This is a genomic window from Acidobacteriota bacterium, from assembly GCA_020349885.1.
GTDB lineage: Bacteria > Acidobacteriota.
Genome location: CP070701.1, coordinates 1,779,469 through 1,825,488, shown reverse-complemented (window position 1 = coordinate 1,825,488; position 46,020 = coordinate 1,779,469). Strand labels below are relative to the sequence as shown.

Annotated in this window: 30 protein-coding genes; 13 read left to right on the top strand and 17 right to left on the bottom strand. The window is 59.4% G+C overall.

Features of this window, described 5'->3' with window-relative positions; all coding sequences use genetic code 11:
- Positions 1 to 649 precede the first annotated feature (649 nt).
- From JSV08_07825 to JSV08_07805, 5 genes are all read right to left on the bottom strand, one after another.
- Positions 650 to 928, bottom strand: a complete 279-nt coding sequence (locus tag JSV08_07825; GenBank protein UCF80410.1) for a hypothetical protein — start codon at positions 926 to 928, stop codon at positions 650 to 652.
- Positions 928 to 1,398 carry a hypothetical protein gene (locus JSV08_07820; GenBank protein UCF80409.1) on the bottom strand — a complete coding sequence of 157 codons (471 nt, stop codon included), beginning with the start codon at positions 1,396 to 1,398 and terminating at the stop codon, positions 928 to 930. The genes JSV08_07825 and JSV08_07820 overlap by 1 nt, the downstream gene beginning before the upstream one ends.
- 38 nt (positions 1,399 to 1,436) lie before the next feature.
- Complete coding sequence (locus JSV08_07815; GenBank protein UCF80408.1) at positions 1,437 to 2,621, bottom strand: aminotransferase class V-fold PLP-dependent enzyme; 1,185 nt, start codon at positions 2,619 to 2,621, stop codon at positions 1,437 to 1,439.
- A gap of 2 nt (positions 2,622 to 2,623) precedes the next feature.
- Positions 2,624 to 3,634 carry a ThiF family adenylyltransferase gene (locus tag JSV08_07810; GenBank protein ID UCF80407.1) on the bottom strand — a complete coding sequence of 337 codons (1,011 nt, stop codon included), beginning with the start codon at positions 3,632 to 3,634 and terminating at the stop codon, positions 2,624 to 2,626.
- Between the two features lie 127 nt (positions 3,635 to 3,761).
- Positions 3,762 to 4,439: a tetratricopeptide repeat protein gene (locus tag JSV08_07805; GenBank protein ID UCF80406.1), complete on the bottom strand. Its 678-nt coding sequence runs from the start codon at positions 4,437 to 4,439 to the stop codon at positions 3,762 to 3,764.
- A 102-nt stretch (positions 4,440 to 4,541) separates the two neighbouring features.
- Here JSV08_07805 and JSV08_07800 point away from each other — a divergent pair, with 102 nt between their 5' ends.
- The 6 genes from JSV08_07800 (at position 4,542) to JSV08_07775 (ending at position 14,913) form a co-directional block, all read left to right on the top strand.
- Positions 4,542 to 5,969 carry a proline--tRNA ligase gene (locus JSV08_07800; GenBank protein ID UCF80405.1) on the top strand — a complete coding sequence of 476 codons (1,428 nt, stop codon included), beginning with the start codon at positions 4,542 to 4,544 and terminating at the stop codon, positions 5,967 to 5,969.
- Positions 5,970 to 6,110: 141 nt separating this feature from the next.
- Positions 6,111 to 7,481, top strand: a complete 1,371-nt coding sequence (locus JSV08_07795; protein ID UCF80404.1) for a sulfatase — start codon at positions 6,111 to 6,113, stop codon at positions 7,479 to 7,481.
- Between the two features lie 59 nt (positions 7,482 to 7,540).
- A complete protein-coding gene (locus JSV08_07790) occupies positions 7,541 to 8,656 on the top strand; it encodes an ATP-binding cassette domain-containing protein (GenBank protein ID UCF80403.1) in 1,116 nt (371 codons plus the stop codon).
- A 17-nt stretch (positions 8,657 to 8,673) separates the two neighbouring features.
- Positions 8,674 to 9,333 carry an ABC transporter permease subunit gene (locus tag JSV08_07785; protein UCF80402.1) on the top strand — a complete coding sequence of 220 codons (660 nt, stop codon included), beginning with the start codon at positions 8,674 to 8,676 and terminating at the stop codon, positions 9,331 to 9,333.
- Positions 9,334 to 9,337: 4 nt separating this feature from the next.
- Complete coding sequence (locus JSV08_07780) at positions 9,338 to 11,848, top strand: AAA family ATPase (protein UCF80401.1); 2,511 nt, start codon at positions 9,338 to 9,340, stop codon at positions 11,846 to 11,848.
- Between the two features lie 32 nt (positions 11,849 to 11,880).
- Positions 11,881 to 14,913, top strand: coding sequence for a CRTAC1 family protein (locus tag JSV08_07775; GenBank protein ID UCF80400.1), 3,033 nt, complete (start codon positions 11,881 to 11,883; stop codon positions 14,911 to 14,913).
- A 169-nt stretch (positions 14,914 to 15,082) separates the two neighbouring features.
- On the opposite strand, the gene JSV08_07770 is transcribed toward JSV08_07775, so the two are convergent.
- A complete protein-coding gene (locus JSV08_07770; GenBank protein UCF80399.1) occupies positions 15,083 to 16,369 on the bottom strand; it encodes an aspartate aminotransferase family protein in 1,287 nt (428 codons plus the stop codon).
- Positions 16,370 to 16,408: 39 nt separating this feature from the next.
- A complete protein-coding gene (locus JSV08_07765) occupies positions 16,409 to 17,974 on the bottom strand; it encodes a CoA-acylating methylmalonate-semialdehyde dehydrogenase (GenBank protein UCF80398.1) in 1,566 nt (521 codons plus the stop codon).
- A gap of 304 nt (positions 17,975 to 18,278) precedes the next feature.
- Between JSV08_07765 and JSV08_07760 the strand changes: the two genes are divergently transcribed.
- From JSV08_07760 to gabT (JSV08_07745), 4 genes are all read left to right on the top strand, one after another.
- A complete protein-coding gene (locus JSV08_07760) occupies positions 18,279 to 19,220 on the top strand; it encodes a DMT family transporter (GenBank protein ID UCF80397.1) in 942 nt (313 codons plus the stop codon).
- A gap of 203 nt (positions 19,221 to 19,423) precedes the next feature.
- On the top strand, positions 19,424 to 20,896 hold the full coding sequence (locus JSV08_07755; GenBank protein ID UCF80396.1) for an aldehyde dehydrogenase family protein: 1,473 nt from the start codon (positions 19,424 to 19,426) through the stop codon (positions 20,894 to 20,896).
- Positions 20,897 to 21,133: 237 nt separating this feature from the next.
- The gene (gabT, locus tag JSV08_07750) at positions 21,134 to 22,474 is read left to right on the top strand and encodes a 4-aminobutyrate--2-oxoglutarate transaminase (protein UCF80395.1); all 1,341 of its coding nucleotides are present in this window, start codon (positions 21,134 to 21,136) and stop codon (positions 22,472 to 22,474) included.
- An 18-nt stretch (positions 22,475 to 22,492) separates the two neighbouring features.
- Positions 22,493 to 23,833: a 4-aminobutyrate--2-oxoglutarate transaminase gene (gabT, locus tag JSV08_07745; protein UCF80394.1), complete on the top strand. Its 1,341-nt coding sequence runs from the start codon at positions 22,493 to 22,495 to the stop codon at positions 23,831 to 23,833.
- On the opposite strand, the gene JSV08_07740 is transcribed toward gabT (JSV08_07745), so the two are convergent.
- Positions 23,799 to 27,011 carry a CRTAC1 family protein gene (locus JSV08_07740; protein UCF80393.1) on the bottom strand — a complete coding sequence of 1,071 codons (3,213 nt, stop codon included), beginning with the start codon at positions 27,009 to 27,011 and terminating at the stop codon, positions 23,799 to 23,801. The genes gabT (JSV08_07745) and JSV08_07740 overlap by 35 nt on opposite strands.
- A gap of 207 nt (positions 27,012 to 27,218) precedes the next feature.
- Positions 27,219 to 27,647, bottom strand: coding sequence for a helix-turn-helix domain-containing protein (locus JSV08_07735; GenBank protein UCF80392.1), 429 nt, complete (start codon positions 27,645 to 27,647; stop codon positions 27,219 to 27,221).
- Between the two features lie 286 nt (positions 27,648 to 27,933).
- Here JSV08_07735 and JSV08_07730 point away from each other — a divergent pair, with 286 nt between their 5' ends.
- Together JSV08_07730 and JSV08_07725 are read left to right on the top strand one after the other, a co-directional pair.
- The gene (locus JSV08_07730; protein UCF80391.1) at positions 27,934 to 28,836 is read left to right on the top strand and encodes a hypothetical protein; all 903 of its coding nucleotides are present in this window, start codon (positions 27,934 to 27,936) and stop codon (positions 28,834 to 28,836) included.
- A 160-nt stretch (positions 28,837 to 28,996) separates the two neighbouring features.
- Positions 28,997 to 31,603, top strand: coding sequence for a PBP1A family penicillin-binding protein (locus JSV08_07725; protein UCF80390.1), 2,607 nt, complete (start codon positions 28,997 to 28,999; stop codon positions 31,601 to 31,603).
- Between the two features lie 115 nt (positions 31,604 to 31,718).
- On the opposite strand, the gene JSV08_07720 is transcribed toward JSV08_07725, so the two are convergent.
- Together JSV08_07720 and JSV08_07715 are read right to left on the bottom strand one after the other, a co-directional pair.
- A complete protein-coding gene (locus JSV08_07720) occupies positions 31,719 to 33,248 on the bottom strand; it encodes a GWxTD domain-containing protein (protein UCF80389.1) in 1,530 nt (509 codons plus the stop codon).
- 117 nt (positions 33,249 to 33,365) lie between these two features.
- Positions 33,366 to 36,515 carry a TonB-dependent receptor gene (locus tag JSV08_07715; GenBank protein ID UCF80388.1) on the bottom strand — a complete coding sequence of 1,050 codons (3,150 nt, stop codon included), beginning with the start codon at positions 36,513 to 36,515 and terminating at the stop codon, positions 33,366 to 33,368.
- Between the two features lie 40 nt (positions 36,516 to 36,555).
- Here JSV08_07715 and hemC point away from each other — a divergent pair, with 40 nt between their 5' ends.
- Positions 36,556 to 37,473, top strand: a complete 918-nt coding sequence (gene hemC / locus JSV08_07710; GenBank protein UCF80387.1) for a hydroxymethylbilane synthase — start codon at positions 36,556 to 36,558, stop codon at positions 37,471 to 37,473.
- Positions 37,474 to 37,842: 369 nt separating this feature from the next.
- Here hemC and JSV08_07705 read toward each other — a convergent pair whose 3' ends face one another.
- The 6 genes from JSV08_07705 to JSV08_07680 form a co-directional block, all read right to left on the bottom strand.
- Positions 37,843 to 38,856: a PD-(D/E)XK nuclease family protein gene (locus JSV08_07705; GenBank protein UCF80386.1), complete on the bottom strand. Its 1,014-nt coding sequence runs from the start codon at positions 38,854 to 38,856 to the stop codon at positions 37,843 to 37,845.
- Complete coding sequence (locus JSV08_07700; protein ID UCF80385.1) at positions 38,853 to 41,141, bottom strand: ATP-dependent helicase; 2,289 nt, start codon at positions 41,139 to 41,141, stop codon at positions 38,853 to 38,855. Before JSV08_07700 ends, JSV08_07705 begins: the two co-directional genes overlap by 4 nt.
- A gap of 221 nt (positions 41,142 to 41,362) precedes the next feature.
- Positions 41,363 to 43,114 carry a hypothetical protein gene (locus JSV08_07695; GenBank protein UCF80384.1) on the bottom strand — a complete coding sequence of 584 codons (1,752 nt, stop codon included), beginning with the start codon at positions 43,112 to 43,114 and terminating at the stop codon, positions 41,363 to 41,365.
- Positions 43,115 to 43,117: 3 nt separating this feature from the next.
- Complete coding sequence (gene queD / locus JSV08_07690; protein ID UCF80383.1) at positions 43,118 to 43,504, bottom strand: 6-carboxytetrahydropterin synthase QueD; 387 nt, start codon at positions 43,502 to 43,504, stop codon at positions 43,118 to 43,120.
- The gene (locus tag JSV08_07685; protein ID UCF80382.1) at positions 43,501 to 44,178 is read right to left on the bottom strand and encodes a hypothetical protein; all 678 of its coding nucleotides are present in this window, start codon (positions 44,176 to 44,178) and stop codon (positions 43,501 to 43,503) included. Before JSV08_07685 ends, queD begins: the two co-directional genes overlap by 4 nt.
- A 511-nt stretch (positions 44,179 to 44,689) precedes the next feature.
- Positions 44,690 to 46,020, bottom strand: a 1,331-nt coding sequence (locus tag JSV08_07680) for a sodium/proline symporter (GenBank protein UCF80381.1), incomplete at its 5' end; no start/stop codon positions are given.

Sequence of the window (46,020 nt, the reverse complement as noted above, 5' to 3'; positions counted from 1 at the left end):
ATATAATTACTAGGTATGGTATAGGGTGGGCATAAAGGGTGATTTTTACCCCAAGGACACTGAAAGGGTTGGGCTACTGTAGAGAACGAAAACGAAACTTTTTCAATTTCTGAGCGCGTTTTTATAGGGCAATATATTGAATGGTTAACCTTCTTCCTTCCGGCTCCTCCCCTCCCCCCTTCTCTATTTTCGATCCGCCTTGAGAGCAGAAATTTCCTCGGAGAGTGTAGAGAGACACCCCAACGGGTTTACATCACGCCAAAACCGTGCATCAGAACGCCAATACCTAAAGTAGTTTCTCATCAATTGCCCCCATTACATCAAAAGTTACATGGAACTAATGCTATTTTGAGGTTCGATTTGAGACTTAGACTACTTGGTATATGGTCGATAGCGGAGGGGCTTGGCCCCCCTCTTCAAATGCCCCATTCAGATTCAACCATTTTTCAACCACTGACCCCACAAAAGCACACCACCCCCCCACCGAGTCGCACCAAAAGGAAAATCCTTGTCTGATAGGGAGTTAGGTTGTAAGTCGGTGTCGGTAAAAGGGTTCCGAAATTGGCCTAAATCGGCTTGGAAGGCCGATGCTCTGCCACTGAGCTACTCCCGCTCATAAGGTTATTGTAGATAAAAAACTTGCCTTTTGCTATTTCTTGAAAAGATCCTCAAACGTACTCTTGGCCGCTTGCTCCTTCCCACGGTCGCGCGGGCCGCGTTCCGAAAGCTCAAGCCAGTCGCAGAAGTTCGCCTTGTCCTTGTCGCGCACCCACTCGGCTTGCGGCTCGCGGCACTCGTTCGGGGCGGAGCGGTCGTGGTAGCGGCAGTTGAGGCAGACGTGAACGTCGGCGCCGCATTGCTCGCACTGCGTCGAGCGCTGGGGCTTTTCCTCCTTAATCTCACTTCCGCAGGCGTGGCAGAAAGGCATTACACGAAGACGAAAACCCGGAACTCGTCCTTGTTCGGAAGGACGAACTCCTTGAAGTAATTGCGGTGCTTGGTTCGATAAGCTTTTTCCAGCTCTTTCTGGACTTCTTCCGAGATAAATTTTCCGGCCTGGAGGCACTGCGTCTTGATAACGTCCGTCACCCTGGAGATGCGCCCTTTCTCCACGGCGATCATCTTGTGGACGCGCTTGTCGCGGAGGGCCAAGTAGAACACGCCGTCGAAGAATTGCGCGTCGACGCGCGCAATCTCCTCCTCGCGCTTCGGGGCGATGACGATGCCGATGCCTTTCTCGTGCTTGTAGACGAGGCACTCGTGCTTTTGCCAGACGTAGCTCCCAAGCTCCTCCTGACCTTCGAGCAATAGCGACTTCTTCTTTTTGGCCGCGTGGGAGCCCGCCACGGGAAAGACAAGCAAGACGGCCATAAAAAGCCAGAGTGTTTTTCGCGTCATGATGTTTCTCCTTTCTTTTCTTATGGAAGCATGGCCTATTAGGTGCCTGCGGCCCCGCGCCGCACGGCCGGTTCTTTTGCCAGCTCGTCCGCGATTTCTCGAACCGCGTCGATGAGCGTCTTGATGTTCTCCTCCGTCGTGAACCAGCCGGGGCTCACGCGGACGCCGCCCTCCGGCTGGTCGTAGAGCGCATGGGCGCCGGGGGCGCAATGGAGGCCCGTGCGGACGCAGATCCCGAAGCGCTCATCGAGAATGTTTCCGACGATCGGGGGCGCCACGCCGCACAGGTTGAAGGTGAGGATCCCCGTGCGCGGCGCATCAGATGGGCCGTATAAAAAGATCCGCTCGTCCTCCCCGAGGGCCGCAAAGACCATCCCGGCGAGGCGGCTCTCCTTCTCGTGCACCTTTTCGACCCCCACCTCTTCGAGGAAGCGGATGCCCTCGGCGAGCGCCACGACGCCCCATGTGTTGAGCGTGCCCCCCTCGAGGCGCACGGGGAATTTCTCGGGCTGGAATTCCTCCGAGTCGCCCGTGCCGCCCTCGCGCCAGGGCGAGATGTCCACGCCCTCGCGGACGTAGAGGACGCCGGTTCCGGGGGGGCCGAAGAGCGACTTGTGGCCCGTCGTCGCCATCACGTCCAGCCCCAGCTCCTCCACGTCCATGGGCACGACCCCCGTCGCCTGCGCCGAGTCGATCATCACCAGGGCGCCGCGCCCGTGCGCCGCCTCGGCGATTTCCTGAACGGGCTGCAGGATTCCGATAACGTTCGAGACGTGGGTTACGACGACGAGCCTCGTGTTCTTCTGCATCGCGCGCGCGATGCGCTCCGGGCTCAGGCGCCCGTCGGCCTCGGGCGGAACGCGCGCCAGCTCGATGCACCCCTCCTTGGCCAGGCGGTTGAGCGGGCGCAGGACGCACGTGTGCTCGAAGGTGCTCGACACCACGTGGTCGCCCGCGCGCAGAATGCCCTTGAGCGCCATGTTGATGCCGTCGGTGGCGTTCATAGTAAAAACGATGCGGGAGGGATCCCCGACGCCGAAGAACCGGGCGACCGCCTGCCGCGCCCGCTCGTACTCCTCGCCCGCGTCCACGGCCATCTTGTAGAGCGCGCGCCCGGGGTTGGCGCCGAGCGATTTGCCGAACGCAACGATTTTCTCGTAGACGCGCTCCGGCTTGGGATACGAGGTCGCGGCGTTGTCGAGGTAGATAATAGGGCTGCTCATGGCTACGCACCCACCCACTTCGCGTAAAGACTCCGCGCCGTCGTAACGTCGTCCGTGCCCGAGATCATCGCGCGCCCGTCCGCGAAGACCGTCATTTCGCAGCCGTTCGCGGAGAATTGCACCAAGTACTTGTTCCGGTGCGCGCCGCCCACGCGCGAGGCGAGCGCTTCGAGGTCCAACGTTGCGGGCCGGGCGGGCCGCACCTGCACGGCGTTCCGCCCGCAGAGCGAGACGTGGGCGCTTGCGGTATTTTCAAGAAATTCGAACACGCGCTTCGCGCAGGCGGGGCAGTCCGCATGGGGTTCCTCGGGGAGGGAGATTTCCTCGACCCGGTTTTTCCACAGGTCCGCCGAAAGAAGCGTCCGCCGCACCGCCCCCTCGTTTCCCGAAAGAATCTTGACGGCCTCCATCGCCTGGTGCGCCGCCACCCACGCCGCCGCCGGGGCCAGGATGCCCGCCGTGTCGCACGTCGGGCCGCCGGGGGGCGGCATCTGCGAAAAAACGCAGCGAAGGCATGGCCCCCTGCCCGGCAGAACGTTCATCGTCACGCCGTAAGACGCAACGGCGCCTCCGTAGATCCAGGAGAGATTCTGCTTGACGCAGGCGTCGTTCAGCAGGTAGCGCGCCTCGAAATTGTCGAGACCATCCACGACGACGTCCGCGCCGCCGATGATTTCCAAAACGTTCCACGGGGTGACGTCGGCCACGACGCCCTCGACGGCTATGCCGGAGTTCAGGGCGCGAAGCCTGCGCTCCGCCGCCGCGGCCTTGGGCATGACCGCCTTGACGTCGTCCTCGCCAAAGAGCGCCTGACGCTGGAGGTTGCTCCATTCGACGACGTCGCGGTCCACGACGCGGATGCGCCCGACGCCCGCGCGCGCGAGAAGCTCCGCCGCCCGGCTCCCCAGGGCGCCGCATCCGACGACCACGGCCGTGGAGACCGCGAGCCGCTCCTGCCCCTTCGTTCCGAGCGGTTTGAACAGAGTCTGGCGCGCGTAGCGGTGCTCTTCCATCGGTCAATTATACCCAAGTCATGCGGCCGAGCCAAGGAGCGTTCCGCCCTTCGGATCCCCGGTCCTGCAAGGCAAAAAAACTCCCCGGACGGGGAGCTTCTCGGCGTATTCGGGGCGGGAGAAACGGCTACCAGTCGAGGCCCCGCATAGGCATGATGACGCGCTTCTTCTCCTCGAGCTCTTCGAGCGCCTCTTGCTCGTGCTGCCGCAGGGCTTCGAGAAGGCGCTGCGCTTCCTCCTCCGTCAGCTCGTCGGGAGCCGCCTCCTGCTGCTCGCCTTCCTGGGATTCCGAGGCTTCCTCTTCATTTTCTTCACCTTCCTCACCCTCCTGCCTCTGGCAGCTTTGCATCTGCTGCAACGCTAGCTCGTAGTTGCGCTTGGCGTCCAGGTCGCCCGTATCGAGCCGGAGCGCCTCGCGGTAGGCCTCCAGCGCCTCGGAGTATTTTTCCGACTCGTACAGGGTGTTTCCGGCGTTGTAGGCCGCGGCCTGGCGCGTGGCCTTCGCCTCCGCGTCCCCGGGGTCGCTTTCCTCGAAGGCGTGCGCGTACGCTTCGAGCGCTTCCTCAAGCTTCTGGTCGCGGAAGAAGGCGTTTCCGCGGTTGAAGTGAAGGGGGGGCGACTCGGAAAGAAGCACGAGCGCCTCGTCGTAGTGCTCGAGCGCGCCTTCAAAGTCGCCTTTCTCGTAGAGGGCGTTGCCCTTCTTGTTGAGGCCGTAGGGGGTCTGCCACATGGGCTTCATCGCCGCCGCGCCCACAAAAAAGGGCGCCACCGCGATCGTCGCCGCTAAAACGCGCAAGCTACACATGTCGGCTTTCATTCTACAGACAGGAACGCCCAGCACGCAAGCAGGTTGCTTCCTCCAGCCAATTTTGCATCTTTCTCCCGATTCCCCTACGATAGAAAGCCTATGCCCGAGCGAATCACGCCCCAGTCCAAGGATTTTGCCGAGTGGTACAACGACGTGTGCCGCGTCGCCGAGCTTGCGGACTACTCGCCCGTGCGCGGCTGCATGGTCATCCGCCCGAACGGCTACGAGCTCTGGGAAAACATACAACGCGCCCTCGACGAGCGGATCAAGGCCCTCGGGCACCGGAACGCCTACTTCCCGCTCTTCATCCCAGAAAGTTTTCTTCGCAAGGAAAAAGAGCACGTCGAGGGTTTTGCGCCCGAGTGCGCCGTCGTCACCCATGGGGGCGGCAAGAAGCTCGACGAGCCGCTCGTGGTCCGCCCCACGTCGGAGACGGTCATGTACCACATGTACGCCAAGTGGATTAAATCGTACCGCGATTTGCCGCTTCTTCTGAACCAGTGGGCGAACGTGGTGCGCTGGGAGATGCGCACGCGGCTCTTCCTGCGCACGACGGAGTTCCTGTGGCAGGAGGGCCACACGGCGCACGCCACCGAAGCCGATGCCGAAGAGGAGACGCGAAAGATTCTGGACATGTACGCCGAGTTCGCCGAAACGGAGCTTGCCATCCCCGTCATCAAGGGGCTCAAGAGCGAAAAGGAGAGATTCGCGGGCGCCCTCCGCACCTATACCCTGGAGGCGCTCATGAAGGACGGGCGCGCGCTCCAGATGGGCACGTCGCACAACCTGGGGCAGAATTTCTCGAAGGCTTTCGACGTGAAGTACCAGACGGAGCGCGGCGACTGGCAGTACTGCTGGCAGGCGTCATGGGGCGTCTCCACGCGGCTCATCGGCGCGGTCATCATGGCACATGGCGACGACCGGGGCCTGATGCTTCCGCCTCGAATCGCCTCGCGGCAGCTCGTCATCGTGCCCATCTACAAGTCGGACGATGACCGCGGCCGCGTCCTGGAGGCCGCCCGGAAGCTCGAAGCCGGCCTCAAGGCCAAGGGCGTTCGCCTGGTCCTCGATGACCGCGACACGGTGACCCCTGGAAACAAGTTCTACAAGTGGGAGGTGGAGGGCGTACCGGTGCGTTTTGAGATCGGCCCGCGCGACCTGGAGAAAAACCAGGTCACTGTGGCCGTCCGCGGGAAGAAGAGCCCTCTCCCGCTCGACCGCGTCGAGTCGGAGATTTTCGAAATCCTCGAGCGCGTGCAGAAGGAGATGCTCGACGGCGCCCTGAGCTTCCGCGAGGAGCGCACGCACCGCGTGGACGGCTACGAGGACTTCAAGGCCAAGCTCGAAGAGCGGGGGGGCTTTCTGTTCGCCCCATGGTGCGGCAAGAGCGCCTGCGAGGACAGGATTCAAGAGGACACCAAGGCCACGCTACGCGCGATTCCGCTTGACGAATCAAAGGAGGCGGGCAAATGCGTCGCCTGCGGCGGCGCGTCGGAGCGGAACGTGTATTTCGCAAAGGGATATTGACCGGTGCGGCCGCGCCGTTGGAGGCTTCCGCCTCCGCTCGGATGGAGGACGGTACCCTACCCTTTTTTTGCATTCCATTTTACCCTTGTGTTATAGTGGCACCTTGAGCACTACCAAAGCGGGAGACGTCAAATACTGATTATGCGGCTTACCTGTTCCATCATCCTGATCTGCTCAAGCCTAGTGGGGGCGGCCCACGGAGACACGGCCGGGGCGGCTGACCGCCCCAACGTCGTCCTCATCTCCATCGACACGCTGCGGGCCGACCACCTCTCATGCTACGGCTATCCCGCCGTAACTTCGCCTCAAATCGACCAAAAGCTGGCAAGAAGGGGTGTCCGATTCACACACTGTTTCTCGCAGGTGCCTCTCACGGGACCCGGGCACGCCACGATGCTCACGTCGCTCTATCCGCACGAGCACGGCTCCATCCGAAACGGCGTGCCCGTCGTCGATTCGGTCGTTACACTGGCGGAGATCCTCAAGGAGCAAGGCTACGCGACGGGGGCTTTCTTGAGCGGCTGGACGCTCCGGCGGCGCATGACGGGCCTCGACCGCGGCTTCGACGTCTACGACGACGCGATGACCGACCGCTACCGGGTCGTCAATACGAAGCGCTCGGCCGAGGAAACGCTTCCCCATGCCACGGCGTGGCTCAAGGAGAAGGCCGCCGAGGGAAAACCGTTCTTTTTGTTCCTGCACTTTTTTGACCCCCATGCTCCATACCGCGCCCATCCCGAATTCGCCGATCCCGAGCCCAATCCCGCCTCCCACGGCCGCTGGGGCTTGGAAATCCCCGAGCGCCGCAAGGTCGAGCACTACAACCAGGAAATTTCCTACACCGATTCATACGTTGGACTGTTTTTGGATGAACTGGAATCGATGAAACTAACCGAGCGCACCCTGATCGTGCTGACCTCCGACCACGGCGAAAGCCTGGGGGAGCACGGCTATCTGGGGCACGGACGCAAGGTGTACGAGACCAATCTTGCCGTACCCCTGCTGGTGCGCTATGACTCGCATCTTCCGCGAGGGAAGGTGGTTCCAGGGACGGTGGCCTTGCTGGACGTGGCCCCGACGGTGCTGGAACTGTTGGGCCTTTCCTCGCCTCGACAATTTCAGGGAATGAGTTTGAAACCTTGGATTGAAGGTGAAGCGCCTTCCGACGCCGGGCGTACGTTATATTTCCAGACGTACTCCGGCGCGATAGGGCACGTGCCGCGCATACTGCGGTGGCTCTTTCGGCGCGAGCCTTCCACGCTGCCCCGCAAGGTGGGCATGTTCTCAGCTCCCCACAAGATCATCTACACGCCTGCAACCAAGCAGCATGAAGTGTACGATCTCGCAAGCGACCCATGGGAGCAGGAGAATCTTTTCCAAGAGTTTCCCCGCTACCAAGACACCGGCCACCGGCTGGTGCAGAGGATTAAGTCGACGGCGGTTGTATCCCCCGCGGCCACTCTCTCGCGCGAAGATGAAGAAAAACTCCGGAGCCTTGGCTACACGAACTGAACGTCGCGCGCCGAAGCTCGGGAGCGTTCTCCATACCGCATGCGAAATGAGGTGGCCGTATGGTTTATCTGAAAGGCGTTAGCAAATACTACCGTCCTGACGTTACCGCGCTCAAGGACATTGAGCTCCTCGTCGAGGAAAACAGCACGACGGCTCTTCTGGGGGAGGAGAGGTCGGGCAAATCCACACTGCTCCGGCTCATCAACCGGCTCGAGGGCCCCACTTCCGGGCAGATTCAGGTGGGCGGCGTGGACGTAAACCGGGTGAATGTGCTCGAACACCGGGCCACGATGGGCTTTGTCGTGCCCGGAGGCGGCCTCGTTCCACATCGAACCCTTCGCCAAAACGTCGCCCTCGCGCCGCGCTTGGCGTCTTTTCCGAGAGCCCGCCGCGGCGAGGAAATCACCCGCATCCTAGGGGTGGTCGGGCTTGATGATGCCGCCGCTGGAAAATATCCGGCTTTTGCAAGCTCCATTGAGCGCCTGCAAGCGGCGTTTGCACGCGCGCTCGTGGCGAGTCCGCCGCTCGTGCTTTTGGACGAGCCGTTCTTCGGACTCGGCCGCACGGAGCGCGACCTCATGCGGCGCGAGTTCCTGCGCGTCCGCTCCCTTTGCCCCAAAACCACGTTCGTAATCGCGACACGCGACGTCGTCGAAACCGTAAAGCTTGCGACCGTGGTGGTGCTGATGAAGGAGGGCCGCGTTCTCGAAGCGGCGGACACGAAGACGTTCATCCGGAGTCCCCGCACCAAGTACGGCGAGGCGCTCGTGCGGCGGCACAAGTTTCAAATCGAGCTTGAAGCCGTGAGCCTAGCCGAGTTGATGATTCGCGATCCCATCTTCATTACACTTTCCCAGGCGAATCTTCCCGTGTCGCGGGCGGTGTTTTTGATGCGCAAGCACCGCATCGGAAGCCTCCTCGTCGCGGACGAAAACCGCGTGCTGCAGGGCCTTATCAGCCTTGAGGATGTTCAAGACGGGAACCCAGAGCGGCGCATCGGCGACGCCGTCAAAACCAACGTCTTTGCATTGAATACGACGGACAGCTTTTCGGACGCCCTGGGATTTTTCGTGGAAAGCGAGGAGGAGTTCCTTCCCGTTACAGATGAATCGAATTGCCTCCAAGGACTCATCACGCGGAAGGGTATTTCCAAACAACTTGAAAAGCTTTTGTAACGCAAGGAGAATCATCTATGCTGTCTCTGCTCACATCGGATCAGACGCGCCTCGTGCTGGAGGCCGCTTTGGAACACGCGACCCTAAGCCTCAGCTCGGTGGGGGCCGCGGTAGTGGTGGGAATCCCGATTGCCTGGCTTCTTTCGCACACGAGGCTCTGCGACCGCCTGGGCGACACCATACTCCACGTGCTTTACGCCTTCCCTTTCGTGGGCCTTTTGGGGCTCGCGATAGGTGCCCATGGAAAGGGCGCGGCCGCGGTGAACATTCTTGTGGGGGTCTACGCGCTTGTGCCCGTCGTTTGCTGCACGTCGCGCGGCATGCGCCGCGTCGATCAGACCACGCTCAAGGCATGCCGCAGCATGGGGTTGAGCGAAGTGCGCCTTTTCTTCCTTCTCAAGCTGCCTCAAAGCATGCCGTTTTTCCTGGAAGGACTGCGCCTTGCGCTGCTCGCGGCGCTGGCGCTCGTGGCGCTTGGCGGATTCGTCGGCGTCGGGGGTCTCGGGAACCTCATTTTCACGGGCATCGTGCAGAACCGGCCCGCTCACTGCCTTGCGGGCGGCACGGTGCTCTGCCTCGGGGCGCTTGGGCTGAACGAGGTCCTTAAAGCGCTGCGGTGGAGGTTTGAGCGCTTTGAACAGCAGCCCCTTTCGGAAAGCAATGTGCTGAGTTTCTGAAGCCATGCCGAAAACCACCCGAGCCCCCCGTCCCCTTCCCGCAAGCCGCCTGCGGCGGTCGGTGCCGAAGAGCCGATTCCGCTTTCGAAGCACGGCGGATTTGAAGCTTGACAGCCGCCACATCATCAGCCAGAAGCGCGCCGTCGCGTCCATCGAATTCGGGCTGGACATGGAAAGTAAGGGCTACCATCTCTACGTGGCCGGCCCGGTGGGAATGGGCAAGCACCGGGTGACGCGGCGCCTGACGGAAGCCCTGGCGCTCAAGCGCCCGCAGCCCAACAACTGGTGCTACGTGTACAACTTCCAAGACCCCGACCGCCCCATGGCGCTGTCGTTTCCGGCGGGCGTCGAGCGGGAATTCGCCGTGGCGATCCAGGGAGCCGTGGCGAAGCTGGCCGAGGACATTCCCAAGACGTTCCGCGGCAAGGAGCACGAGATGCAGAAGCAGAACGTCACGGAGGCGTTTCAAGAAAAGAAGGCGGAAATTCTCGGCCAGATGGAGAAACGCGCCAAGGAGCTTCAATTCCAAATCCAGCGGACGGATGGAGGCTTCGTGACACTGCCCCTCGTGAAGGGGAAGCCGATTACGCCGGCGCAGTTTGCGGCCTTGGATCCCGAGGCGCGCAAGGACATCGAGCGCCGGCAAGCGACACTCCACGAGGAGTTGCGCGACCACTTCCGCGCCCTGCGCGAGCTCGACCAGCGCCTCCAGGCGCAGTGGAAGGAGCTCGACCGCTATGCCCTGCGCTTCATCGTGGAGCCCCTCTTCCATGAGCTCAACGAGTGTTTCGCGAAATATTCCTCCCACGTGGCCGACTATCTGCGCGCGCTTGAGGAGGACATCATGGCCAACCATCAGGATTTCCTGGAGGCCGAGAAGAGCGGCGGGGAGATTGCTCCGGCCCAAGCGGGGAAGGAGCTGGCCGAGTTCGCCTCCGCGTTCGAGGCGTCCGAGATGTTTCAGCGCTACCGCGTCAATCTGCTGGTGGACAGCTCCGAAAGCCAGGGCGCGCCCGTCGTCGAGGAGCTCAATCCTTCGTACTACAACCTCGTCGGGCGCGTCGAAAAAGCCGTTCAGATGGGCATGGTCTACACGGATTTCACGCGCATCAAAGCGGGCTCTCTCCTTCGCGCAAACGGCGGCTACCTGTTTCTCAACGCGGCGGACATTCTGAGGCGTCCCTTCGCCTGGAGCGCGCTCAAGCGGGCGCTTATTACCCGTGAGGTCTCGATCGAGGACATCGGCGAGGCGCACGGCGGCGTTCCCACGACCGGCCTCCGTCCCGAGCCGATTCCGCTGCATGTCAAGGTCCTTCTCTTCGGCAACACCTATATTTACCAGCTTCTCCATCGCTACGACGAGGATTTTCGAAAAATTTTCAAGGTGCGCGCCGATTTCGAGACCGACGTTCCCCTCTCCGTGCGCACCTCAAACGATTACGCCCGCTTCATCGCGCGCATCGCGCACGAGGAGAATTTGCCGCACTTCGACGCAAGCAGCGTCGCCGCGGTAGTCGAGTTCGGTGCACGGGTGGCCGAAAACCAGAAGAAACTCTCTCTCCGCCTCATTGACATCGCCGACCTGGCGCGCGAGGCGGCACACTGGTGCCATGAGGAGGGAAGCAAAACCGTAACCCGCGCCCACGTCGAGCAGGCGCTCGAGGAGCGCCTCTACCGCTCGAGCCTCATCAGCGAAAAAATTCGCGAGCTCATCGCCGAGGGCACGCTCCTCGTGGACACGCGCGGCGGCGTCGTGGGGCAGGTGAACGGCCTCACCGTTTACGACTTCGGCCACTTCGCCTTCGGCCGACCGGCGCGGATTACGGCGGCCACGCGCCTCGGCGAAGAAGGCATCGTGGACATCGAGCGCCGCGTCAAGCTCTCCCACTCCGCCTACGACAAGGGCGTCCTTATCATCTCGGGCCTCTTGGGCGAGCGCTTCGCGCACGACAAGCCCCTTTCGCTGGCAACCAGCCTCTGCTTCGAGCAGAGTTACTCGGAAATCGACGGCGACAGCGCCTCCGTCGCCGAGTTCTGCGTCATCCTCTCGAGCATCGCCCGCGTGCCCATTCGGCAGGGCATCGCCGTCACGGGCTCCGTGAACCAAAAGGGCGAGGTGCAGGCCGTGGGCGGCGTCAACGAGAAGATCGAAGGTTTTTTCGAGGTATGCAGGATCAAGGGCCTTACGGGACGGCAGGGGGTCGTTATCCCGAAGGCGAACGAGCAGAGCCTTATGCTCAAGAAGGAGGTCGTCGAGGCGGTGCGGAAGGAGAAATTTCACATCTACGCCATCTCGAGGGTGGACGAGGCCGTGCCTCTTCTGATGGGGAAGCCCGCGGGGCAGCGCGGCCGAAACGGCGTGTTCCCGAAAGGCACGCTCTACGCCCTGGTGGACAAGCGCCTGCGCGAGATGGCGCTCACGCTCCGCCGCTTCGGCGACCACCGCAAGAAGCCCGCGGACAAGAAAGCCTCGTCGAAGCCGCGGAAGAAGCGCAAGGAGCGCAGGCGCATTTGACCCTCCTCCCTTCTAGACGGTAGCATAGTCTAATGCTACAACCACGTTACCTGGCCGCAGCGCTGGCCGTTGTGCTGCTTATCTTGGCAGCGGGATGGTACGGCTGGAACCGCTTCGGGCATGCGGAAGCGGGGTCGGTCACATCGGCCGCTCCAGCCGATTTGTTCGAGATGGCGGACTTCGTCTTTGAGCAAATCGCCCTACTCGAAACGAAGGAGGACGTGGTGTGCTGGTCCAGCTTCTGCAAGCTCGACAACTTCATCGCCCAGAAGCCGCATACCCCGATGGCGGTGCTTGAGAAAATCCGCTCCATGCAGGAGCTCACCGACCGGCTCTGGGAAAAAACTTCCGTGGCGGCCAAGGGAACGCACATCACGTCGGAAGACCTCGCCCGCGTCAGCCGGCAGGGCCGCGGTAAGGTGCCGATTTACCAGGTTCGCGGGGGCAAGGAAATTTTCAAAGAACTGGGCTTCAACGATTTTACAGACTACCGAACGACATCGGAGCACTGGCGAATCCTCCTCTCCGTCATTCAGGACGCGGTGTGCGGTATAGGCCTCTACGAGGAGCGACCCGTGCTCCTCAAGCCCCTGACTCCGGAAGCCACCATCGAGCTCTCGCGCATCGTCTCTTCTCTCTCGCTCGAGCTGTTGAGGGAGACCACCAATGTTTCCAACGAGGACAGGCGCGTGCACTCGCATGCCCCGCACGTCCGGGAAGCGTTTGAGAGAATCGCGGAAATGCATGCCTTGGACGCCCTCCCCTCCCCCGTGAGCGGGCGGGGGGAAAGCGCTTCCTCCGAAGCGGCGAAGAAACAACTCGGAGAGCGGGAGCGCGAATTTCTTAACACGTTGACGCGGAAGCTGATTCGCCGAAAGATAGAATCCCTCAAACGATACAACGCCGGCGCGGTAGAGGAGAACGTCGAGCAGTTCATCAACGAGCTCTCCGGCATTCCTGTGGACAAGGAGGGCGTTCAATACCTGATTGAACAGCTCAGGGAATTCTACATGGCCCTGGCTTCGGACTGTCCCGGGGTGGTGATCGACGAAGCCGAGGATCGCGAGCGGATTCAGGGGGTGCTTCCCTACCGCCTGCTGTTCAACGGCGACGTGGTTTTGAGGTTCGGCCGTCCCCACCGCTCGGGCGAAGGCGCGGCGGAAAGCGACATCGTCACCGTTACTCTCATCGAGCGCGACATGGACGCCCTGCGCGACAACGCCCTTCATTGGCAGATTATGGAAGACGTCTGGCTTGCGGGAAAGGGAAAACCCCTGACGCCGTTCGCGGCCGAGTTCATCTCCGAGGCCGTGTCCATCCTGGCCACGTATTACCTGGTGGGAGCGGAGGAACTGGCCAAGGCCGCAGGAAAAACCGTCATCACGGCCCAGGATTTCGCCGAGCTTTCCAACATGGCAAAGTTTGTTCTGCCTCCGGAAGTCCCCGACTCGGCCTGGAGCGAAACGCATAAGCGGGAAAAAGAAGCCTTGCTCAAGACGTATCCGCTTCCTTTCTTCGCGGACGTCACGCAGGATTCGGGAATTGATTTTCTTCATGAATCCAACGAAAAAACTGTGAGCCAGAAATTGAGCGGCGAGGGCAAGCCCAAGTACGCCGGCGGCGGCCTCGCCGTGGGCGACGTGGACGGCGACGGCTGGATGGACGTTTACCTCATAAGCGGCCGGGACAACAAGCTCTACAAAGGCCTCGGGAACGGGAAATTCCGAGACGTTACCGAGGAGGCAGGTGTCGCCGACTTGTCCGAGGGCCGTTCGGCCCTGTTTGCCGACGTGGACAACGACGGGGATTTGGACCTTTTTCTGGCGAACGCCTTCGGGGTGTCGCGGCTCTGGGAGAACGACGGGGAGGGGCATTTCACCGACGTCACGGCGGCGGCTGGGGTCGAGGCGGCTCCCCCGGTACCGGGGATGTCGTTCTTTTTCGATTACGACAAGGACGGCGACCTGGACCTGTTCGTGTCCGGTTACGGGCCGTGGGACAAGGGCATCAGTCCTACGCTCGGGGGCAGGAACGGATACCCGAACAAGCTTTTCGAGAACAAGGGGGGCCTGAAGTTCGCCGACGTCACGGAGAGGGCCGGACTGGGGGACCCGGGCTGGGTTCAGGCGGCGGCGGCGTTCGATTTCGATCGGGACGGCGACGAGGATATTTACATCTCGAACGATTTCGCTGCGAACAGCATGTTCGAGAACTTGGGGGACGGGACGTTTCGAGACGTCACTTCGGAGGCCCTCCCCCGCATACGCGGCCACAGCATGAACGTGAGTTTCGTGGACGTGAACGCGGACGGGTTCTGGGACGTTTTCGTCTCGAACATCGATATGTATTCCAGAAGAATCCGGCACAGGTTTCCGAGGGACGAAACCGTGAACGACATCTCGGACACCGTTCTTTACGGGTTTCGATTCATGGAAGACTGTGCCTTGTACGTGAACAAGGGAGGAAAGCTCCTCGAAGACAAGCTCGACCAGTGGTTCGAGCCCGGAGAGTACGGCTGGTCCTGGCATGCCGCGTTCTTCGATTACGAGAACGACGGCGACCCCGATATGTATCTGGCGAACGGCTGGCTGAGCGACCTGCATATCGACAACAACAGACTTTTTCTGAACCACAACGGGTACTTCTATCTCGTGGACGTCGATTCACCCGGACTCTTCCTGGGATCGAGCCGTACCTTCGCGCGCTTTGACATGGACCACGACGGCGACCTCGACCTGGTCGTTAACAACTTCCACGACAAGGCGGTGGTCCTGAGGAACGAGCAGAAGGGCGGCAACCGCTGGCTGAAGCTCCGGCTCCGGGGCGAGACGGACAACCGGAACGGCGTGGGGGCGGAGGTAGTCGTGAAGGCCGGGGATTTGGTGATGCGTAAGCACGTCACGTGCGGGTTGGGGTTTTTGTCGCAGGAGCCGGAAATTCTGCACTTCGGCCTCGGGCAAAACGACGGAGCCGACGAGATCCGGGTGACGTGGCCCAACGGCACGAGCCAGGTGGTAAAGAACGCGGCATCCAACACCCTTGTGACCATCGCCCAGGAAACGTAGCGAAAGCAGCCCGGTTCCTGCCCTACCCTCCCAAACCAGCTGTCGCCAGACGTGAGTCAGGGCGCGCAGAACTGCGCTCCCTGGAACAAGGGATATCGGCAACAATAAAGTAGGGCGCAACCCGCGTGGGGTGCGCCCTACAATCCAGTACGAGGCCCAGCCTCTGCGCCTACGCCGTCTTGGCGACTTCGAGTAAGGCCTTCTCCAAGGCGTCCGCCGCCTGAGCGGCCTGCGCCTCGGTGATGACGAGCGGCGGCTGAAGGCGCACGACGTTTCCGGTCGTGCCGCCCACGCCGACCAGGACGCCGGCCTCGCGGCACAGCTTCTGGGTCGCCTTGGCTTCCTTTGGCGCCGGGGTTTTTTTCGCGTCCTTGATGAGCTCGATGCCGATCATCAGCCCCTTGCCGCGGACGTCGCCCACGAGCTTGCACTTCTGCTTGAAGGCTTTCAGGCGCTCCATGAGCTGCGCGCCGCGCGCCGCGGCGTTCTCCGGAAGCTTTTCGTCCTTCATGACTCCGAGGTTGGCCATGGCCGCCGCGCAGCTGATGGGATTTCCGCCGAAGGTCGAGAGGTGGTCGCCTGGCGTGAAGGCGTCGGCGATGTCCTCGCGCGCGATGAACGCGCCCAGCGGGAAGCCGTCCGCGATGCCCTTCGCCATGCACATGATGTCCGGCTCGACGCCGTAGTGCTCGATGGCGAAAAGCTTTCCGGTGCGGCCGAACCCGCTCTGCACCTCGTCGGCGATGAACAGGCCCCCGTCGTCGCGGATGATGCCCGCCGCGATCTGGAAGTATTCCTTCGGCGGCACGATGATGCCGCCCTCGCCCATCACCGGCTCGGCGAGGAACGCGGCCACGTCACCCGCGGTGTGGGTTTGGATAATGTCCTTCACGGCATGGGCGCATGCCACGTCGCAGCCCGGATACTCAAGCTTGAACGGGCAGCGGTAGCAGTGGGGCGCCGGGGCGAAGGCGACTCCCGAGAGATAGGGCCCCGAGCCTTTCTTGCGTCCGCGGTTTCCCGTCACGGAAAGCGTGCCGACGGTGCGGCCGTGGAAGCTGTGGGTGAGGGCCACGATCTCTTTGCGCTTGGTGTGCTGCTTCGCCAGGCGCATGGCGCCCTCGATGGCCTCGGCGCCGCTGTTTCCGAGGAAACTCTTCTTGAGCGCGCCCGGCGTCGCAGCGGCCAGCTTCTCGCACAGCTCGGCCGCCCGCGGGTTGTAGTAGACGTAGGTGCAGCAGTGGACGAGCTCATCGAGCTGCTTGCGCGCCGCCTCCAGGACCTTGGGGTGGCCGTGCCCTGCGTTCACGACCGCGATGCCGCTGAAGCAGTCCAGGTACTCGCGGCCGTCGTCGCCGGTGAAGGTGCATCCCTTCGCGCGGGCCACCACGACGGGTTCGAATCCCGCGACCATGCTGGTGATCATGTACGAGTCGTACAGTTCTTTTGTTTTCATCGTTGTTGTCTCCAGCCGTGTAACGTCTTTCGCTTCGAGCTAGGTTCGGGAGATCGTCCCTTCCCAGGTTCCAACCTTTTCGCCCTTCAGGTCTTTTTCCGTGAACCAGTAGCTCGTTACGGCCTTGGTTTCTGTGTAGAAGGCGACTCCGTCTCGGCCCATGACGTGCAGGTCGCCGAAGAAGCTGTTTTTGTGCCCGCAGAAGGGGAAGACCGAGATGGGCACGGGGATCCCAACGTTTATGCCCACCATGCCGGAGTGGGTCCGTTTTGCGAACTCGCGGGCGTAGTGTCCGCTCTGCGTGAAGATGGCACCGCCGTTGGCGAACTCGCTGGCGTTGGCCACCTGCAGGCCATGCTCGAAATCCTTGATGCGCTTCACGTACAGCACCGGCCCGAATACCTCTTCGTCGCCGCACGTCATCTTGGGGGTGACATGGTCGAAGACGGTCGGGCCCAAGAAGTATCCGCCCTCGCAGCCCGGCGGCACCTTCGGGTTCCGGCCGTCGAGCACCAGCTTGGCGCCCTCTTCGACGCTCTTTTCGATCCAGCCGGTGACGAAATCCAGGTGCTCCTGCGTGACCAGCGGCCCCAGTTGTGTATCCTTCTCCCACGCGGGACCGATTTTTAGTTTCTTGGCCAGACTGACGATGGCGGCCACAATCTCGTCGGCAATGGCCTCCTCCACGGCGATCACCGGCAGGGCCATGCAGCGCTGGCCCGCGCAGCCGAAGGCCGAGTTGATGATCCGCTGGGCGGTGGCCATGATGGGGGCGTCCTTGAGGATAAGGGCGTGGTTCTTCGCCTCGACCAGCGCCTGGACGCGTTTGCCTGTTTCCGCGGCCTTCTGGTATACGTGCAGGCCGATCTTTTTCGAGCCCACTAAGGTGATGCCCTTGACCGCCGGGTGCTCCAGCAGCAGCTCGGCCTCGTTGCGTGAGCAGGTCACGAGGTTGAAAACACCGGGTGGGAGCCCGGCATCCGCGAGCATTTCCGTCATGCGCATGGACGTCTGGGGCACCAGGCTTGGGGCCTTGAGCACGTAGGTGTTGCCCGTGGTGAGGGCCAGCGGCGTCATCCAGCCCATGGGGATCATCGCCGGAAAGTTAAAGGGGGCGATGCCTACGAACACCCCGAGCGGCTCGCGGTAGCTGACCGTGTCGAACCCCCTGGAGACGTTCATCAGGCTGTCGCCCTGCATCGTGACCGGAAGCGCGCAGGCCAGCTCGACGACCTCGACGGCCTTGATCACGTCACCGCGGGCTTCGGCGTAGTTCTTGCTCATCTCCGTCGCCAGAAGCGTGGCCAGCTCGTGGATGTGATCGTCGACTATGCTCTTGAATTTGAACATAACCTGGGTGCGTAGGGCCAGCGGGGTGTCGCTCCATTCCGGAAAGGCCGCCTCCGCGGCCTCCACGGCCTCGCGGACCTCATCGGCGGTGCACTTCGGCGTCTCGGCCATGACCTCACCGGTGCTCGAGTTGGTGATGGGCATGTACTTCCCGCTCTTCGTCTCGCGCCACTCGCCGTTCACGAAGAACTTGAGTTTTTTCGGATTATTTTTAGACTTCTCCCCCGCCGCCCCTTTGCTCTTTTTTGGGCTCATTTCTGTAGCTCCTTTATTTTGGGGTCATCACCACACTTGTTACCATCCACAATAGCGTAATAACACTGGTCAGTCAAGCAAGTCTATAGTGCTGAAGGATATGCCTGCGATTTCTGCAGACCTTATGGCCGGAACAGGGCTCTTCCCACGGTAAATATTGCGCCCTTGTTTTTTTCCGGGCTCACATGCATAATGGCATTTTATCTAAAAAAGCCAACAAGTGTCAACCATGGGTCAAAGCGGAATATGAGGGCCGAATCTCGTCTGCGCGCGCCCGTCTTTAGGGAAGAAGAGGCGTAAGAAATTGTCTGAAGCGCATTTTTGGCTGCTGCCTACGCTATCCGCGTTTTTTCTCTACGGGTTTGGCCAGGGGTACGCGAAGATGTACATCGCGGATATGAAGCCTCCCCGCTTCTGCCTGTACTTCATCGGGGTAAAGGCCGTCCTCACACTGGCGTATTTTCTGTGGGCTTTTTACACGAGCGCCGAAGGCAAGCCTTCGCCCTTCGCTCCCGAAGTACACCAGTTCTTGTTTTGCGGGCTGCTGGCCGGCACACTGGATGCCGCGGGCTGGGTTCTTTACTTCGAGTCCCTCCTCGGAGGCCCCGTCAGCATCGTCGGCACGGTTTCCGCGGCCTACGCGGTCGTGACCGCCCTGGAGGCCCGCATTTTTTTGGACGAATACCTCTCTCCCATTCAATACCTGGGGGTCATGTTGGTGATCGGCGGGTGCATCGGCATCGCGTACGAGCCCTCCGGGCGGAACCGGGAAAAATCCGCCTCCTCCGAGAAGGCCAGGCGCCGGATTTTGGGGATGCCCCTGTGGTTCATCCAGGCCGTTTTGGCCGATTTCTGCTGGGGGAGCGGGGCGACGCTGCAGGATTACTTTTACATGCTGCCCCGCGCGGACGAGGTCACGACCGAAAGCAATCTCATGTTGTATATGATGCTCAGCAGCGTGCTCGTATTGGGCGGGTACGGCTGGATTCGGGACGAGCAGAAGGGCTGCCCGGCCGGGGAGGTGAAGCACGCCACGCCGCCCGCGGCGATGTTCGTTATCGGGGACCTGGCGGCCATAGTGGCCTACGGCATGGGCACGGCCACGCTCGTGACGACCTTGTCGGGCGCCTACCCGGCTGTGACGCTCCTGTTCGCCTACCTGCACCCGGCCCTGAGGGAGAGGCCGACGGGCTTGCAGTGGTTCTGCATCGTGCTGATTTTCATAGGCATGCTTATCGCCCCGTAGCGGCGAAGCGGCAGCCTGCGGGCCATTCCCCCCCCCTCCCCTACCCCTTTTTTTCGGATTTTTTTACCCAAAACTTGACTTGACATGAGAAGGCACTTCTGCTAGAGTATTGGTCTTTAGCACGTGGGAGGCCGACCCCCGGAGCGGGTACGGCCTGCAAAGCTTCTGTATAGCAACAAAAACAGAAAAAGGAGACAGTAAGCATGAAGAAATATGACATGCTGATCAACGGCAAGCTTGTGCAAGCCAAGAGCGGCAAGACCAAAGAAATCCTCGACACGGGCAACGGGGAATCCCTTGGTCATGTCCCTGAGGCCGGCGTCGAGGACATGGAGGAAGCCATCAAGGCCGCCCGCAAGGCCTTCGACAAAGGACCCTGGCGGAAAACAGGCGCTATGCAGCGCACCAAGCTCTTGCTCCAAGTCGCCGAGGCCATACGCAAGAACCTCAAGAGGCTGTCAGAGCTTGAGGTTTGCAACAACGGCAAGCCCTATCCGGAAGCGGAGGCGGACATAAGCGACGCCGCCGACTGTTTCGAGTTCTACGCGGGGTTTACCACGAAAATTCACGGCGAGACCATGGACGTGCCCGACCCGATGCACTGGAGCATGGTGGTGCGCGAGCCCTACGGGGTGTGCGGACAGATTGTCCCGTGGAACTATCCGATGCTGATGGCGACGTGGAAACTGGCTCCTTCCCTCGCCGCGGGCAATACCCTCATTATGAAACCGTCGTCGTTCACGCCGATTACGGTTCTCGAACTTGCCAAAATCATGTCGGAGATCGATTTTCCACCCGGCGTGATCAACGTCGTGACAGGCCCCGGAGGGAAAATAGGCAACTTACTCGCCGGCCATCCCGACGTAGACAAAGTCGCCATCACGGGGGGAACGGATACCGGGCGCAAGGTCATGGCCGCGGCGGCCGAAACGACGAAGAAGTGCACGCTGGAGCTCGGCGGAAAGAACCCCAACATCATCCTGGAAGACGCGGACTTCGACGCGGCCGTGGAAGGTGCGTTGTTCGGCGCCTTCTTCAACCAGGGTGAGGTCTGCTCGGCGGGTTCCAAGCTGCTGGTCCATAAATCCATCCACAAGAAACTGGTCCAGGCCATGAAGGACAAAATCGGCACCATCAAGGTCGGCCACGGCTTGAAGCCCGGCGTCAAAATGGGCCCCCTCGTATCCCCCGAACAGCTCAAGATTATCGAAGATTACGTCGAAATCGGCAAAAAGGAAGGCGCGACGCTCGTGTGCGGCGGCAAGAGGCCGGCGGGCAAGGAGTTCGAGAAAGGGAACTTCTTCGAGCCGACCATTTTCGACAACGTCACGGCCAACATGCGCATCAACCGGGAGGAAATGTTCGGGCCGGTCGTGGGTGTCACCCCGTTCAGCACCGACGAGGAAGCCATCGCGATGGCCAACGACACGGAGTACGGGCTTGCGGCTGGCATTTGGTCGAAGAACTTCCCCCGGGCTATAAAAATGATGCGCGAGTTGCGGGTGGGCATCATCTGGATCAACCACTTCGGCCCGACGTTCAACGAGATGCCGTGGGGCGGCTACAAGCAGAGCGGCATCGGCCGCGAGCTCGGGCTGTACGGCATCGACGAGTACCTGCAGGTCAAGCAGGTCAACCTCAACCTCGACGAAAACCGCATAGGCTGGTACTACTAAGCCGAAACCGGGTGAAAGCCGATGGTCGAATCCCGCCTGCAGCGGACCAAGCTAGGACCGCCCAGAGCATATAGGAGGTAGAAGAACGGGCTGTTAGACCGTTAGCTATATGAGACGATCAGCATCCGCGCCCTTCGAGACGCACAGCATCCCCGGGGAACGGGGGAAGCACGCGTCACGAAGGGCGCGGTGTTCTTCGAGGGCACGGTTTATTAACTCCTTCGGAGGCGTCCCCGTATGATCAAGCTCAAAACGGAGCTGCCGGGTCCCCGCAGCAAGGCGCTTGATGCGGAGCGTAAGAAGTACGTCCCCCGCGGCGTGGCCAGTTACACGCACATTTACGTGGTGAAGGCCCACGGAGCGGAGCTCGAGGACGTGGACGGAAACCGGCTCCTAGACTTCGCCGCGGGCATCGCCGTCACTAACGTGGGGCACGCCCCCGAGCGGATCGTCCGCGCCGTCCAGGAGCAGGCGTCCCGCTTCCTGCACGCGAGCATCAACGTCACGCCCTACGAGGGATACGTGCGTCTCTCCGAGCGCCTGAACCGCGTGACGCCGGACCCCTTCCCCAAGAAGACACTGCTCGTGAACTCGGGCGCGGAGGCCGTCGAGAACGCGATCAAAATCGCCCGCGCCGCCACCGGCAGGACCGCCGTCGTCTGCTTCGAGCACGCCTATCACGGGCGTCCCCACATGGCCATGACCCTTACGTCCCATGCCTTGCCTTACAAGGTCGGCTTCGGCCCGTACTGCCCGGACGTCTACCGCGCGCCTTTCCCCTACCTCTATCGCTGGCCGGGGACGGGCGAGAAAGGTGGGGAGGAGGACTTCGTGGCGGAGGAATGCTTCCGTCAATTCGAGGACATGGTGGCCATCGATATCGACGCGAGCCAGGTGGCGGCCGTCATCATCGAGCCGGTGCAGGGCGAAGGCGGGTTCCTTCCCGCCCCCGTGAAATTTCTGAAGAAACTTCAGGCCTTCTGCCGCGAGAACGGCATCGTCTTCATCGCCGACGAGGTGCAGACGGGCTTCGGGCGGACGGGAACCCTTCTCGCCTGCGAGCGGCTGGGCGCCGAGCCGGACATCGTGACCATGGGCAAGGGACTCGGCGCCGGGATGCCGATCTCTGCGGTGACGGGGCGCGCCGACATCATGGATGCGGTCGGGGTGGGAGGCATCGGCGGCACGTACGCCGGCAACCCCCTGTCGTGCGCGTCGGCCCTTGAGGTTCTGGACATGTTCGAGGACGGCTCCCTGCTCAAGTGTGCGCGGGCAATGGAAGAGCCCCTGCGAAAACGGCTTCTGTCCTTTAAAGACAAATACGAGTTCATCGGCAACGTGCAGGGCATCGGCACCATGCAGGCGATGGAGATCGTGAAAAGCCGCGCGACCAAGGAGCCCGACTGGGAAGCGGCCTGGAAAATCCTCACCCATTGTTATAAACGCGGCCTGGTGATCCTGTCAGCGGGGACGTATGACAGCATCGTGCGCATGCTCATGCCCTTGACGATAGAGCCGGAGCAGGTAGAGGAGGGCCTCGATGTCTTGGAAACCGCACTGCAAGCCCTGAAAACGTAGCGAGCGGAGCACTTACCCATGGGCGTGATTAAGCTTAAAACGGAATTGCCGGGGCCCCGAAGCCGGGCCCTGATGGAGGAGAACAATAAGCAAGTTGCGCGCGGCGTGTTTCATTTCACGCCCATCTTTATGGCGAAAGCCCACGGGGTGATGATCGAGGACGTGGACGGAAACCAGCTCCTGGACTTCGCCTCCGGCATCGCCGTCCTCAACGTGGGCCACACCCCCGAGCGGGTCGTCCGCGCCGTCCAGGAGCAGGCGGCCCGGTTCCTGCACCCGTGCTTCATGGTCACGCCCTACGAAGGATACGTAAGAGTTGCCGAGCGGTTGGGCGCCCTGACACCGGGCTCCTTCCCCAAGCAGACGATGCTCGCGAACTCGGGTGCGGAGGCCGTCGAAAACGCCGTGAAAGTTGCCCGAACCGCGACGGGCCGCCCCGCGATCATCTGCTTCGAGCATGCCTTCCACGGGCGCACCTACATGGCCATGACCCTGACGGCCAAGGTCAAGCCATACAAGCATGGCTTCGCCCCGTTCTGCCCTGAAGTCTACCGCGCGCCCTACCCTTACGTCTACCGCTGGCCGCAAACGGGTGAGGACGGAGGAGACCCGGACCTCGTGGCGGAGGAATGCTTCCGCCAGTTCGAGGACATGGTGAACAACGATATCTCCCCGGACCAAGTGGCGGGCGTCATCATCGAGCCGGTGGCGGGCGAGGGCGGGTTCATCCCCGCTCCCGCGAAATTTCTCCAGAAACTTCAGGCTTTCTGCCGCGAGCACGGCATCGTCTTTATCGTAGACGAGATCCAGACCGGGTTCGGGCGGACGGGAACCTTCTTCGCGTGCGAGCAGCTGGGCGTGGAGCCGGATATCATAACTTCGGCCAAGGGGCTCGGCGGCGGGATGCCTCTATCCGCGGTGACCGGACGGACGGAGCTCATGGACACGGTGGAGCCGGCCGCCCTCGGCGGCACGTACGGCGGCAATCCCCTGGCGTGCGCTTCGGCCCTCGAGGTTCTGAACATGTTCGAGGACGGCTCCCTGCTCAAGCGCTCGAAGGAGCTGGGAAAAATCCTGCAGAAGCGGCTCCGCGCCTGGAAGAAAAGCTTTCCTGGAATCGGGGACGTGCGGGGCATGGGCCCGATGCAGGCGGTGGAGTTCGTGAAGAGCCGCGCGGGCAAGGAGCCGGACCGCGAAGCGGCCGGCCGACTCGTCCGCCACGGCTACGAGCACGGCGTGGTGGTTCTTCCGGCGGGAACGTACGGAAACGTTATTCGCTTTTTGATTCCGCTCGTGATGGAGCCCGAGCAGCTCGAGGAGGGGCTTAACGTTCTGGAGGACGGGCTGCGGCAAGCTTAGTCGGCGTAGGGGCAGGCGCGGCCGCTGCCGGCTCGCCGCCTTCCTGCTCAATGGTCAGGAGCGTATTGGTCGCGACGTCACTTACCGCCCGGCGCGTCCCGTTCGGCCACTCCACCAGAATCTCGTCGACGCTGTCGTTTTGCCCGAGGCCGAAGTGGAGAATTTCCGGCTCCTGGGACAGGTAGCCGAGGCCGCACGTCACATGTTTCCGCATGACCAGCTCGCCCGCCCGAACCGTAATCTTGGCGCCGACGCCGTTTCGGTTGTCCGCCCCGCCCCGGAGGCGAAGCTTCAGCCAGCGGTTCCGGCTCTTCTGCTCGTTTCGAAACACCTTGGCCTTGTCTTCAAAATTGTTTACGATCAAGTCGAGGTCCCCGTCGTCGTCCATGTCGAAGTACACGAAGCTTCGGCTATCTCCGGGAAAGGACTCGGGCGAGCCCGTGTCCATGTGATAATAGTATCCATTATGGTTTAGAAAGAACTGGTTCCTTTCCGGGCCCCCCATTCCCCTCTTCCAGCCGTTCGCCAGGTACATGTCGTCATCCCCGTCGTTCTCGTAGTCGAAAAACCCTGCCTGCCAGGACCAGCCGCGGGTTCCGGGCTCGAACCATAGATCGGCTTCTTCCACGAAGAGCTTCCCCTTCTTGTTCACGTACAGGCGGTTGCTTTCCAGGTACCGGATCCCGTAAAGAATGGCGTCCGTGATGCTCCCGCTCGTCTGGTCGCGCGGAAACCGGTATCGGATGTCTCTCGAAAACATGCTGATGTTCGTGACGTACACGTCCCAAAAGCCGTCCCCGTTCACGTCGACGAAGCTTACGTTCATCCCATGGCCCCGGTCGTAGGAGAGCGTCCTCTTGGAAATGTCGCGAAACGTTCCATCCCCGAGATTCTCGAAGAGCTCATTCGCCCCGAAATCGTTGGCCACGTAGATGTCCTCGTCTCCGTCCTGGTCAAAATCGAACGCCGCCGCAGCCTGGCCCCAGCCCGTGTCTCCGAGGCCGGCTTTCTCCGTGATGTCCGCGAAGCGGGCGCCTCCCAGATTCTCGAAAAGCTTGTTCGGGTAGCCGTTTCGACCGCTGAGGGTCGGGCTGATGGCTTTGTCCCATGGGCCGTAACCGCTCACGAACATGTCCAGATCGCCGTCCTTGTCGAAGTCGAAGAAGAAGGCCATCCCGGGCACCGGCGGTGCCGTAATGGCCGACCTCGCCGTGATGTCGGTGAAATGCCCCGCACCGTCGTTTTCGAGCAACCGGGACACCCCGAAGGCGTTGGCGATAAAAAGGTCCAGGTCGGCGTCGCCGTCGACGTCGGCGAACAAGGCGTATATGCCTTGGGACGAGTCCCCCGCGCCGGCTTCTTCCGTAACGTCCCGGAACGTGCCGTCCCCGAGGTTCTTGTAGAGCTTGTTATCATTTCCGCTGACCAGATAAACGTCAAGCCGCCCGTCGCCGTCCACGTCGCCTACGGCGGTGCCGCCGACTTTAAACTTGGGCATGCCTACCCTCGATAAGCTCATGTCCAGGGTTTTGGCGTTCAATTCGTGAAGGAAATCAATTCCGGAAGCCTGCGTCACGTCCTTGAACAAGGGACCGCGATGGGCCTTGAGCAAGGCCGCCTTTTCCAACGCCCGTCTCTCGTCCCATAAGGTTCCACGAACTTCCGGCGGCAGGATGCGGTCTTTCCAGTCCGAAAGCCGCGAAAACTCTTTGTCGGTGATGGCCGTCTTGTTCTCGGCCTCGGCCAGTTTCTCAGCCTCCACGAGATAGTACGTCGCGAGAACGGACACGGCCTCGGAGATGAACTCGGCCGCAAACGGCGTCAGGGGCTTCCCTTTTCCCGCAAGCCATACGTCCTGCATGATTTTCCAGTGGATCGCGTTGTCCCGCATCGAGTCCATATCGCGCTCGATCAGGGTCACGGTGGTGATGTCACTTGGAGTCACTTTTTTGCTCTTGCCTCTTCCCTCTTCGCGCCGAGCTTCCAAAAACTCTCGATGCGTGCCGCGCTTCGGGCCGAACGTGAGAACAACGTCGCCGTTCAGGAGCAGACTATGGGGCAGCGCCCGGTTGAGCTTTTCGTAGGCTTCGATCTCGTGAAGCATGGTGCTGGCCGAGGCGGAATTAAGGGAGATGAAAAAATCTTCAAGCTCTCGGAGCAGGTACCGAATGGCCTCCGAGGTTACGGGAATGCTCGAGAGGCTGTTGATGAATTGCTCCAGGTCTTCCTCGACCGCGCCCTTGTTGTGTTTTTTGAGTGACTGGATTTTCTGGTGAATCATCTTCGTCGTCAACTCGTGAAGGAATTCCTTTTCCCTCTCTCCCAAGGGCGCCTCGGAGGGAGCGCTTTCCGTCGGCGCACTCTCGAGACTCGGCGAGCGCCAGTCCTCCAGCTTGCTGGGATAAACCCAATTCTTTTCGGTTGTCGGCACACCCTCCGGGGTCGGCGGGGCCTCCAGCCCATACCGTTTCTCGATGCTCTTGGTGGCCTCGTGGACGCACCAGCCGTCCACGAGGAGGATTTTTTCCTCGAAGGCGATTCGAGCGGCCTCCTTCAACATCTCAAGCGATAGGGACGAGACGACGGCCGAGAGCTCCAAGGCGGCTTCGCGGGTGAGGGGCTTCAAAAGGACGGGCCGGTCCCTGTAGAGGCCGAGACCGCACGCCGCGTCTTGAATCACCGAAAGGAGAATCCGCCAGCGCTCGCTCGTCGTGCGGTAGTCGGAAAAATCCTTGGAGCCGATTTCCCGAGACGTCTCCGCCGCCCCCGGGCCCATGGACACGGGGCTGTCCTCGAAATCGAACTCGGCGGTGAAGGCGAGATCTTCGGGGGTGACGTGGCGTCCTTCGGCCGCCAGCGAGGCTTTTTCCCAGATCCGGTCTGCAAGGATCTGTATATAATGGATTTTGGCGAGCACCGCTTTCGGGGAGTGCGGTTTGCGGGCGATGAAGTTGTCCAGCTTACAGAAGCTGGACCAGCACACAACGTCCTCCTCGGTTTCGAGATGGCCGATCTGCTCGATCACGAAGTCCGCCATCTCGAACAAATCGGCCTGCAGCGTGTCATCCGGGACCGCGGTGTCCACCGTTTTCGCCGAACTCGCTTGCCCGCTCAGGCCTTGGGGTATGAGCAAGAAGAAAAGCGCAACGGCGATCCCGAGGCAGGATGATTTGTTCATCGTTGTTTTTCCAATTTTCACCCGTAAAAGTCGCTTGTATCGTAGCAAGGAAATCTGCGCGTGTCAACGGCGGGAACGTCTCCCGCCCCGGCAAAAAGCGCTCTTTTGAGTACTCGGAGTTTCTCTCTTTTCCCCCGTCTCCCGCGTCGTTTCGCCTGGGCCCTCGTTTTCAGGCCCTTGAGCGGTGGCCGCTCCGAAAACCCTCCCCTACTTCATTCCCTCCAGGATTTCCCGGACCTGCCGCGCCCCAAGCCTGCGCAACCCCAAAAGCTTGGCTTTCTGTGTCCCCTTGGGAGTGGTGCCATGCTCCCAGTTGTACACGGCCTGCTTGTGGACGCCCACGAGCACGGCAAGCTCCGCCTGGGTGACGCCGAGACGCTTTCTCAGGGTTGCGACCGTGTCCTTCCGGAACCGGAACTTCCTGAGCGCCTTCTCGTCCGCCTGAAGGGATTGTTTCCCCACGCGGGCCAGGGTGGCCTTGTAGCGGGCGGAAATTTTTTCAAGTTGCGCCACCCTCCTTTTGAGATCGGCGCTGCTTCTCTTCAGTCGCGCGTTATCTTTTTTAAGTTGCTTGACGGCTGCGTTGATTTCCCGCCTGGCGATTCTTCTCACCTCGTCCTTGATGACGTCGGGCATGACAGACTCCTGTTTATTGAGATGAACGGTTCGTATTTTAGAGAACCAACACTATACCACAAGACGTTGAAAAAAAGAAAGGGGAAAATCGGAATAAAATAAGCACGCCTTTTGCTTACAGAGGTATATAATGCGATAGCAATCCGTGAATTCAAGCTAACATGGAGTAATAATCTTATGAGAAAAGCTTCTCGACGCGTGTTGGCGGCGGCGGTGGGGGGATTCCGGGGCGGCGACGAAGGCGAGGCCGCTTGGCATGTGGGACGGTTTGCGGTATCCTAAAGGCATGAGAAAACCGGTAGGCTTGGCATTGCTCGTTTTTGCGGCGACGGCGCTCGGCGCATGGGCCGAGGAAGCGAAAGCGGCGAAGCAGTACGTGCGCTTTGAGAGCGGGCACGAGCTCTTGATTTCCGACGTGCGCGAAGAGGGTGAGTGGATGATTTTTGAGCTTGCGGTCGGCGGGGAGATCGGCGTCGAGAAGGCGCGCATCCAGAAGGTCGGTGTCGCCGACGGTGAGGTTTTCGTCGTCGGCCCCATGGAGATGCTCGAAAGGACGGGAGCCGCCGCGGCGCGCGGGACGGGCCACGCGGCACACGGTTCTCCGGCCGATTCCACGCGCGATTCCCGAACCGAGACCACGGCCGGAGGTCTCCGGCAAGGCGCCATCGGCGGGGTGGGGGGCGCGGGCCAAAAAGAACCGGGCGAGGCCGAGCCTTCCTCGTCCAAAAGCAAACTCCCTCTCTCGGATGAAGAGAAAGAAGAACAACCAAGGACCGGGTTTATACTCAGTCTGGGCGCACCCGAAACCGTCTCGGCCGGACAGAGCTTTATAGTGGAGGTGGTTGCCTTGGGCGTGCGGGATTTGGGGTACGTCGGTTTCTACGTGAACTATCCTACGGCCCTTCTCGAAGGTGTAACGGTGCAGGACGGAGGCTTTATGTCCTCGGACGGCGAGCAAGCGTCGTTCCAAGCGAAAGTCCGGCAGGACAAGGGGCTTGTGATTGTGGGTGTCTCCCGCTTCTCGAAAACCGTGGGCGTAAACGGGTCGGGCACGGTGATGCGCATAGAATTCCGCGCGCTTGCGCCGGGCGACGCGACCCTATCGTTCACGAACGTGAGCGCCAAGACCGCCGCGCGCGCCAGTCTGCCGGTCACCTTGGTGGTGCCTGCTTCCGTCTCGATTGAATAGTTCAACCCGACCGACGCGCCGGGGCAAATCCTGCCGCCGCCCTCCCTGGGCCCGTTGACAAGCAAACTCCGGTCGGGAGAGGCACCTTCGGGGGCAAGCCTTATCGGGAATGGCACATAAGGGGGCATTTTCTGGGGTTTCATGCTATGCTCCAACGTAAATGTCTGCGTTTGCCCGGTCTTTGCGACTTCTTCTTCCGCGGCGGAAATGGCTTTTTGCCGCGCTGCTTTTGTTCGCGCTCGGAGCCGGGGTCGCCACGGGCTTTGTCCTCACGTACCTGCAGGACATGCCCCATGTGCGCGATTTGGAAAATTTCCGCCCCATGGAGTCGAGCTACGTCTATGCCGCCGACGGCTCGCTCCTTCATGAGTTTGCGGCCGAGCGCCGCATCTTCATCCCCTACGACGAGATACCGGGCCCCTTCATCGAGGCCGTCATTGCGACGGAGGATTCCCGCTTCTTCAAGCACTGGGGCGTGGATTTCGCGGGCATCGGGCGCGCCTTAATTCGCAACCTGCGCGCCCGCAGCATCGTGGAGGGCGGCTCGACCATCACGCAGCAGCTTGCCAAAGTCCTCTTTCTCACCCGGGAGCGGACGCTGCGGCGCAAGGTGCAGGATATCGTGCTGGCGTTCCAGATTGAGCGCCGCTATTCGAAGGAACGCATCCTGGAGCTCTACGCGAACCAGGTCTATATGGGAAGCGGCGTCTACGGACTCGAGGCGGCAGCGGGTTACTATTTCGACAAAGAGACCAGGGAGCTCACCATCGGCGAGACGGCGATGCTTGCAGGCCTTATCCGGAATCCGGGGCGTTACAGTCCCTTCAAGCATCCCGAACGCGCCTTGGCCCGAAGACGCATTGTGCTGCTGCGCATGGTGAGCGAGGACTATCTATCTCTCGAAGAAGCCGAGCGCATTGCGGAAGAATCTCTCCCCCTGCGCAAGCGTGCGCCGCAGGTCACGGCGGGGGACTATTTCGTCGAGGAAGTGCGCAAAACTTTGGCGCGGCGTTTTTCCGCGGAGGAAATCTTTGGTGGCGGCCTGCGCATCAGCACGACGCTGGATCCCGAACTCCAGCGCTGGGCGGAGGAGGTCCTTCAAGACGGTCTGCGCTCCCTCGACAAGAAATTCGGCGTCTACCGCGGCCCAGAGGAAAACGTTTCGGCCGAGCCCATGGAGCTTGACGCATACGAAGATCCTTCTTGGAAAGCGCTTTCCCCGCTGAAGGGGGGCGGGGGATTGGAACTAAAAGAAGGGGACATCGTCAGGGCGCTCGTGCTTGATGCGGCGCGCGGCCGCGTCACCCTGCGCGTTGGGGAGCGCGAGGGGACGCTCGACCGCTTCGGCGCGGCCTGGGCCAAGACTCGCGACTTCCGAAAAATTCTCAAGCGGGGCGACATCATCCTTGTCCGCGTGGAGTCCATTTCAAAGGACGGAGCGTTCCAAGCGGCTCTGGAGCAGGATCCCAAAGTGCAGGGGGCCTTTCTCGCCATCGACCCGGCCACGGGCGCGGTGCGCGCCATGGTGGGCGGCTATCGCTTCGAGGAGAGCCAATTCAATCGGGCGCGTCAGGCGCGCCGCCAGACAGGCTCTGCATTCAAGCCCATCATCTACGCCTCCGCCTTCGAACAGGGCTACACCCCCTCTGACGTGCTCTTCGACGAACCCACGGTGTTTTTCGACCGTGGCTCGGGCGTTCCGTATTTTCCCGAGAACCACGAACGCGACTTTAAGGGAATCACCACGCTTCGGCGTGCGCTCGAGCTTTCTCGAAACGTCGTCACGGTGCGTCTCCTCAACCGCGTCGGCATCCGCCGGCTCATAGACGCGGCAAAGCGCTTCGGCTTTCGCGGCCCCTTTCATCCCTACCCTTCGCTCGCCTTGGGCGCAAGCGAGGCCACGCTCGAGGAAATGGTCTCCGCTTTCGCCTCGTTTGCCAACGGTGGCGCCCGGGCGGCGCCGCACTGGATCACACGGATTGAATCGCCCATTTCCGGGGAGATAGAGGAATTTTTTCCCCGATTCAGCCGTGTCATCTCGCCGGAGGTGGCCTATGTGATGGCCCAGGTTCTGCGCGGCGTGGTGTTGCGCGGCACCGCCTACCGCGCCTCGGGGCTTCGGGGAGAGGTGGCGGGAAAGACCGGCACGACGAACGACTACACCGATGCATGGTTCGTGGGCTTTACGCCCGATTTGGCTGCGGGCGTGTGGGTGGGCTACGACACGAAGCGTTCGGTGGGACGCGGGATGGTGGGAGCGCGCGTGGCGCTTCCCATCTGGATGGAGTTTATGAAAAAAGTGCTTGCCCGTAGCGACGAGCCGTCTCAGCTCAAGCGCCCTCCCCGTGTGGTGCGCGTGCCCGTGGATCCCAAAACGGGCCTTCGGGCGACGCTCGAAAGCCGCTGCGCGAACATCTTTCTTGAAACCTTCGTCGAAGGCACGGAGCCTCAGAAAATCTGCTCCGATAGCGCCCACCGCCTCTTGGAGTTTTCGTGGAAAGAGCAGCGAAGGGCGGTTCTTTCAGGCGAGGCTCCGTTTTTCGCAAAGGCACTTTCCCTCCAGGCGCCTCACGCAAGCGAGACGCTTCGCTTTTTTCATGCTCTTCAGGAAAAAGACGAGGAAGAGGAAGAAGAGGAAGGGGAAGAAAAAGAAGAAAAAACGAAGGAGGAAGCCAAACGGGAAGAAGAAATTCGGCGCGAGATTAACCGTGTGCGAAGCCGCCTCTTCGCCGGCATTCCGGTCGCCGTTGAGGCCGTGGTGCAGTAGGGGTCAGTTGTCAGGAGCCAGGGGTCAGCGACCAAGGATCGGAGCTCAGGTCGAGAATTTTTCCTTCTGCTGACTCCTGGCCCCTAGTTGCCGATCCCTGACGGCTGGCGGCTGGTTACTCGGTTAGCTCGAACTCGATCGTCGCAGAGGCCGTTTCGGAAGGGTCGGAAGTATCTTTAATGACGATTTCGAAGCGGTAGGAGCCCTCGGGATATTGAGCGAGAAGATCCGCGGGCATATTGAAGCGGTACACATTTCCCACAAGGGGCTCTTTGTTGATTTTCTGGGGCTTAAGTTTTTGAAACACCAGCTGGTCCTTCATCTTAATCTCGCGCCGGAGCTCGACATCGTACGGGGCGTTTACCCTTGACTCTTCGCTCCTGGGGTTGTAGACCTGGCAGTAGACGGTGAGAGCGTCCTCGGCCTTCTTGGATAAAACGTTGTCGAAGCGGGGCACCACCACATGCTTGCCTCCGATGATAAGCGGCGTAAAGCTGCCCTTGGCCTTCAGGGCCTTGACTTCTTCGTCTCCGAGAGTCTTGACGCCTCCGCGCACCAAAACAGGCGTGGAAATCTGGGGATAGGGCGGATCGAGGGACGGAACTTCGAGGGAAAGCTTTTTGACGCTCGCTTTTTTCTTTTCCGATTCTTCCATGACGCCGACGAAAGCCCTGTAGCTTCCGGGCTTGAACGGAAGGGCGATCTGGAAGTACCGCGCCGTTTTGAGCCGCGAGTTTTTGGCATAGGGCAAGAGCTCGGCGTATTCATAGCCGGTGGCTTTTTCGTCCTCGGCGGAAGGTGCCGGCTCCGCGAGGGCGAAGGGGTCGTCTTCGGCGGGTGCTGGCGGCTCGGGAGGTTTTTCAAGGCGTATGCGCGTCGCCGCCGTGAGCGCGAGCTTTTCGAGAGGCACCTTCGAGGCGAGGTCCTTCGGACGGACACGCACCGTCAGAAGAAGCGTCGTGATGCCCGCATCTTCCGGTTTGAGCGATTTCAGAAACATCACGTGCTCGCTGAAGGGGAACCCTTCCCGGGGCTTTTCTTGTAGCAGGAGACCGTCGAGCGTCACTTCAGACTCAGGGGTTTCCGTGGCCGCCTGCTCGGCTTGGCTCAGGTCCATTATCTCGCGGAGTGCCCCCGTCGCGATGGAAGACGCCGGGCCGTCCAGGATGGACACGCGGGAGGCGAGCCGGTAGCTCGGCGAGTGCGCACGGCTCACGAACTCCACCTCGAAGTGCGGGCCAAGGGTGGTGTCGGGCAGGTTGTAGTACACCCATCGCTCGCGGCTCACGGCAACGTCGAAGCCTCCCGGCGACATGTGGCTGCGCTCGAAGGGTGTGAAGCGGTCGTCGGGTTCCCCGAGCAGCACCCATACCCGGCCCCGGTCGGAAAGGACTCCCGCGTCGGTGCGGCCGAACTCGCGCTGCGCCTCCTGGCAGCGCTGCTCGTACATGATGCGCGCCTCGTTCTGAGGCGTCGCGGGCGTGGGGTCACGGTCAGCCCAGAACGCATCCAGGATTTGTTGCCGCTTCTCATCGGTTTTCACATGGCGCACCTGCCGCCGCAGCTCCTGGTCTTCCTGATACGCAGGTAGGTTCCTAAGGCAGTCCAGGAGCATTTGGGGTTCTTTCGAGGAAGCGTAAGGCATACCCGCCAGGAAACATCCCGCCAAGAAAATGCTTGCCGTTACCTTGCCGCTTCCTTTCCTTCCGACGCGTCGGGGCGAGGTTCCGAAGGGGGATGGTGCAGAAATCATACGAAACGCTTAGAAATGATAGGTAAACGAAAACTCCCACTCCCGGCCAAAATCTAGCTCCCCGAAGAAAATGGCCTTGCGATTAAGCGGCCCCATTCTGCCCTCGTTCTGCCTCCGAAACTGTTGTAGTACCGCACTTTGATCCATCATGAACGCTTCGTTAAAGAGATTGCTGACCTCGAGGCCCAGCGTGCCCCAGCTCTCGCCCCATTCGAAATCCTTGATGAGGCTCAGATCCACGCGCCAGTGCGCCGGATTGCGGAAGGCGTTGCGTCCTTCTCCCAAATATCCTCCGCACAGAGGATAAGGACAAACGGTTTTATCGCTGTACACGTAGATCTGGGAGTAGGGAAGACCGGAGGCCCAGTTGACGATGGTGCCCACTCGAAAATCGCCGGGCAGGTAGTTCAGCAAGTTGATGTTCACCTCGTGGCGCTGGTCGTCTTCGAGAAAGCCCGCCTCCGGTACAAACGTAAGGCCCCAAGGAGCATACTCCAACCCTTCCTCGAACTCATTGATGTCTTCGGCAACGCCCGTAGAAATGATGTAGCTATAGTTAGCGTTCAATTCCCAGTTTCGGCTCATATACTTGGTCAGTATCACTTCCACCGATTCGAACGTCCGCGTCTCCCGGTTCGACAGGTCCCAGATGGCGCGGAAGTTTTTGTTCTTGCCTCCGGTCACGGTGAGATCGGTCGGATCGATCGGTCTAATATTGCCCTCTATGTCAAACGTTTGGTTGATATCCTCCAAGAAGGGTTGCTTGTAGGCCCGGCGGTTCGTGTAGCGGATGTCGACACCGAAAGTGTCCGTAATGTTGCGCGCCACGCTGACCGTCCACTCGTCGGTATAGGGCGTATCCAGCTCGCGGTCGAACAGGTAGTACTCGGGCAGTTGGTAGCAGTCGTAAAGGTGAGCCGTACTGTTCCAGTCGGGCTCCCCGAGCGGGGTGAAATAATTACATACGTCTTGCGGATTGTAATTTTGACTGAGGTAACCCGCGACCTCTTGGGTCGTGGTTTCCCAGCCCATGTAGCGTGCCAGTTGCCCGTACTGCCGGGAGAGGTTGAATCGCACCACCGTGTTCTCATCACCGTAGGGGCGCCAGATGGCGGAGAAGAACGCCGTGAAGTTGCCGTCTCCGAATCGGAGGGCTTCGCCGTCGGCGACGTAATTCATAACGCCGGGAATGTACTTGGTGACGTCGCTGACGCCGATAGTCTCGAAGTGATTTTCACTCGGGGTCTTCTTTATCGGCATGCAGCGCATATGGGTCGCCCTGTTGAAAGGATCCCCCGGATTCCAAAATTCATCGCTGTCGCTCGAAAGCAGGAATTCCCGGTCGAGGCAACCCGTATTGTTCCCGAGCTCTGATGTATCGAACCCAGACGTTGGCCGCAACGGACGGGCGCCACCAAAGGTCCCCCAGAAGTCGACGTACCCATCTGGGTCTCCTCGGTAGCCGAACGTGGTGAGACGTTGGTCCATATAGTTTCCGCCGAAGTTGAAGCTCCACCGTGGCGACACCCGCATCTCGTCCTGGGCATACAGGCCAAGCAGGCGCATCGTGTCCCTGCGCGGCTGGATGTACGGGACGGCCACTTCGACGTCCTGGGTCGCTTGTCCCGGCGCTTCTGCCTGCGGCGCTCGCTGTGCGTAAAAAAAGATCGGCTCCCAGCGTTCGTCGAAACGGTTGTCGTGATGTTCCACGCGAAAGCCGTAGGTGAACTTGTGGTCGCCGCCCCACCTCTTGTCCGAAAACTGCGTGAACCGCTCTTCCCATTGAAGAGACTTGTTTGTGAACGTGAACTGATTCGGCCACGGACCCATGACGAAATCGTCCACGCATGTGATGCTCTGCGTCGGCTCGGCAACGACTTTCAGCGCGCTGCATGGAATAATTTTGCTTTCATGCACCGATTTATAGGGCGCATCGCCGAGGTGATGTATCGTGGAGGCAACCGTGCTCTCGAGGCGGAGATCCTGGCCTAAGACCGACTGAGCCCGAAGCTCGAGCCTGTGCCGTTGATCCTTCTCGATGAAGTCCGACTCGGTAGGGATGAAGACACCGTACATTCTCGAATCGTAATTCCCATATGTGATGTATTTAAGGCGCTGCCCGAGATATTCGAGCTTGAACTTGTTTTTATCGTTGAGTTGATAGGAGGTGTTCAGCAAGATCGTGCGCCACCCGCCATCCTGCCCGTCGAACGTCTTGACTCCGGAAATCAGGCTTAATCCATAATCGCTGTAATCCCACTTGTAATAGATCAAGTTCATAAAAAACCACCACTTGTCCCGAAGGATCGGGCCCCCGAGCGTCATTTTCGGCTCTAGCCGATTATGCGTGAAGGTGGAAGGCCGAAGCCAACCCATGGCGCCGTTTCGGTCGAGAACGCCGGAGAGGATGCTGATGCCTACGCTCGATTCCCACTCGTTCTTGCCCTCCTTGGTAATGAGTTTCACCTGGCCGCCCTGGAAGCCGAACATCGTGGCGTCAAAGCCGCCCGTTGTAATCTGCATTTCCTCGATGGCCTCGGTGCTGATGTCAATCTGGTTGGCGCCGAAAAGGCCGAAGGGGTCCGTCATCGACGTACCGCCGACCATAACCTGGGTCTCGTAGTAGCGGGCGCCCCGGATGACGATCTCGCCCCTGTCGGTGATGGCGACCCCCGGCGCCTGCTCCACCAAATCCTGAAACTGGTCTCCCACGACGGGCAGGTTCTCGACCATTTCGGGCGAGATCCTTGTAATCGCCTTGGGGCTCTCCTCGATGGGCTTGCGCCTTCCAATAACGATGACCTCTTCCTTGATCTTCAGCTGGAGTTCGATGTCGCGCTTCGTGGGATCGCCCGTGTAGATGCGAAGCGGGATCCTCAACGGGGCAAACCCCGGAATATCCACCTCGAGGTCGTACATCCCCGGGTTGACATTGGAGAAGCTGTAGTAGCCGCCCCCGCGCGTAGTCTGGGGGCCGATGCGTTCTTTGAGGCCCTTCTGGTTGAGCCAGAGGCAGCACACGCCGGGCAGGGGCGTTCCCTCGGGCGTGGTCACGACCCCCTGCAGTGTTCCCTGAGCGAACGCGGCCCCCCCTGCAAGCACGGTAGAGAGCAAAAAGGCAAGCGCCGCTGTCCGCATCCAAGACCTTGGCTTGGCCATACATGTAATTATAGAATATGAGGCCGTGGGGAGTCAATCCTTGAGCCGTGTTTTCCGGGGAACGCGCCTTCGCGTCGGGACCCGGGGAAGCGCGCTTGCGCTTCATCAGGCGACACTGGTGCGCGCCGCGCTCGAGCGGAAATTCTCTGCCCTCGCCGTGGAAACCGTCATCATCCGCACCTCGGGGGACCGGATCCGCGGCCCCCTGACGGAGGAGGGCGGCAAGGGGCTCTTCGTCAAGGAGATCGAGGCGGCGCTTCTCCGGGGGCGCATCGACGTGGCCGTCCACTCCCTCAAGGACATGCCGGCGGAGCTTCCGCGCGGGCTGGCGATCGCCGGGGCGCTCCGGCGCGCCGACCCCCGCGACGCCCTGGTCTCCCGCTGCGGAAAGCCGCTGCGCCGCCTGCCCGCCTCGCCGCGCATCGGCACGGGGAGCCCGCGGCGGGCGGCGCTTTTGAAAAGCCTGCGCCCCGACGCCGTCATCCTGCCCCTGCGGGGCAACGTCCCGACGCGCATCGCCAGGCTTTCCGGTCCCGCAAAGCCGGGGGCGCTCGACGCCGCCGTCCTCGCCTGCGCCGGCATCGAGCGGCTGGGTTTCGGCGACCGCATCGCGGAAAGATTCCCTGTGCGCTCGTTCGTCCCGGCCCCGGGGCAGGGCCTCGTCGTGATGGAGTGCCGCAACCGGGACCGCGCGGTGCGCCGGATGCTCCGGGCGGTCACCCATCCCGCGTCATGGACGGAGGCCCGCGCGGAGCGCGCCTTCCTCGAGCGGATCGGCGGCGACTGCCGCCTCCCCCTCGGGGGGCTCGCTAGAATCCGCGGCCGGCGCATCACCATGCGCGCCTTCCTCGAGGCCGCCGACGGCTCGCTCGCCCGGGCGGCGCTCGCCGGCGACGCCCGCTTCCCCGAGCGCCTCGGCCGCGCCCTCGAGGCCGGGCTGCGGAAGGCGGGGCGCTAGCCGCCTACCGTCCTATCGTCCTAACAAGCCCCTGCCCTGCCCTGTCGTTTTTCCGCTTCATCCGCCGCCTCGGGTTCCCGGCTTCGTTTTTGGAAACGAACCCGAAGAAATCCTTTGTTTACACCACTTACTTGGGTTCGTTTTGTAAATTGATAGGGGGGAGGGGGTGCATCCTCCCCATGACCAATGACCGATGACCAATGACCGAATCCTTGCATACTATACGCGATATCCCGACCTCCGGTCGAGGACAAGCTCCATACGCGACACTTCATACTTATCCATGTATGCCGTTTCCGCGATTTGTCAAGCATTTTGCCGCTTTTGCCTAATTTGCCGCTTTTTCAGAAAGGGGCTAGGGGTTAGTCGTTAGTTCTTATCGACATTTACAACAGAAACATCCCTATGGTTTTTCCCTCCTAAGCGGGCAATATAAGCTTGACAATCAAATCTCTGCCCGCATGCGGTACACTGCTTCTTCAACTCATCATCAACACGTTGGTTAAGAGGTCTATGTCGCCTTGCAAGATCACCTCCGTCCACCTGATTAGGGTTATGCTCAAATTGTAAAGCAGTGCGTCGCAATTCCCTCACCTGTTCAAACGTCCATCTCTCTGCAAGGCGGACGATTTTCTTGGTAATCGGTACTGCAACCAATTGTTCTTGTTGTGTTCTTTCGTTAACGAAGAATAATACGCAACGCACAGGTAGATGCCCAGTCCTTTCCCTAAAAAGGCTGGCGTAGGTAAGTAGTTGCAGAATGAAATCCGAGAGGTATGGTGAGTTTGCTTGCGTCCCCTTGTATTCCCATATCTCCGTTTCACTAACTTGGGCTTGAGTTATCCTTCTAGCCACTCGCCCCCGAAGTTGATCCTCATCCGTCCATTCCCATGTGCGAGAATATCTTAACGGCTGATTGCTCTGAACAACGAGGTCAAGGATGCCCATCAACATTAGCTTCGATTTGCCACCAAAGTCGGCCGCAATCAGTTTCCGCACAGTGCGCAGTTCATACTCTGTGTGTGTTGCGCCTTCGACAGCTGCCTTGACAGCCGGATGCATACGGCGACGCGGGAAAAGATTCTTTAGAACACGCTCGATAGTTTCAGCTTTGGATTGAAAGGTGGTGCGGATTCCATGTGCCCAAAGCACTCTGAAAAACTTATTTAACTGGATCTCTAATTCTGCACGTTTAGCATGAATTTGGTTTTGCCGATAACATCGTGTAAGCCATTCCATCGCGTGGTGGATCAGTCTTCCTTCCATCGCTTGTACTTGTTCATACGGATGGAATTGCGCGTGTTTCTCATACGCCCACGCCCGGGGGCAGCGGCGATGCGCCAACAAGTCGCCAGTATATGAAACCTGTAGCACGTCATTCATAAGGTCCACTCCTTCACTATTACAGTTGAGACATCTGGATGTGGTGACCCAGATCGTTGCTGAAACAGTTGGTTTATTGCCTGATTCTCGTTCATGTATGCAAATCCAGCGGGGTCGTTAAGCAAGGTCAATGATTGGCGAGCACGCGTCATTGCAACATACACCTCGCGCTCCCTATCTGCTTCTGATAACTGTTTTACTATCTTAATTCTTGTAGTAGCGATTCCGTTCACTATACGATAACGTGTATTTTCACCGCTGAACAATTTAGTTCTTAAAACCGGTGTAATATCTGGGGTACGGCCCATGCCTGCAACATACACATGATCGAATTCAAGTCCTTTTGCCTGATGAAACGTAATAAGGAGAACAGCATTATCCTCAAACGATTCGACCTCCAAATCATCCATTCCGGCACTACCCACGAGCGCCCCGAAGTACCCGAGGAAATCCCAAAAACGGTCAGGCCATACATATTTATTGCCTTGCATGCTTACTTCAAGAGGTTGATCTATAGAATCCCTTGTCAGCCTCGTCGGAGCGATGTTTGCTTCCATCAACTGGGTAAAAAGCGCTTGGCGAAACATCTCCATCGTGAAGCCCGAGTTGCGAAAAAAAGGTCGAGACAGCAAACGATAGACCAACCCTGCGAGCGTTAATCTAGGTTGCCTTCTTCTATTGGGGGCGGCAAGATTAGCCCGGATATCATCAATAAGTCGGAGCAGTGGTTGGCGGTCTGTAGGTGTTGGTCCTATGCCACGCCCTCCATCGTTGCGGAATTTTTTCTGGAAATCTATGTGTTTTTGATTAATGAGATGGGTTGGTGGTTGGGACAACGCTGCACGGCTTTTGTCTGGGTCATCAGATGATGCCCATACCATCACACGTCTGCCGTTTCTGCCCACTGGTTCTTCTGTAATGGGATCGATAAGATATGAAATTAGACCAAGTAACATACCGACCGGGCTTTCCGGTTGTGCGGCAGTCTTATTCCGCGGGTTATACACTCGAATATCTTTATTCTCCACCGCTTGTCGGAGCGTGAGCGCTGGTGCTGACCAATCATATCGACGTGAAGAACGCTCGCTTGCACTAAAAAGAAGAATGGCCACTGAAGGTGGTATCTGCTGTCCAGTAATCGGTACTCGACCAACACCCAAGTGCTTAAGTTCGCTTGCAACTGCCTCCGAAAGTTCCAGCCAGGAACCTTCCAGCAGTCGAACTGCTGCTCCTGACGGTGCGTTAGACTCTGCCTGAATATTTTTCGGCATTGACAGTGAAGGTAATATGGTTCTGTTGCGAAATGCCTGAGTGAAGGCCACTATGGTTTTCGTACTTCGGTGATTAACTTCAAGACGCTCAAGCCTGTGCGAAATACTGTGCCGCTTGCAGAAAGGTTCGATACCTTGAAAGCAGGCTAGATCCGAACCACGAAACCTGTATATTGCCTGATCATCGTCCCCAACCACAGTAAGGCGCATTAAAGGATTTCTTAACCATCCTGTATGAATCATAAATTGGATTGGGTTGGTGTCTTGAAATTCATCAACAAACACATGTCGAAAATGGGCAAGGAGGTCATTTTGGTGAAAGAGAAATAGTTTCTGGATTGTAGTAAAATCAGTCAAGTTATTCCTAATGAGATGATCCTCTCTCCATCGCCGTTCGAGCTCAACCAACTCATCAGTCAGGCCAGTTATCCCATGAACTTGTTCCACGCCATTGTCGCATCTAGGTGGCCCGGCACATCGCGATTCCCATGTTTCTATATGTTGAGCGATCAAAGTTTTGATAAATTCAACTCGCTCCATATTGTTTGCAGGCCAGGCAGAATCTTGATCCCAGGGTGGCCGAAAAAGAGCCACAAGCTCTTCGTAGTTCAGTAAACGATTAAGTAATCGTTGACGGCCAGCTAAATAGCCAATAACGAAGCGGTAATTTCGGACTAGTCTGACAGAAGACTCTACATCATCAATTAATTGAATACCGTCCGCCACATAACTATCGCTAAACTCTGCAAGTAAAGAGTCGCACAAACTATGAATTGTGCCGATGCGGACGTCATGCACATGCGGATCATCTATAACAATCGTTAGCCGACGAGCTTGGTCTATGAAAGCATCACAGCGTTCTACAAGGCGAACTTGTAATTCTGTTGCCGCACGACGAGTAAATGTCGTTACCAGAAGTTGGGTTGCCGGTGTTCCAAGAACGAAAAGTTCATATAACACTCGCCATGTAAGCATTTCAGTTTTGCCTGACCCCGGACCGGCCAGTATCTGCAATACGCGGTCAGTATCAAGAACCTCTATGATTGAACGTTCAGGGCAAGTTGACGGTAATGGTCGTCGCCCTGCCTGAGAGAGAACGTTATTGAGGATATCGAAAAAGCGAGCCCCAACTTGGGTTGTCCTATTACTGCTTGGACCCATGGGTTATTTCCTGTTAACTTCTGTCAGCGTTTGCTCGCCGCACAGTTACTGAGTTTTCGTGCAGATTTTCCTGCTTAATCCAGGTTGCCCGAATGCGAGACGCTTTTACCGTGAAGCACTCTATGGTAAAACACCCAAGTATTATGAAGCCAGCGACGCTTGTTGCGGTTCGCGCCTCGAAACACAACAACATGAATGCCCGCGGTTCTGCAGAACGGGCAAGAGCACTTTTGCCAAGGTCGGTCCTTGAGAAGTTGCGTGTGCTTGTCCGCAAAGTGGTTATCTTCATATTTACGATCTAACAGTGGGCCATACTGGTTTATGCTTTTTGTCACTAGTGTTTTGGCCGACGGTTTTTTATCGCAGGCTTTGATAGCATCTAGACAGCGCCGTTCCATTGTTGCCAAGGCTTCTTCCGAAAGGCCATCTGTATCTGCTACTAGGCGCATTCGCTTCGAGGTGCTTATCGGAACCCTAATGGTTCCGTACCAGCGACCACCATCAGGAGCCAAGTAGTTCTGATCTGAACGAAGCCAAGCCTTGCGGAAGTAGGAAGCACTGTCAAAGCTCGACACCCCCAACTCTCTGAAAATCGGCTGCAGCTTCGGTCGCAGGATTCCAAAAAGATGCAGCCACACGTTCTCCCGGCGTGTCCGGGTCCTTGTTTGCAAAGCTTTCCTAACTGCACAGAGGATTTCTAAAATGTCATCGTCCGTCCGAGGAACGAGCCCGCCGAGAGCTATATGCTCGTAGCCCATGTCGAGGTAATCATGTACGCGCTCAACATACGAACGCGTGCCAATGCCTTGAATCACACCGATAGGTGTGAAGCCATAGTGACGCCTTTTGCAGACTCGAAGGAACTTCTCAGCATTGTCTCGCGTGAGACGCATTCGAGCATATCGGGCACTCTTTGAGAGTGTCTTCTTATGTACGGTACCGTCGTCGTGGCGAATTGAGATTTCAGGTAACGGGATGTGATCGACCGAGACACCCATGTCGAAACCGAACTTGTGATATAGCTCAGCGGCTCTCTCCGGCGTGAAGGGCGGCTTGGCCTCACCCACAAAGGAGAATGCCCCGCAATCCCCTAGGAGGAGAATGTCACTGGGGATGCGTAGGCGTCTTCGTAGCCGGACGCGGCCGTCAAGGCCATCAGTCAACCGGTGAAGGGCTCCCTTCCCGACGTGGATGTGGGATAAGCTCAAGAGGATGCCGTTGAACGGACTGCGATTACCACAGGCTTCATGCGCATAGGTTTTCGTTCCCTTGATGGCTTCGGCCTCGTCGGAATTGAAGGGTTCATAGATGAAATCATCCCAGTCAGGAAAAAAGTACAGATAAGACTGGGCTTTCTTCGAGCAGCCTTTCACACTTGCCGTCCGGCATCGAAGTCCCTCCAGCCACTGCTTCATAGCCTTCATCTTCATACCGATGGGGCCGGGAGCGAAGGTGATTTTGGAGCGTCTGAATACCTTCTTCAAGCCATCCACTGCAGGAAGGTAATCCTTTCCAAGATTGACGAACACCGTAGCAGGTGCGGGGATTCTTCGAAGTTCAGCCAGAGTGCGCTTGTTGAGTTTTCTTGCCGCGTCTTTGTCAAGTCGCATTTCGTAGGGTTCGATCAACGTGGTCGCGTCGATCAAGCCGTACTTGGCCGAGAGAATCTTGATTTGCAGTCCGGGCGGCCATCCGCGTTTTAAGAGAATTTTTCTCAAGACGCGAAAGTTGACGCCGTCATAGAGATGAATAGCCGGGGCGGGTGATCTGTTCTGATTCTTAGTCTGAGAGCAAGCAAGTATAAGAAGGTTAGTCGAAGCTTTCACTGCTTACTCCTCCCAATAAAAAGCGCCGCTGCCTGGCGTCTCGCAGACTCGGACCTTGGAAATGTGGACTTGGCCACTGTTTAATTTCCGGGAAAGCTCACGATAAAGGTATGCTGCTATGTTTTCTGAACTAGGATTTTCATTTTGGAACTCTGGAAGTTCGTTGAGATCAGTATGGTCAAGATTTTTCAGAACTTCTTTTACAGAAGCCTTTATGTCTTTGAAATCAATCCCAATGCCTACTTCATTAAGTTCTTCACAAAGAACATAGACATCTACAATCCAATTGTGGCCATGGGGCTTTTCACACTCGCCGGGGTATCCTCGCAGATGGTGTGCTGCTGAAAAGTGTGTTTGCACATAGATTTCGTACCGAGGATTACCGCTCATCGTTGTGCCTCCTTCGCCTTATTGTTGAGTGCTTCGATATCAAGTCCCGGGGATTCGTTGAGTTGTTCTTCAAATTTCTTGACACGTGTGTAATACAAGGCGCACAACCCACCTACACAGAGAAAAAATATAATGAGAGGTAAGCACCACAGGAACAATTCCAGCATCATTCTTCCCTCAATCGCGGGTGCCTCACAAGTCACGAAATGATAGATAAGCGCTATACCCGCAATCCCAGCAGCAAGAAATCCCTGTAGCCTGAAGTGCATTAAGCTAGCACGTTTTTTGGGATGTTTTTTAAAAAACGGAAGAATATCCTTGAGATCTTCCCTTTTTAAGAACTCTCTCTCTATGTTGATGACGATCGCGATGTTCCTGTTGAACCAGAGATTCGCATCGATTGCATGACCGAATAGCCAGGCACAGAGAAGAATCAGCAAGATGGACGCAATTTCTTCTGTAAGGACATGCCGCTCGACAAGCGAGAAGATTGCTATGGCACCAACAACGACGCCAACTGACTGCCATACCACGAGGATGTGACGATTAATATTGTTCCATAGTTCCTGATACATTATTAACAGAAACTTTTTCCGAAACTGGGCATCATTTTGAGCAGTATTTTCGGACTGCCCTGGTGTTCCTGCCTGAGTTTCAGCGCGAGTATCAGTCATCTTGATCCTACCTCTGTCTATCTGTCTGGGGTAAAAGTTTAACTGAAATCCTTTGCGATTCCAAGATAATTCGTATACTGCTCGGCGTCATCCCAAGTTGATGGGCCCAATTTGTTTTAATTGCAAAAGCATTACCAGTATACACAAGGATTCGGGAAAATCAAGCTTTCTTATACGAATATGATAAGAAAAATTCCGCTCGCCAACCCCTTCCCGCACCAACCGAAGCAGAAATCAGGAGTACCTCGCTCCGCCGAAGCGGCTACGCGAAGGCGAGTAGTGTATAGTGTATGGAGCAAAAAGTAAGGAAACAACCAATGCCGTCACGGGACATTGTGGAGAGACTCAAGGCGGGAGAGAGGCTGCTCATGGACGGAGCCACGGGCTCCGAGCGGAGCAAGACCCACCAAGCACCCCTGAAATCGATTCCTCGACTTGGCTCGGAATGACAGGCTAACGGCTCCCCCCTGAACTCCGAACTCGCTTGCCCCTACCCCCTAACTGCTAATCCCTAAACCCTATCCCCTATCCCCCGGCCGCTGATCCCTGACGGCTGGCTGCCATCCATCAACTTCGCGTCGTCAGGCGACGAGGTCAGCATGCTCACTACGTAGCCGGCGACGAGCGAGAAGGCGAACGCGGGGACCATCTCGTACAGGAACCAGCCCAGCGTGAGGTTCCAGACGATGGTGGTCAGGATGCCGACCAGCATGGCCGCTACGGCCCCCTTGAGGTTCATCTTCCGGTAAAAGAGCGAGAGGATGATCACCGGGCAGAAGGCCGCCGCGATGCCGCTCCACGCGAACAGCACGAACCAGTAGACCAGCCCCTCTACGTACAGCGCGATGATCGCGAAGACCAGGCTCAGGATCCCTATCGAGATGATAAGCGCCTGGCTCAGGCGCACCACGACCCGCTGGGGGGCCTCGGGGCGGAAGATTTTCTGGTACACGTCGCGCACGACCGCCGAGGTGGAGAGGATGAGAAGCGAGTCGGCGGTGGACATGATGGCCGCGAGCACCACGGCCACGAGGAGGCCGGTGAGCACCGGGCCGAACAGGGTGTTGACCAGCGTGGGGTACACGGCCTCGTGGTCCCCGAGGGGCCCGATGAGGGCCCGGCCCGACATGCCGCTCAGCACGGCGCCGCAGTCGGTCAGTATGGTGAATATGACGGCGATGACGGCCCCGGCCCGCAGTTTCCTGCGCGACTTGACGGCGATGAACCGCACGAAGAGCTGCGGGGAACCGAGGAAGCCCAGCCCGGGCCCCATGAGGCCCACGATGGCCCCGAGCCCGATGAGCACGGAGTCTTCGGCGCCCCACGCCGTCAGAAGCGCCGGGTCGATCGCATGGAGGCGCTCCACCATCACTCCCCACCCGCCGAGCTTGAAGATGGCGATGATGGGCACTATCACCAGGCCGAACACCATCATCAGGCCCTGCAGGAGGTCGGACCACGCAACCGCGCGGAACCCGCCGGCGACGGTGTAGATGACCACGATGACCAGCCCCACGACCGCCCCCGTGGCTTTGTCCCACGCCAGGAAGGAATGAAACGCCTTCCCCGTCGCGGTCAGCTGCGCCGACAGGTAGGCCACCACCATGGTCACGATGACCACCGCCGATATCCACCTGAGGACGTGGCGGGTGTCGCGGAAGCGGGACTCGAGGTAGTCGGGCACGGTCACAGAGCCGTAGTGGTCCGTGGCGGCCTTGAAGGGGCGGACGAGCACCGTCCACGCGATGAACTCGCCCATCAGCTCGCCGAACGCGATCCAGAACGCCTTGGCGCCGATAAGGTACCCCATGCCGGTCACGCCCAGGAGGAGCCACCCGCTCT

What these genes read in the sequence shown, in the direction of transcription:
- JSV08_07735 (UCF80392.1), bottom strand. Translation starts at nt 27,647, where the DNA reads ATGCCCGACGTCATCAAGGACGAGGTGAGAAGAATCGCCAGGCGGGAA.
- JSV08_07780 (UCF80401.1), top strand. Translation starts at nt 9,338, where the DNA reads ATGCCGAAAACCACCCGAGCCCCCCGTCCCCTTCCCGCAAGCCGCCTG.
- JSV08_07810 (UCF80407.1), bottom strand. Translation starts at nt 3,634, where the DNA reads ATGGAAGAGCACCGCTACGCGCGCCAGACTCTGTTCAAACCGCTCGGA.
- gabT (UCF80394.1), top strand. Translation starts at nt 22,493, where the DNA reads ATGGGCGTGATTAAGCTTAAAACGGAATTGCCGGGGCCCCGAAGCCGG.
- JSV08_07790 (UCF80403.1), top strand. Translation starts at nt 7,541, where the DNA reads ATGGTTTATCTGAAAGGCGTTAGCAAATACTACCGTCCTGACGTTACC.
- JSV08_07720 (UCF80389.1), bottom strand. Translation starts at nt 33,248, where the DNA reads ATGCCTTACGCTTCCTCGAAAGAACCCCAAATGCTCCTGGACTGCCTT.
- JSV08_07800 (UCF80405.1), top strand. Translation starts at nt 4,542, where the DNA reads ATGCCCGAGCGAATCACGCCCCAGTCCAAGGATTTTGCCGAGTGGTAC.
- JSV08_07755 (UCF80396.1), top strand. Translation starts at nt 19,424, where the DNA reads ATGAAGAAATATGACATGCTGATCAACGGCAAGCTTGTGCAAGCCAAG.
- JSV08_07820 (UCF80409.1), bottom strand. Translation starts at nt 1,398, where the DNA reads ATGACGCGAAAAACACTCTGGCTTTTTATGGCCGTCTTGCTTGTCTTT.
- JSV08_07770 (UCF80399.1), bottom strand. Translation starts at nt 16,369, where the DNA reads ATGAAAACAAAAGAACTGTACGACTCGTACATGATCACCAGCATGGTC.
- gabT (UCF80395.1), top strand. Translation starts at nt 21,134, where the DNA reads ATGATCAAGCTCAAAACGGAGCTGCCGGGTCCCCGCAGCAAGGCGCTT.
- JSV08_07740 (UCF80393.1), bottom strand. Translation starts at nt 27,011, where the DNA reads ATGAACAAATCATCCTGCCTCGGGATCGCCGTTGCGCTTTTCTTCTTG.
- JSV08_07775 (UCF80400.1), top strand. Translation starts at nt 11,881, where the DNA reads ATGCTACAACCACGTTACCTGGCCGCAGCGCTGGCCGTTGTGCTGCTT.
- JSV08_07805 (UCF80406.1), bottom strand. Translation starts at nt 4,439, where the DNA reads ATGTGTAGCTTGCGCGTTTTAGCGGCGACGATCGCGGTGGCGCCCTTT.
- JSV08_07825 (UCF80410.1), bottom strand. Translation starts at nt 928, where the DNA reads ATGCCTTTCTGCCACGCCTGCGGAAGTGAGATTAAGGAGGAAAAGCCC.
- JSV08_07785 (UCF80402.1), top strand. Translation starts at nt 8,674, where the DNA reads ATGCTGTCTCTGCTCACATCGGATCAGACGCGCCTCGTGCTGGAGGCC.
- JSV08_07725 (UCF80390.1), top strand. Translation starts at nt 28,997, where the DNA reads ATGTCTGCGTTTGCCCGGTCTTTGCGACTTCTTCTTCCGCGGCGGAAA.
- queD (UCF80383.1), bottom strand. Translation starts at nt 43,504, where the DNA reads ATGAGCGGTAATCCTCGGTACGAAATCTATGTGCAAACACACTTTTCA.
- JSV08_07715 (UCF80388.1), bottom strand. Translation starts at nt 36,515, where the DNA reads ATGGCCAAGCCAAGGTCTTGGATGCGGACAGCGGCGCTTGCCTTTTTG.
- JSV08_07685 (UCF80382.1), bottom strand. Translation starts at nt 44,178, where the DNA reads ATGACTGATACTCGCGCTGAAACTCAGGCAGGAACACCAGGGCAGTCC.
- JSV08_07765 (UCF80398.1), bottom strand. Translation starts at nt 17,974, where the DNA reads ATGAGCCCAAAAAAGAGCAAAGGGGCGGCGGGGGAGAAGTCTAAAAAT.
- JSV08_07705 (UCF80386.1), bottom strand. Translation starts at nt 38,856, where the DNA reads ATGAATGACGTGCTACAGGTTTCATATACTGGCGACTTGTTGGCGCAT.
- JSV08_07795 (UCF80404.1), top strand. Translation starts at nt 6,111, where the DNA reads ATGCGGCTTACCTGTTCCATCATCCTGATCTGCTCAAGCCTAGTGGGG.
- JSV08_07730 (UCF80391.1), top strand. Translation starts at nt 27,934, where the DNA reads ATGAGAAAACCGGTAGGCTTGGCATTGCTCGTTTTTGCGGCGACGGCG.
- JSV08_07815 (UCF80408.1), bottom strand. Translation starts at nt 2,621, where the DNA reads ATGAGCAGCCCTATTATCTACCTCGACAACGCCGCGACCTCGTATCCC.